This is a genomic window from Streptomyces sp. NPDC001156, from assembly GCF_053598275.1.
Window position 1 is genome coordinate 1 of record NZ_JBSFJX010000041.1, and the last position, 55,819, is coordinate 55,819.

Annotated in this window: 57 protein-coding genes (1 of these 57 cut by a window edge); 31 read left to right on the top strand and 26 right to left on the bottom strand. The window is 67.9% G+C overall.

Annotated elements, in window-relative coordinates:
• Positions 1-66: 66 nt before the first annotated feature.
• Together ACWDA7_RS20815 and ACWDA7_RS20820 are read right to left on the bottom strand one after the other, a co-directional pair.
• A complete protein-coding gene (locus ACWDA7_RS20815) occupies positions 67-201 on the bottom strand; it encodes a hypothetical protein (protein WP_450605715.1) in 135 nt (44 codons plus the stop codon).
• Between the two features lie 213 nt (positions 202-414).
• Positions 415-1,341: an alpha/beta hydrolase gene (locus ACWDA7_RS20820; protein WP_450605716.1), complete on the bottom strand. Its 927-nt coding sequence runs from the start codon at positions 1,339-1,341 to the stop codon at positions 415-417.
• A gap of 183 nt (positions 1,342-1,524) precedes the next feature.
• On the opposite strand from ACWDA7_RS20820, the gene ACWDA7_RS20825 reads away from it, so the two are divergent.
• From ACWDA7_RS20825 to ACWDA7_RS20840, 4 genes are all read left to right on the top strand, one after another.
• Positions 1,525-2,403 carry a helix-turn-helix domain-containing protein gene (locus ACWDA7_RS20825; RefSeq protein ID WP_450605717.1) on the top strand — a complete coding sequence of 293 codons (879 nt, stop codon included), beginning with the start codon at positions 1,525-1,527 and terminating at the stop codon, positions 2,401-2,403.
• Positions 2,404-2,486: 83 nt separating this feature from the next.
• Positions 2,487-2,774 carry a DUF2255 family protein gene (locus tag ACWDA7_RS20830; protein ID WP_450605771.1) on the top strand — a complete coding sequence of 96 codons (288 nt, stop codon included), beginning with the start codon at positions 2,487-2,489 and terminating at the stop codon, positions 2,772-2,774.
• A 97-nt stretch (positions 2,775-2,871) separates the two neighbouring features.
• Positions 2,872-3,363: an SMI1/KNR4 family protein gene (locus tag ACWDA7_RS20835; RefSeq protein WP_450605718.1), complete on the top strand. Its 492-nt coding sequence runs from the start codon at positions 2,872-2,874 to the stop codon at positions 3,361-3,363.
• Between the two features lie 133 nt (positions 3,364-3,496).
• A complete protein-coding gene (locus ACWDA7_RS20840; protein ID WP_450605719.1) occupies positions 3,497-4,018 on the top strand; it encodes a hypothetical protein in 522 nt (173 codons plus the stop codon).
• A gap of 210 nt (positions 4,019-4,228) precedes the next feature.
• Here the strand turns inward: ACWDA7_RS20840 and ACWDA7_RS20845 are convergent, their stop codons facing one another.
• On the bottom strand, positions 4,229-4,666 hold the full coding sequence (locus ACWDA7_RS20845; protein ID WP_450605720.1) for a MarR family winged helix-turn-helix transcriptional regulator: 438 nt from the start codon (positions 4,664-4,666) through the stop codon (positions 4,229-4,231).
• Positions 4,667-4,730: 64 nt separating this feature from the next.
• Between ACWDA7_RS20845 and ACWDA7_RS20850 the strand changes: the two genes are divergently transcribed.
• The gene (locus ACWDA7_RS20850) at positions 4,731-5,216 is read left to right on the top strand and encodes a MarR family winged helix-turn-helix transcriptional regulator (protein WP_450605721.1); all 486 of its coding nucleotides are present in this window, start codon (positions 4,731-4,733) and stop codon (positions 5,214-5,216) included.
• A 310-nt stretch (positions 5,217-5,526) separates the two neighbouring features.
• On the opposite strand, the gene ACWDA7_RS20855 is transcribed toward ACWDA7_RS20850, so the two are convergent.
• From ACWDA7_RS20855 to ACWDA7_RS20870, 4 genes are all read right to left on the bottom strand, one after another.
• The gene (locus tag ACWDA7_RS20855; RefSeq protein WP_450605722.1) at positions 5,527-5,928 is read right to left on the bottom strand and encodes a tautomerase family protein; all 402 of its coding nucleotides are present in this window, start codon (positions 5,926-5,928) and stop codon (positions 5,527-5,529) included.
• Positions 5,929-6,071: 143 nt separating this feature from the next.
• Positions 6,072-6,785 (bottom strand): flavin reductase family protein, encoded by a 714-nt coding sequence (locus ACWDA7_RS20860; protein WP_450605723.1) that lies wholly within the window; start codon positions 6,783-6,785, stop codon positions 6,072-6,074.
• 142 nt (positions 6,786-6,927) lie between these two features.
• Positions 6,928-7,716, bottom strand: a complete 789-nt coding sequence (locus ACWDA7_RS20865) for an alpha/beta fold hydrolase (RefSeq protein WP_450605724.1) — start codon at positions 7,714-7,716, stop codon at positions 6,928-6,930.
• Positions 7,717-7,831: 115 nt separating this feature from the next.
• Entirely contained in the window at positions 7,832-8,257 is a 426-nt protein-coding gene (locus ACWDA7_RS20870) for a nuclear transport factor 2 family protein (protein WP_450605725.1), read from the bottom strand.
• Between the two features lie 271 nt (positions 8,258-8,528).
• On the opposite strand from ACWDA7_RS20870, the gene ACWDA7_RS20875 reads away from it, so the two are divergent.
• The 6 genes from ACWDA7_RS20875 to ACWDA7_RS20900 all read left to right on the top strand — a co-directional run bounded on the left by ACWDA7_RS20875 (position 8,529) and on the right by ACWDA7_RS20900 (position 14,525).
• On the top strand, positions 8,529-8,996 hold the full coding sequence (locus ACWDA7_RS20875; RefSeq protein WP_450605726.1) for a winged helix-turn-helix transcriptional regulator: 468 nt from the start codon (positions 8,529-8,531) through the stop codon (positions 8,994-8,996).
• 689 nt (positions 8,997-9,685) lie between these two features.
• Complete coding sequence (locus ACWDA7_RS20880; protein WP_450605772.1) at positions 9,686-10,534, top strand: MBL fold metallo-hydrolase; 849 nt, start codon at positions 9,686-9,688, stop codon at positions 10,532-10,534.
• A 428-nt stretch (positions 10,535-10,962) separates the two neighbouring features.
• Positions 10,963-11,964: a zinc-dependent alcohol dehydrogenase family protein gene (locus tag ACWDA7_RS20885; RefSeq protein WP_450605727.1), complete on the top strand. Its 1,002-nt coding sequence runs from the start codon at positions 10,963-10,965 to the stop codon at positions 11,962-11,964.
• Positions 11,965-12,227: 263 nt separating this feature from the next.
• Entirely contained in the window at positions 12,228-12,632 is a 405-nt protein-coding gene (locus ACWDA7_RS20890) for an alpha/beta fold hydrolase (protein ID WP_450605773.1), read from the top strand.
• A gap of 15 nt (positions 12,633-12,647) precedes the next feature.
• Positions 12,648-13,556 (top strand): alpha/beta hydrolase, encoded by a 909-nt coding sequence (locus tag ACWDA7_RS20895; protein WP_450605728.1) that lies wholly within the window; start codon positions 12,648-12,650, stop codon positions 13,554-13,556.
• Positions 13,557-13,940: 384 nt separating this feature from the next.
• Positions 13,941-14,525, top strand: coding sequence for a CGNR zinc finger domain-containing protein (locus ACWDA7_RS20900; protein ID WP_450605729.1), 585 nt, complete (start codon positions 13,941-13,943; stop codon positions 14,523-14,525).
• Between the two features lie 78 nt (positions 14,526-14,603).
• Here the strand turns inward: ACWDA7_RS20900 and ACWDA7_RS20905 are convergent, their stop codons facing one another.
• Positions 14,604-15,536, bottom strand: a complete 933-nt coding sequence (locus ACWDA7_RS20905; RefSeq protein ID WP_450605730.1) for a ketopantoate reductase family protein — start codon at positions 15,534-15,536, stop codon at positions 14,604-14,606.
• Between the two features lie 301 nt (positions 15,537-15,837).
• On the opposite strand from ACWDA7_RS20905, the gene ACWDA7_RS20910 reads away from it, so the two are divergent.
• From ACWDA7_RS20910 to ACWDA7_RS20935, 6 genes are all read left to right on the top strand, one after another.
• A complete protein-coding gene (locus ACWDA7_RS20910; protein WP_450605731.1) occupies positions 15,838-16,566 on the top strand; it encodes a flavin reductase family protein in 729 nt (242 codons plus the stop codon).
• A gap of 8 nt (positions 16,567-16,574) precedes the next feature.
• Entirely contained in the window at positions 16,575-17,780 is a 1,206-nt protein-coding gene (locus tag ACWDA7_RS20915; RefSeq protein ID WP_450605732.1) for an alpha/beta fold hydrolase, read from the top strand.
• 27 nt (positions 17,781-17,807) lie between these two features.
• The gene (locus tag ACWDA7_RS20920; protein WP_450605733.1) at positions 17,808-18,701 is read left to right on the top strand and encodes an alpha/beta hydrolase; all 894 of its coding nucleotides are present in this window, start codon (positions 17,808-17,810) and stop codon (positions 18,699-18,701) included.
• Between the two features lie 52 nt (positions 18,702-18,753).
• The gene (locus ACWDA7_RS20925; RefSeq protein ID WP_450605734.1) at positions 18,754-19,542 is read left to right on the top strand and encodes an enoyl-CoA hydratase/isomerase family protein; all 789 of its coding nucleotides are present in this window, start codon (positions 18,754-18,756) and stop codon (positions 19,540-19,542) included.
• Between the two features lie 222 nt (positions 19,543-19,764).
• Positions 19,765-20,772: a hypothetical protein gene (locus tag ACWDA7_RS20930; RefSeq protein ID WP_450605735.1), complete on the top strand. Its 1,008-nt coding sequence runs from the start codon at positions 19,765-19,767 to the stop codon at positions 20,770-20,772.
• 340 nt (positions 20,773-21,112) lie between these two features.
• Entirely contained in the window at positions 21,113-21,355 is a 243-nt protein-coding gene (locus ACWDA7_RS20935; protein ID WP_450605736.1) for a response regulator transcription factor, read from the top strand.
• Here ACWDA7_RS20935 and ACWDA7_RS20940 read toward each other — a convergent pair.
• Positions 21,288-21,983, bottom strand: coding sequence for a class I SAM-dependent methyltransferase (locus ACWDA7_RS20940; RefSeq protein ID WP_450605737.1), 696 nt, complete (start codon positions 21,981-21,983; stop codon positions 21,288-21,290). The genes ACWDA7_RS20935 and ACWDA7_RS20940 overlap by 68 nt on opposite strands.
• Positions 21,984-22,062: 79 nt before the next feature.
• Here ACWDA7_RS20940 and ACWDA7_RS20945 point away from each other — a divergent pair, with 79 nt between their 5' ends.
• Positions 22,063-23,013 (top strand): AraC family transcriptional regulator, encoded by a 951-nt coding sequence (locus ACWDA7_RS20945; protein ID WP_450605738.1) that lies wholly within the window; start codon positions 22,063-22,065, stop codon positions 23,011-23,013.
• Here ACWDA7_RS20945 and ACWDA7_RS20950 read toward each other — a convergent pair.
• Together ACWDA7_RS20950 and ACWDA7_RS20955 are read right to left on the bottom strand one after the other, a co-directional pair.
• Positions 22,964-23,356, bottom strand: a complete 393-nt coding sequence (locus ACWDA7_RS20950; protein ID WP_450605774.1) for a hypothetical protein — start codon at positions 23,354-23,356, stop codon at positions 22,964-22,966. The two genes, ACWDA7_RS20945 and ACWDA7_RS20950, sit on opposite strands and share 50 nt — an antisense overlap.
• Complete coding sequence (locus ACWDA7_RS20955; RefSeq protein WP_450605739.1) at positions 23,356-23,520, bottom strand: hypothetical protein; 165 nt, start codon at positions 23,518-23,520, stop codon at positions 23,356-23,358. The genes ACWDA7_RS20950 and ACWDA7_RS20955 overlap by 1 nt, the downstream gene beginning before the upstream one ends.
• Before the next feature lie 326 nt (positions 23,521-23,846).
• Here ACWDA7_RS20955 and ACWDA7_RS20960 point away from each other — a divergent pair, with 326 nt between their 5' ends.
• The 7 genes from ACWDA7_RS20960 (at position 23,847) to ACWDA7_RS20990 (ending at position 35,074) form a co-directional block, all read left to right on the top strand.
• A complete protein-coding gene (locus ACWDA7_RS20960; RefSeq protein ID WP_450605740.1) occupies positions 23,847-24,689 on the top strand; it encodes an FkbM family methyltransferase in 843 nt (280 codons plus the stop codon).
• Between the two features lie 839 nt (positions 24,690-25,528).
• Positions 25,529-26,977 (top strand): bifunctional metallophosphatase/5'-nucleotidase, encoded by a 1,449-nt coding sequence (locus ACWDA7_RS20965; protein WP_450605741.1) that lies wholly within the window; start codon positions 25,529-25,531, stop codon positions 26,975-26,977.
• Between the two features lie 43 nt (positions 26,978-27,020).
• Complete coding sequence (locus ACWDA7_RS20970; protein WP_450605742.1) at positions 27,021-28,172, top strand: hypothetical protein; 1,152 nt, start codon at positions 27,021-27,023, stop codon at positions 28,170-28,172.
• A 466-nt stretch (positions 28,173-28,638) separates the two neighbouring features.
• The gene (locus ACWDA7_RS20975; protein WP_450605775.1) at positions 28,639-29,868 is read left to right on the top strand and encodes a glycosyltransferase; all 1,230 of its coding nucleotides are present in this window, start codon (positions 28,639-28,641) and stop codon (positions 29,866-29,868) included.
• A gap of 189 nt (positions 29,869-30,057) precedes the next feature.
• Positions 30,058-32,205 carry an RNA polymerase recycling motor ATPase HelR gene (helR, locus tag ACWDA7_RS20980; protein WP_450605743.1) on the top strand — a complete coding sequence of 716 codons (2,148 nt, stop codon included), beginning with the start codon at positions 30,058-30,060 and terminating at the stop codon, positions 32,203-32,205.
• Positions 32,206-32,913: 708 nt separating this feature from the next.
• Complete coding sequence (locus ACWDA7_RS20985; protein ID WP_450605744.1) at positions 32,914-34,152, top strand: RNA-guided endonuclease InsQ/TnpB family protein; 1,239 nt, start codon at positions 32,914-32,916, stop codon at positions 34,150-34,152.
• Between the two features lie 502 nt (positions 34,153-34,654).
• Positions 34,655-35,074, top strand: a complete 420-nt coding sequence (locus ACWDA7_RS20990) for a winged helix-turn-helix transcriptional regulator (RefSeq protein ID WP_432923261.1) — start codon at positions 34,655-34,657, stop codon at positions 35,072-35,074.
• Between the two features lie 309 nt (positions 35,075-35,383).
• On the opposite strand, the gene ACWDA7_RS20995 is transcribed toward ACWDA7_RS20990, so the two are convergent.
• The 6 genes from ACWDA7_RS20995 to ACWDA7_RS21020 all read right to left on the bottom strand — a co-directional run bounded on the left by ACWDA7_RS20995 (position 35,384) and on the right by ACWDA7_RS21020 (position 45,659).
• The gene (locus ACWDA7_RS20995; RefSeq protein ID WP_450605745.1) at positions 35,384-37,597 is read right to left on the bottom strand and encodes a TIGR03767 family metallophosphoesterase; all 2,214 of its coding nucleotides are present in this window, start codon (positions 37,595-37,597) and stop codon (positions 35,384-35,386) included.
• Between the two features lie 994 nt (positions 37,598-38,591).
• Entirely contained in the window at positions 38,592-39,641 is a 1,050-nt protein-coding gene (locus ACWDA7_RS21000; protein ID WP_450605746.1) for an ABC transporter permease, read from the bottom strand.
• A gap of 272 nt (positions 39,642-39,913) precedes the next feature.
• The gene (locus ACWDA7_RS21005) at positions 39,914-40,168 is read right to left on the bottom strand and encodes a hypothetical protein (protein ID WP_450605747.1); all 255 of its coding nucleotides are present in this window, start codon (positions 40,166-40,168) and stop codon (positions 39,914-39,916) included.
• A gap of 263 nt (positions 40,169-40,431) precedes the next feature.
• Positions 40,432-42,402 carry a phosphocholine-specific phospholipase C gene (locus tag ACWDA7_RS21010; RefSeq protein ID WP_450605748.1) on the bottom strand — a complete coding sequence of 657 codons (1,971 nt, stop codon included), beginning with the start codon at positions 42,400-42,402 and terminating at the stop codon, positions 40,432-40,434.
• Positions 42,403-42,431: 29 nt separating this feature from the next.
• Positions 42,432-44,195, bottom strand: a complete 1,764-nt coding sequence (locus tag ACWDA7_RS21015; protein WP_450605749.1) for an endonuclease/exonuclease/phosphatase family protein — start codon at positions 44,193-44,195, stop codon at positions 42,432-42,434.
• 519 nt (positions 44,196-44,714) lie between these two features.
• Entirely contained in the window at positions 44,715-45,659 is a 945-nt protein-coding gene (locus tag ACWDA7_RS21020; protein ID WP_450605750.1) for an RNA polymerase sigma-70 factor, read from the bottom strand.
• Positions 45,660-45,831: 172 nt separating this feature from the next.
• On the opposite strand from ACWDA7_RS21020, the gene ACWDA7_RS21025 reads away from it, so the two are divergent.
• Positions 45,832-46,317: a carboxymuconolactone decarboxylase family protein gene (locus ACWDA7_RS21025; protein ID WP_450605751.1), complete on the top strand. Its 486-nt coding sequence runs from the start codon at positions 45,832-45,834 to the stop codon at positions 46,315-46,317.
• 153 nt (positions 46,318-46,470) lie between these two features.
• On the opposite strand, the gene ACWDA7_RS21030 is transcribed toward ACWDA7_RS21025, so the two are convergent.
• Positions 46,471-47,001 carry a DUF2000 family protein gene (locus ACWDA7_RS21030; RefSeq protein WP_450605752.1) on the bottom strand — a complete coding sequence of 177 codons (531 nt, stop codon included), beginning with the start codon at positions 46,999-47,001 and terminating at the stop codon, positions 46,471-46,473.
• On the opposite strand from ACWDA7_RS21030, the gene ACWDA7_RS21035 reads away from it, so the two are divergent.
• The 5 genes from ACWDA7_RS21035 to ACWDA7_RS21055 all read left to right on the top strand — a co-directional run bounded on the left by ACWDA7_RS21035 (position 47,000) and on the right by ACWDA7_RS21055 (position 50,239).
• A complete protein-coding gene (locus ACWDA7_RS21035; RefSeq protein ID WP_450605753.1) occupies positions 47,000-47,845 on the top strand; it encodes an AraC family transcriptional regulator in 846 nt (281 codons plus the stop codon). The genes ACWDA7_RS21030 and ACWDA7_RS21035 overlap by 2 nt on opposite strands.
• A gap of 90 nt (positions 47,846-47,935) precedes the next feature.
• The gene (locus ACWDA7_RS21040) at positions 47,936-48,439 is read left to right on the top strand and encodes a methylated-DNA--[protein]-cysteine S-methyltransferase (protein ID WP_450605754.1); all 504 of its coding nucleotides are present in this window, start codon (positions 47,936-47,938) and stop codon (positions 48,437-48,439) included.
• A gap of 178 nt (positions 48,440-48,617) precedes the next feature.
• A complete protein-coding gene (locus ACWDA7_RS21045) occupies positions 48,618-49,124 on the top strand; it encodes a methylated-DNA--[protein]-cysteine S-methyltransferase (RefSeq protein WP_450605755.1) in 507 nt (168 codons plus the stop codon).
• Between the two features lie 87 nt (positions 49,125-49,211).
• Positions 49,212-49,943: a 2OG-Fe(II) oxygenase gene (locus ACWDA7_RS21050; protein WP_450605756.1), complete on the top strand. Its 732-nt coding sequence runs from the start codon at positions 49,212-49,214 to the stop codon at positions 49,941-49,943.
• Complete coding sequence (locus ACWDA7_RS21055) at positions 49,940-50,239, top strand: Ada metal-binding domain-containing protein (protein ID WP_450605757.1); 300 nt, start codon at positions 49,940-49,942, stop codon at positions 50,237-50,239. The genes ACWDA7_RS21050 and ACWDA7_RS21055 overlap by 4 nt, the downstream gene beginning before the upstream one ends.
• Positions 50,240-50,732: 493 nt before the next feature.
• On the opposite strand, the gene ACWDA7_RS21060 is transcribed toward ACWDA7_RS21055, so the two are convergent.
• The 8 genes from ACWDA7_RS21060 to ACWDA7_RS21095 form a co-directional block, all read right to left on the bottom strand.
• Complete coding sequence (locus ACWDA7_RS21060; RefSeq protein WP_450605758.1) at positions 50,733-51,002, bottom strand: hypothetical protein; 270 nt, start codon at positions 51,000-51,002, stop codon at positions 50,733-50,735.
• Positions 51,003-51,447: 445 nt separating this feature from the next.
• The gene (gene ltaE / locus ACWDA7_RS21065; protein ID WP_450605759.1) at positions 51,448-52,488 is read right to left on the bottom strand and encodes a low-specificity L-threonine aldolase; all 1,041 of its coding nucleotides are present in this window, start codon (positions 52,486-52,488) and stop codon (positions 51,448-51,450) included.
• A gap of 148 nt (positions 52,489-52,636) precedes the next feature.
• Complete coding sequence (locus ACWDA7_RS21070; protein ID WP_359407452.1) at positions 52,637-52,855, bottom strand: hypothetical protein; 219 nt, start codon at positions 52,853-52,855, stop codon at positions 52,637-52,639.
• 349 nt (positions 52,856-53,204) lie between these two features.
• The gene (locus ACWDA7_RS21075; RefSeq protein ID WP_450605760.1) at positions 53,205-53,570 is read right to left on the bottom strand and encodes a hypothetical protein; all 366 of its coding nucleotides are present in this window, start codon (positions 53,568-53,570) and stop codon (positions 53,205-53,207) included.
• Between the two features lie 78 nt (positions 53,571-53,648).
• Entirely contained in the window at positions 53,649-54,098 is a 450-nt protein-coding gene (locus ACWDA7_RS21080) for a hypothetical protein (protein WP_450605761.1), read from the bottom strand.
• A gap of 95 nt (positions 54,099-54,193) precedes the next feature.
• On the bottom strand, positions 54,194-54,634 hold the full coding sequence (locus ACWDA7_RS21085) for a hypothetical protein (RefSeq protein ID WP_450605762.1): 441 nt from the start codon (positions 54,632-54,634) through the stop codon (positions 54,194-54,196).
• On the bottom strand, positions 54,615-55,298 hold the full coding sequence (locus ACWDA7_RS21090; RefSeq protein WP_450605776.1) for an HAD-IC family P-type ATPase: 684 nt from the start codon (positions 55,296-55,298) through the stop codon (positions 54,615-54,617). Before ACWDA7_RS21090 ends, ACWDA7_RS21085 begins: the two co-directional genes overlap by 20 nt.
• A 133-nt stretch (positions 55,299-55,431) precedes the next feature.
• Positions 55,432-55,819: the 3' portion of a hypothetical protein gene (locus tag ACWDA7_RS21095; protein ID WP_450605763.1), read on the bottom strand. Its footprint extends 68 nt past the window's final position; 388 of the gene's 456 nt are visible here — the last part of the coding sequence; the start codon falls outside the window, past its right edge; it ends in the stop codon at positions 55,432-55,434.

Genomic DNA, 55,819 nt, shown 5'->3' on the forward strand with positions numbered 1-55,819 from the left:
ACGCGGGAGACCAGTGCATCCACCACCGTTCGGGATGCGCCAGTTGACCAGGACTGGGTACAAGACTCACTCCTGCTCACTGACTAGGAACGGTGTCGTACCGTGCAGGCCGTACGTTGCCCCGCCGAGCAGCCCGAACGCCGTGGTTGCGATGAGGACGGTGACGGGGGCGTCGCGACGGGACGCAGTGATGGTAGCCACGGCACTATACACGCGACGTATACGCGTGGTTTATAGCAGCCGGAGACCTGGACTTCGGGTGGGAGCCGATGACGTGCCTCACCTTGACCCTCACACCGTGGAGCGAGCGTGGCGCACGGCGTCCCGGTGGAGCGCGCCAATGTCCGGAATGATCAACCTCGCCCGCCCCCACACCGGACAGCCGGGCTCCCTCTCCAGGATCTTCCTCGGCCTCTAGGCTGCTTGGCCCAGGTGCTTGGCGAAGAAGTCGGCGAGCACGTCCACAGCGGGGTCCACGTACTCCCCCTTGTCGTAGAGGTCGACATGGCTGGCGCCGTCGATCCAGTGGATCTCCTTGGGACCTATGGCTCGCTGGAACGCTTCGACACTCATCCAAGAGGTGACGGCGCGGGTGCCGACGATCATGAGCAGCGGCCGTTGCCCGATCAGCGGGACCGAAGCGAACGCATCGAATGTCGCCATCTTGTCGATGCTGCTCCAGGTGAAGAAGCTCGCCGAGCGGGGGTGCTGGGCACGCGGAGAGCGGTAGTACTCGAAGCCCTCAGCGCCGTGCTCTCCGCCCAGCACGCGGGCCTGTTCGGCGGTGTCGGGGAAGACAGTGAGGGTCGGCGGCCTCTGGCCCCGGGCCTCGGTGGTGCGGGCCTGGGCCGCAGCATCCAGCATGCCCTGGAAGACGGCAGGGTCCTGTGTCCCGTCGGCACCCAGACGGAACTGGCGGGCGACATCGACCGCACTGACTGTGCCGACGGCCTTGATGCGGTGATCGCTGGCTGTGGCGGGGAGTACATAGCCGCCGGAGGCGCAGATGCCCAGCGCGCCGATGCGTTCCGTATCAACTTCACTGCGGGTGGTGAGGAAGGAGACGGCGGCCTTGAGGTCCTCCACGCGGTGAGCGGGATCCTCCAGACCACGAGGCTCGCCGCCGCTCTCGCCCTGGTAGGCCGCGTCGAAGGCGAGCGCGACGAAGCCCCTTTCAGCCAGGCGCTGCGCGTACAGACCGGCGGCCTGCTCCTTCACACCGCTGCCGGGGTGGCCGACGACGATCGCCGGTCGTCGGCCCTGTTCGGGGGTGTCGGGGAGGTAGAGGTGACCGGCGAGCTGGATGCCGGCGCTGTCGAAGGTGAGATTGGTCTTCGCCACGGGGTTCTCCGTCTGTGTTGTCCCGGCAGGACCACACCACAGCGGTGGGCTCTCCGGGCCCGGCCCTGTGCCGGGTACATCTCCACGGTCGGCGCACTCCCATACGCGCAAAAGCGGCGAGTTCCTGCCTGGGAAAAAACCTGCCCCCCTCACCCCTGTGCTGCGCGAGTGACAATGAGGAGCATGAATTCGGCACCCGACCCCCGCGAACTCGGAGCCTTCCTGAAGGCTCGCCGAGCGCAACTGGCGCCAGACGAGTTCGGGCTGCCCGCAACGGACTCTCCCCGCAAGGTCACGGGACTGCGCCGCGAGGAGGTCGCCCAGCTCGCAGCGATCAGCGTCGACTACTACACGCGGTTGGAGCAGGGCCGTGTCCGAGCGTCCGCATCGGTGCTCGCCACCCTTGCCCGTGCACTGCGTCTGGATGACGACCAACAGAAGTACCTGTACGAACTCGCCGGCAAAACCGACGCTCGGCCGCGTCGGCGGCGGACCGCGCAGCGCGTGCGGCCCGCCATGCGACGCCTGCTCGACCAGCTCACGGCAACCCCCGCCATCGTTCTGGGCAAACGAATGGACATCCTGGCCTGGAACTTTGCCGCCACGGCTCTGTACACCGACTTCTCGCGCATTCCGGCCCAGCGACGCAACTATGTGAGCCTGCTGTTCACGGACCCGGTCATACGAAGTATGCATCGGCAGTGGGAACATGACGCCCGCGATGCCGTCGCCGCTCTGCGCATGGAGGCAGCCGCAGACCCCGACGACCCCGAGCTTGTCCGCCTTGTCGCCGAACTGTCCGTCTACGACGCCGACTTCCGCACGTGGTGGGCCGAGCATCGCGTCAACACCGCCAGCTATGGCACCAAGCACTACCAGCATCGGCTGGTCGGTGATCTCACGCTTGACTGTGACACATGGAGCAGCCCGGACGGCTCGGGGCAACGGCTCATGGTCCTCACCGCCGAGCCTGGCAGCCCGTCGCACGATGCTCTGCGCATCCTGACCTCCTGGACGGCCGAGCAGCCGAACGGGGGCCTGGTGGAAGGCCGGAACCAGTGACCACCTGGACGCCTGAGGAGCTGTCAGTGCTCTCCACTTCAGGCTCTCTCATCCTCAGCGCCGCAGACGGCGGCCACCTCGCAGTGGAGGTCGGCATGGTCGTGGTAGGAGGCGGGCTCTACGTCCGTGCCTACCGAGGAGCCCAGTCGGGCTGGTACCAAGCATCACGAGAACACGGTCGTGGGCGGATCAGACTGGGTGATGTCGCTCGCGACGTCCTCCTGCAGGCACTCGACGAGAACGGGCCGCACGACGCGATCGACTCCGCCTACCAAGCCAAGTACCCGAGCATCGGCGGTCTCGTCACAAGCTCAGTGACACGTTGCGCGACCATACCCATCATTCCAGCGCAGCCATCTCGTCGTCATTAATGTCCCGCATCCGCACACGTCCAGCCACGTGAGCATTGCCCTCGTCCGGCCGAGGCCGGACGGTGAACTGTCGAGCCCGGCTCCTACGATGCCGGTCATGGCACGCTTTGAGGATCTTCAGCCCTCCTTCTGGGACACCAGCAGCGACTGCGGAGTGCAGCCGCCTCTGACCGACCAGGCGGTCCGGGAGGCCGAACGGCTGTTGAACGTCACGCTTCCCGACTCACTGTTGGACCTGCTCCGCAAACAGAACGGTGGCCAGGTCAGCGACAGCCGGAATGCCTTCCCCGCAAGCCGACCGACCTCATGGAGTGCCGACCACGTCCCGTTCGACAGCGTGATGGGCATCGGTCACCGCGAGGGAACGGTGTCCATGCTCGACAGCCCGTACCTGGTCGAAGAATGGGGCCTGCCCACGGCCGTGGTGCTGGTCTCGGGTGACGGGCACTACTGGATCGGGCTCGACTACCGGACCTGCGGCCGACACGGAGAACCGTCCGTTGCCTGGTTCGATGCGGACGACAACTCGGAACTGGCCCTCGCGCCGGACTTCCGCTCCTTTATCAACGGACTTACCTCGGCCCGGTAGTTCGAGAGCGAGCGGAGTGAGGGCTCACCCGAGTGACCTCACCCATGAAGCGGAGATCAGCGGGGGTCAACTCCCTGCCACGCGCCCCATCACCGGGGCGAACCATGCCTGATGCGGCACTAAGTTGGCTCACATGAGGGCACGGGGGCGGCGTTACCGATACGTGGGACCGAGCGACCTGACAATTGCGCTCCGGCCTGGCGGTGGTGGCTCCCCGATCGGATCGGCGGCTGACTTCGACAGCTGGGTCGCGGAGCGATCAGCGGCGGAGTTGGCCGAGCCGTTCACCTTCGTGGTCGACACGGTCGGCGTGCTTCGGTTGGCACCGCGGCGAAGCGAGCACGTGGCCTGCGCCGACGGAGAGTCAGTTCTGAGCGCCGGCGAGATCGGCTTCGTCCGTGGGGCAGGCCGGTGGGTGGTGGGCGACGTCAGCAACCACTCGACCGGGTACTGTCCGGACGTCAGCTCCTGGTCGGCGGTGGCCCAGGCTCTGGATGGCGTAGGGCTCCGGCGTCCGTCCCGCTTCACCCACGAGGTGGTGTTCCGGAGCTGTCCTGACTGCCAGGAGCGCAACATCGTGCGTGAGGACTACTTCGTGTGCGTCTTCTGCAGCAGTGATCTGCCTCTGGTGTGGAACGTGGACTCAGCTGAATGAGGCAGTGGGCCACAGGCACTTGCTGATGGTCACGACCTGGACGGCTGCTTCGTTCGCGGTGGACATGCTCCGCCGCGATGTCCGCGAACGGGAGAACCCCGGCGTAGCGAACGTCCATGGATTCTTGACGAGGACGGCCTCCGCTGGGGCTGCCCGGGCGGTCCAGGTCACGGCCTGACCGCCGGACGCTGCCGAATCCCGGTCGTGGCGCTACCGGGCGGCGAGGTCCGCTTCGACGTTGCCCGCCATGACCGACAGGATCCGTACGGTTTCGGCGTACTGCTCGGGGGTCAGGCCCTTCAGCACCGCTGCGCGAGTTGTCTCAACACGTGCTGCGAAGTCCGCGTGAGCGGCGCGACCCTCGTCGGTGAGGGCGAGGTGGGTCGCCTCGACCGGCAGACCGGAACGGGTCCAGCCGCGCGCTGTGACGTCCTCCAGGATCTTGTCGAGGTCGGGCTCGTCCTGTGTCCAGAATGGCGCCAGGGCCTCCATGAGCTCGTCGCGCGTGGCGTGCCCGCGAGCGAGGGTGTTGAGGATCTGCCAGTGCCGGCGTCCGAGACCGACGTCGGCGAGGGTCGCGTCGAACTGCTTCTCCAGCAGGGTGTGCAGATGCTTGAGCCAATAGCCGATGGGCTTGGGCGCTTCCACGACTCCTCCAAGGCGCATGTATAATTACATGTACTTGTCTCCAACTATGCATGGAGGGATTGTCGTGGGCAAGCCGAATACGGACGTGGCACACATTGAGACGGCCGTCGTCGCCTTGCGCCGCAGCCGGCAACGCCGTGCACTGGCGCGGCTGGCGGGGCGTCGCGGCGAGCACGTCGGCCCTCACGCCGGGCTGCCCGACGCGGTCTTCGAGTTGCTCGACGCGATCGAAGCGGGCGAGGGGCAAGGTTTGGCGCTGACCGTTACCGAGGCGGCGGCCCTGCTTGGCGTCGATCAGCCCAGGTCGAGCCGACTCGCCTCACAAGCACTCGAGGCCGGGCTGCTGCGACGTGAGGCCGACCAGCACGACGGCCGCAGGTCGTTGCTGGCCCTCACTTCCGAAGGACGGGACGCGCTCGCAGGGATGCGGAGATTTCGCCGCGGCATCATCGCCGAAGCCACGGCTGGTTGGACCGCCGAGGACCGAGCCGCCCTGGCCCGCCTCTTGACCCGCTTCGTACAAGACTTCTCGGCGATCACGCCACACTGACCCCGGCTGCCTACACCAACCCAACGCCTTCCACGCCACCTGAAGGTGCGGGAACACCAGCCATGATCAAGATCGGTCTTTGAAGGCGGACCCCGGTGCCGTGGTCGGAAACGGGAACACAAGCCGAGCAGACAGGCGCCGTCTGGGCCCGACGTTGAGCGCGTCTGCCGCTACGCCTGAATCGACCCCCGGCGCACAGACCTGGTGGTGCGCGCGATCCCTCATTGGACGAGCGGACCCGTGCGCCCACCGTCTGAATCCGGCTTGAGAGGCCTCAGCACGCCCATCACGTCGCCTCGCAAGACGGAGCTCACCAGCGAGGCGAGCCTTCGGAAAGTTGGAGTTCGCCCCTGCCGAAGGAAAAGTTCTCGTTCGGGACGGGAATCAGCGCGATGAAGATGTCGTCGGGCGAGACACCGAGCGCCTCGACCACCAACCTGTTGATGGCCGCAGCCACTGCCCGTTTGTCCTCCAGAGGACGGTGCGCCCCGAGAAGTACCGTAATGATCATGGCATCGCTGCTGCGCTGCATGCCCATGAAAGTCGGGTCCAGGGACAGTTCGCTGTCACCGTGTTCGCTGATCATGATGAAGCGGTCACCCTCGGGGATACCGAGTCCCTGTACCAGGGACTGGTTGAGCGCATCAGCAAGGGCGCGCTTCTGCTCCGGCGAGTAGCGGTTGGCGGGGATGTGAGCGTTGAAAACGGGCATGGGGTCCTCCTCCGAGGAGTGCGATGTCTGGTTTGAAATGCTGGTGATTACAAGGGCGTTGTGCCGCCGATCGGGCGCGCCTGTCGAGGTGTGGCTCGTGCGATCGCCGGCAGGTGGCCGCGCGCGGAGGCGTTGTGGCCTCGTTATGCCTTGGTGGATCCGGACGGGGACCAGTCGGCGCCGTCCACCGCCGACCATCCGTCTGGGTGTTCGTCGATGCGGTGCATTCGCCTGCCCGCTCGTGCGCGGAGTACGTCCTCGGTGAGGGGGGTGATGAATGCATTGTCGGCCAGGGTGTACTCAGCGGCGAGCCGTCCGACCGTCGGGATGGCACCGGTGTCGATCCGGCCGTTTTCGGTGTATAGGTCGTCTCTGATATGGAACCGCACGACCTTGCCCCAGACCACGTGATCCTTTACATCGCCGACCGGAATGATGCGGTCGAGCGTGCACTCGAAAGCAATCGGTGCTTCCTTCACCCGCGGCACTTGTACGACTTCGCAGGTCTCTTTGACCAGGCCGACCTCGTCGAACTCGTCGCAGCTGCTGTCGAACTCAGCGGCGCTGCGGTGCATATGGTGAGCTTGGGGAAGTGTGACCAGGTTGGTGACGAACTCCCCCGTGTCCCGAATGTTGACGAGGGTGTCCTTGAGGGTCTCCCCGTCCGACCGCGGCTGAATGGTCAGTGACACCATCGGAGGCTTTCGGCTCACTACGGTGAAGAACGAGATCGGCGCCAGGTTGGCGATACCGGACGACGACAGAGTGCTCACCCAGCCGATCGCGCGCGGCGTGACCGACCCGATGAGGAGCTTGTACGCGGACCGCGTATCCAGCTCGTCGGAGTTGATGATCACGTGGATGGCCTTTCGGACGTGCGTGGCGGTGTTCCGCCGACGACGATGTGGCGTTGGACTTGTGCCGGGGCGCAGGAGTCGTACCCGGTCTGCCCCAGTGCGCGGCTTGGCCGTCTGCCCCACTTGGAGGCGATGCGGCTCATCAACTGCTCGGTTTCACGGCCGGTCTGAGGATGTGTTCCGCGATCAGTGCGACGGTGCGGGCAGGGGTTTCCATGGGGGGCAGGTGCGCCGCGCCGTCGAGGACGAGACTGCGCACGTCGGTGTACTGGGGAACGATCTGCTCTTCCGCCACGGCGGCTGTCAGAACGGAGTCGTGCTGCCCGGTGAGTACGAGCACGGGTCGCTCGTACCCCTTGACCTGCTCGGATACGTCATCCTGTGTCCAGGTCCGGAGGTAGGCGCGCATGGCCGCAGGATCGGCGGTCTTACGGGACAATTCGTTCACGTGGCGCACGAAGCCTGTCCCCAGACGCCCAGCGGTCACTGCGGAGATGACCGTGGCCCGTGCGTCGAGGTCGTCGATGGCCGCCTCGAAGAACCGCGAGCCGTCTGCATCGAGAGCGAAGGCGCGGCTGGGAACCGCGCACAGCAACACCAGACTGCTCAGGCGATCCCGGACTTCCGGCTGTCCGGACACCCATTGCGCGGCCTGGCCGCCCATGGAGTGCCCGACGAGATGGAACTCGTCCCATCCCAGGGTGTCGGTGAGATCGATGAGATCTCTCCCCATCTCGGAGACGGAGAAGTCACCGGCCAACTCCTTCGACCTTCCGTACCCGCGGAAGTCCGGGAAGACCCATGTGAACTGCTCGGTGTCGAGGAAGGGAATCATGCAGCCATAGCCTTCGTGGCCGGCCAGCCATGAATGCGCCCAGATGACCTTGGTCGCTCCGCTGCCCACTGTGCTGTATCCCAGAGTCATTCGCATGTCTTTTCGTTGGTCGAGAGCGAGTACTCGACGAATCCGACTGGCGGAGCCGGAAAACAATTCCCGCCATGGTCGGCGCAGAGCACCACGTTCACTGTTCGTTCCGATTCAGTACTCAGGAAGCGGCCGAGGGGAAAACCTCGAGGCCCTCGATCACGTCGCGCCCCTTGGCGGTGTCCGCGTAGAGCCGCGCCTCCGTGATCAGCCCGTCGGAGACGGTGAACAGCAGGCAGTGTTCGTTCTCCATGGTGCGGCCGTTCTTCGCCTTCGCCCTGGCGGTGACGGGGACGACCACGTGCGTCCCGGCGTCGAGCACCGCGTGCGCGTCGTAGTTGAAATACTCGTAGTAGTGATCGAAAAGGTCCTGGTAGAAGGCGACAAAACCTTCGCGGCCGCGGAATGTGCCGCCGTACGGCAGAGATGTGGGGAAGTGGAAGACCACGTCGGGTGACATCAGGGTCACCAGATCGGATGAATCGTTCTTGTCGAATCCGGAATAGGCTCGTCGGCAGGCATCCACGATCGCCTGGTTGTGCGACATGCTTCCTCCATATGTGGGGCTGAAGCGGTGGTGGACATGAAAGTGTTCCGGCCGGCACCGGATCTCAGCCGGTGGCGCACGGCACGGTGGAGAGGCGTAGCGACGGATCGACCGGCTCGTAAGGGGTGGACAGCCGATCCACCGAGTCGAACAAGCCGCTGACGACACAGACGGAACCCTTGAGTCCGGCTCGATACGCTAAGTCTTAATCCGGAACCTAGGTGGCGTCAAGGCTGAGTTCCAGATGGCAACCCTGGAGTATGCTGGCGTCATGGAGTGGCAAGAACTTGATCTGGGCAACTGCAGCGTCGCGGCAACCCTGGCCCTGGTCGGCGAGCGATGGACTCTGCTCATCCTGCGCGAGGTCTTTGCCGGGCTCCACCGCTTCGACGAGATCGCCGACCACCTCGGGGTCTCCCGGCGTGTCCTGACCGAACGCCTTCGACAGCTGGTCGACGCCGGCCTCCTTGAACGCCAGAGTTATCAGGAGGAGGGGCAACGCGCCCGCCAGGAGTACCACCTGACGACTCAGGCACATGACCTGCAGTGGGTGTTGGCCGCCCTCCTCCAGTACGGCGACACCCATCTCGGCGAAGATGCGGGCGCGCCCGTAGTGCTGCAGCACTCCGGCTGCGGCGGCCCCGTTCATGTCGAGCTGCGCTGCTCCTGCGGGCATGAGGTCGCCGGCTCCGAAGTGGAGCCGATCCTGGGCCCGGGCGCCGTCAGGGTGTCTTCCTGATGCAACCGTCCCGAGACTGGGCTTGATCCGCTTTCACGGACACCCGCCTGAACGTCCACAGTCCACAGTGCTCGGTCCAGGCTCGGATTTCGCGCCGGTAGAAGTGCGTTCGTCGCGCGTCTCCAATGTGCAGAACGACGCGCCGCGGTCCGCGGTCACCGCCAGTCCCCGCCTGCAGGCGTCGCGACGGCTCCTTGCTTTCACCTGAGGTCACGTGAGTGGTGGCTGTTCGCCAGCCGCCACACCGACTCCGCAACCACGCAAACAGCGCGTCAACTCGACGACCGGCAGCCCCTTGGTCCGTACGGCATGTGGCGCCCGAACTACCGCCCGGCAGTGGCCATTTGACTACACAGGCCTGCGACCCGCATGGTCCCTGGTCTGCCCACTGGCGTCGCGCCCCATCGGCAGGCAGCGGTCTCGAAGGGGCGCCTGCAGAACGCCATGGCCTCGCGGCCAGGCCACAGGTTGTCGGCTGGCAACCGCGGGCTGCGACCGCCAGGTCACCCGGCTACGTACCGTCGGACCGCCCCGTACCCCTCGCGGCATCCATTTGATGCAGCCTCTCCCAGGGAGTAAATGTGGTCTTTGTGAATCACTTGATTCCGTACGGGCCAGGCACGTATGCCGACGTCCCCTCTGCCCGCGCGTAGCGGTCCTACGGGCAGTTACACCACCAGGAAGTGGTCATGCCCGGAGCATCCCTGAGCTGGAGTGTCCACGTAGCCCCATCGATCCCCACCGAGATCTCGGACCTGCCGCCCGACCTCCCCAAACGTATGTGGTCGCCGATCACGGCTACGCTCATCACAGGCGAGCGCGACGCGGTGCTGGTCGACGCGCTGATGACCACCGAACAGGCCAGTGGGCTCGCTGACTGGGTCGCCGCGAGCGGCAAGACCCTCACGACAGTCTTCGTGACCCACGGGCACGGTGACCACTGGTTCGGGCTGGGCACTCTTCTCGATCGTTTCCCGCATGCCCAGGCGTTTGCCACGCCAGCGGCGGTGGACCAGATGCAAAAGCAGATGGCACCGGAGTTCGTTGCGTCGTACTGGAACACGCGCTTCCCGGGCCAGATCCCCGACAGGTTGGTCGCGGCCGAGCCGCTGGGCGGCGATCGGCTGGAGTTGGAGGGCAACGACCTCGTCGTGGTGGAGCTTGGGCACACCGATACCGACGACACCACCTGCCTGCACGTGCCGTCGATCGGGCTGGTTGTGGCCGGTGACGCCGTCTACAACGATGTCCACCTCTACCTCGCCGAATCGCCCGCCGAGGGCCGTCGAGCCTGGCTCGACGCACTGGACACCATCGACGCGCTGAACCCGCAGACGGTTGTCGCAGGACACAAGCGCCCCGATCGCCCCGACGCCCCGCAGACCATCGCCGAGACCGGGCAGTACATCCGCGACTTCGAGACGGTCGCGGAGCGCACCACGACCACCCTCGACCTCTACCGCGGCATGCTCGAACTGCACCCGTCCCGGGTCAACCAGGGCGCGCTCTGGGGATCGGCCAGGTCTGCCAAAGGTTGACCAGCAACCGGCTTCGTGGCGGGCCCACGACGCCAGGCACTGCGGATGTGTTTATCACACGAGGGCAGTAATCGAATGGTCGCACTGCGATATCCATCGGTTCGGACCGCCGGCAGAGTAATGCCGTGCGGAATTCATGAAATTCTCCGGAGCATCCCTATCGCACCGGAAAACGGTCGCGACCGATGCAATTGCGGTGACTGCCTGCACGCCCCGCATGCGCCTCACAGCCACGAGAGTTATCGTCACTAGATGGGGACGTTTGCCGATGAATATTCGCCCCGGGCAAGGCGCCGCGAGTGTAGTTCCTGGCCACTCCGCAGCGCCCGAACGCCGAAGGTGAACAAGATCGGCGGCAAGGCATCACCTATACATGTGATGATCAATTCGTCACCTATATAGGTGACGACGCATGCAGGAGCCCGAGAATGAAAGCGATCCGATTCGCCCAGCACGGAGAGCCGACCGAGGTCCTTTCCGTCGAAGATGTGCCTGTTCCTGTGCCCGGAGAGGGACAGGTGAGGGTCCGCATCCTGGAGACACCGGTAAATCCGTCTGATCTTCTGTATGTGCGGGGATACTACGCGGGCGTCTTGGCACATTTCCCGGCGCCGACCGGGTTCGAGGGTGTCGGCATAGTGGAAACCGTGGGGCAAGGCGTCAAAGACGTAGCCGAAGGGCAGCGCGTATCGGTCGTCAATGGACCGGGAGGCAACTGGGCCGAATACGCAGTCGTCCCGGCCAGCGAGTTGTTCCTTGTACCCGATGACATACCCGATGACCAGGTGGCATCCTTCGTCATCAACCCGGCCTCCGCCATCCTTATGGTCCGTCATGTACTGGCGGTCCCCGAAGGGGAATGGCTGCTCCAGTCAGCGGCCGGGTCCGAATTGGGACGCATGATCATCAGACTGGCCAAGCGTGATGGCATCCGTACCGTGAACATCGTCCGCAGACGCGAGTCAGCAGCAGAACTGAAACGCCTCGGCGCGGATGCCGTCATAGTGTCCACCGAAGGGCCGATCGACGAACAAGTACGCAGAATGATCGACCCCGAAGGCGTCAAGTACGCCATCGATCCTGTAGTAGGAGAAACCGGCACCCAGATCTTCAAATCACTCAGTGAGGATGGGCGCATGCTGGTGTACGGCTCCCTCACACGCGAGCCGATCCGCATCGGCGATGACCCGCGCTACATCCTGGCGGGTCGACGAACCCTGGAAGTCTACTGGTTGGGATATTGGCTTCCGAGGCTCACAGATGCGCAAAGAGAGCAGTTGAGTCGGGACATCGCGGACCTTATGCGCGGGGGGGTTGTGGAAACTTCTCCCGGGCGAAAGTACTCCCTCGACCAGATCCATGAAGCCGTCACCCAGGCCGAGGAGAAGGGAAGACAAGGAAAGGTATTCCTTGTCCCTGGAAATATGTAGCGCGGTCAGGCGCGGCCGTCGTCTGCGCGACGCAAAACCGCGCACCAGAAGAAGGTCTGGCGTGCGGGCTGCCGCTGGCGCCGGGAGAGGGATTTTCCGCAGGGCTGCCGGTGTCAGCGCTTCATGTCCAGAAACCGACGGGCAAGTTGTCGGACACAGCATGGGAACCCAGATCGCCGAGCTCCTCGCCGTGGCACACCCGCGGTGCACGGTCGGGCTCGTGCTGATCAGCCCCATACCACTGCGAGGGTACGAGTTGTCGCCTGCGGAGTTCTCCGCCTTCGAAGGCGCGTCCCGCAACCGCGACCCCGAGGTGGCTGCCGAGTCCCGCAAGAAGTTTGTTGGTCTCCAGGACAGCGGACGTTGTCAACACTCTGGTGGCGGCATCGCTCGCCACCCCGAGCGACACGGCGATCGAGGCTCTGCACGTCTGGACCGACGGCCATCCGCTGGGTGACGCGCCTTCACAGGTCACCGCGCCGACGCTGATGATCACCACCGATGACACGTTCGCTTCCCGTCGACTAGTCAGCGAACAGGTGGCGCCCCGGTTCGAGCACTGCGACATCGCACACGTCCCTGGTGCCGGGCACTGGTCTCACGTCGAGCAACCCGCCACCGTAGCACGCATGCTCACCGACTTCGTGAACAAATCGGTGACTACATAGAGGGGTGAACGGTTTATGAGTCACCAGGACGTGTTTGTTCCTGTTGAGGGCGACATACAGTTGCACGCCTGGGTGTTCCGCCCACCGACAGGCAGCGGCCCCTTTCCGGGGATCACCATGGCGCACGGCTTCGGCGGAGTGAAGTACCGCGGCTTGGAAGGATATGCGGAACGCTTCAGCCGGGCCGGTTTCGTCGTTCTCGTCCACGATCACCGTGGGTTCGGTCTCAGCGGTGGCGTGCCACGTGGTGACATCGACCCTTGGCAGCAGATCGCGGACTGGCGGCGGGCGATCTCCTTCTTGGAGGCCCTCGACGACGTCGACGCCCGCCGGATCGGTGTTTGGGGTTCAAGTTACGCCGGCGGTCACTCGATCGTTTTGGCGGCCACCGATCGTCGGATCAAGGCCGCGGTGGCGCAGGTTCCGACCATCAGCGGCTATGAGCAGGGCTTGCGTCGCGTACCCGCCGACCGCAAGCGCGCGCAGGAGGAGCTGTTCGACGACGACGAACGTGCGCAACTGGCGGGCAAGCAGCCCGCGTATCAGCTCCTCAACAGCCTCGATCCGGAGGTGCAGGCCGCCTACCATTCCCGGGGCATGGCGGAGTCCGACGCCCATTTCTCGCTGCCGCCCTCTGTCGAAGAACCCAAGCACATCACGTTGCGGTCCACACGCAAAGCGCAGATGTACGAACCGGGCGCGTGGGTCACCCGCGTTTCACCGACGCCGTTGCTGATGGTCGTGGGGCGGACCGACACCGTCACCCCCACCGATCTCGCGCTCGCAGCATACGAGCGTGCTCTGGAGCCCAAGCGGTTGAGGATGTTCCACGGTGACCACTTCGACTCCTACGTCGCGGCCTTCAAGCCGACGAGTGAAGCCGCCGCCGAGTGGTTCTGTGAGCACCTCGCCGAACCGGGGTGAGGTCGGAGGGAGCCGTCAGCGACACCTGCCTGTCGGCGTCACGCTCGCCTCCGTGCCCAGCGAGTCCCGCCCGGCTGATCGGCATGTCATGTCCGAATACGCGGTCGCGTCGAAGGGCTGGAAATCCGTCACCACGCATTCGGACGCCGCCTGGCACGGGAGGCCCGCGCGGCCGAGGCTGCACGCAGGCGCATCGAAATACGCTACGTCGCGTTCTTTATGTCACTAAGTGTAAATGTCGATCTGCGATACCCGGTTGCCTTGATCGTGCCGCACACAAGCCGCCGCCTGTCTTGACCTCACTCCCACACCCTTCCTCAAAAATAGATAAAAGTTGTATGCTTATGTCGCTCACATACGCATCGACTGCGAGGAGTGATCCGAATGGGCTGGCCAGCTACGGTTCGCTACGGCACTGAGTCGGCACCGGGCGGGCTCGGCTTCGTCCAGGACCTCATGAACACCATCTCCGCCGGCAAGCCCCGCGCCGCGGACCTGCTGGCGGATCCCGGCGAGGCCCAGGCTTGGCTTGATCGGGCGCTGGTGCAGTGGGGCGAGGCCACCGGCGCGGCCGTGGCCGGGATCGAACTCGAGCCGCACGACCAGGAGGAGCTTCGTGCCTTCCGGGACGATCTGCGCCGGGCTGCGGGGCAGGGCCGCGACGACGCGCTCCCGCCGCTGCACACCGCGGCCATCGCGATGCAGCTCGGCGGGAACGGGGAGGTGCGACCGGAGCCGCGCGGTACCGGTTGGCGGCGGGTCGCGGCACTGGCTCTGATCGAGATCTTCCAGGCCCAGCAGGCCGGCAACTGGCAGCGACTGAAGCTGTGCCGCAACGAGCGGTGCGGCACAGTGTTCTTCGACCGGTCGCGCAACAACAGCGGAGTCTGGCACGACGTCAAGGTCTGCGGGAACGCGGCGAATCTGCGAGCCTACCGCGCCAGGCAGCGCACCCGGAGCACTTCGTAGGCGCCCTTTGGCATGTCAACAGCGTGGGGGCTGCCCACCGAAGAGATTCGGTGGGCAGCCCCCACGCGTATGGAGCGTTCAGGCGGAGCCGGCGCTCTCGATCCGGTGCTGGTGCACGCGGAGGTGCATCGTGGTCAGATCCAGCAGCGGAACGTCCAGCCCGAGCCGCTCAGCACGGGAGACCAGGTCCCCGAAGATGTGCTCGACCTCGGCACTGCGGCCGCCTGTCACATCGCGGTAGAGGGACGAGGTGAGCGAAGAGCCGGCCGCCGTGACGGTCGCCAGCGTCTGCTGAAGGTCCGCATCGGGCACAGGGTGGCCGGCGGCAGCGGCGATGGACGCGCTCTCCTGGACCACGCCTTCGGCGAAGGCAGTCCCGCCGGGGACGGCCACGATCTCGCCCACCGATCCCCGCATCAGGCAGGTCACCGCGCTCACCGCCGCGATGAAGACCCACTTGGCCCACATCTCTCCATCGATGTCATCGGAGAGCCCGGTCGGGAACCCGGCGTCGCTGAGGGATCGGTGCAGGTCCTCCAGTCGCGCCGGGGCGGTCTCGTCCCGGGTGCCGTAGCGCAGGCTCTGGAGATCGGCCAGCCGGACGATGTCGCCGTTGTCATCGACTGTGGTGACCACCTTCGCCACACCGCCGAGCACTGTCTCGCCACCGAACCGTGCGGCCAGGGCGTCGATGTGACGCATCCCGTTGAGGAACGGGACGATCAGCGTGTTCGGACCGACCGCGGGTGCCATGTCATCGATGGCCGGCTCCAATCCGGTGGCTTTGACGGAGAGCAGGACCACGTCGTAAGGGGCATCGACATCGCCGGCCTGCACCGTGCGGGGAGCGAGGACTGTCTGCTCCCCCAGACCGATGATCCGCAGTCCCCGCCGGGCCAGGCGCTCCGCGCGCTCCGCCCGTACCAAGAAGGTCACGTCCCGGCCCGCCTGGGCGAGCCGGGCTCCGAAGTAACCGCCGGTCGCACCGGCACCCACCACCAGGATCCTCATAAGCCACTGCTCCTCTCACGACCTGGCGACTACACCCCGCCCTCACCCCTTCTGCTAGAGGCAATCTCGGTGCGGTCATTTCCCATTTGTTTCCTTGGTCCCTCTTGAAAACGAAGTCTACTGGATCACTCCTCCTTGCACGACATAAGTAACGCACTTACGCTTATGTCGTAGGAGCTCGACACCGAGCACCGCCCCCGGCCTCCGGCCAGCGCCGCCATGACGAGCCGCTTCACCGGTCATGGCCGTACGGCACAAAGCGCTGTCCATGCGCCGCGCCTCAATCGATGGAGGGCCTCAAATGATCATCGACGCTGCGGAGCTCGACGCCACTCACGCATACAAACTGCTGATCGGAAGCATCATTCCGCGGGCCGTGGCCTGGGTCAGCACGGTGTCCGACGAGGGCGTCGCCAACCTCGCGCCCATCTCGTTCTTCACCGCGGTCGGACGGAAGCCGCCCATGGTGTCGCTCAGCCTGCAGCCCAGGGCGGATGGGCTGACCCTGAAGGACACCTTCGTCAACATCCGTGACACGGGCGAATTCGTCACCAACCTGGCGACGCTGCCGCAGGCGGATGCCCTGCACCATTCGGCGTTCGAGTTCGACCGGGACGTGGATGAGTTCACGGCGCTCGGGCTGGCCAAGGAGCCTTCCGAAGTGGTGCGCCCGCCGCGGGTCAAGGAGGCGCCGATCTCGTTCGAGTGCGTCGTCGACCGCATCATTCCGGTCGGGGACGACGGCGTCGATCACGTGGTGTGGGGCCGGGTGGTGCGCTTCCACGTCAGGGACGACCTCTACCTCGAACGCGGGCGGATCGACACCGCCGCGCTACCGGCCGTGGGCCGCCTCGCCGCCGAGTACACCCTGGTCGACAACGTCTTCACCACGCCCCTGGACCAGGAGTTGCTCGCGGCGCGGCACGGCCGACGGATGGCGCGCCTGGACGCGAAGCCGGCCGACTGGTCCCCGCTCGACACCAAGGAATGGTCCCCCTCCGGCGCGACGACGCCTGCCCCCGGAAAGTGAGCACCGCGATGAGGACTGAACGGATCGGGGCAACCGATGTGCGCTTCCGCCGGCAGGGCGAAGGCGACCTCGCCCTGGTGTTCGTCCACGGCTTCCTGGACGACCAGTACGTCTGGGACCCGCTGACCGCCGAACTCAAGACGACCGGTATCGAGTGCGTCACCCTCGACCTGGCCGGCTGCGGGGATCGCACAGCGGCGAGCGGGCCGTTCGTATACGACCGGTTCGCCGAGGAGGTGGCCTCCGTCGTCGACGCCCTCGGCAAACCTTTCGTCATCGTCGGACAGAGCATGGGAACGGCGATCGCGGAACTGGTCGCGGCTCAGCGGCCCGAACGAGCAGTGGGCCTGGTCCTGCTGACCCCGGTTCCGCTCGGGGGCACACAACTGCCTGACGAGGCGATCGACCCGTTCCGTTCCCTGGGCGGGGACCCCGAGGGACAGCGTGCGGTGAGGGCGCAGTTGTCGGCCGCCATGCCCGAGGGGGAGCTCGACCGCTTGGTGGTCAGCGGATGTCGCGTCCGTCCCGACATCGTCCGTGACTTCGCCGACTGCTGGAACACCGGGCACCCGGCGGGCAGGCAGACAAGTCGCTTCAAGGGCCCGGTGCTCATCGTACGCGGGGACGAAGACGGCTTCGCCACCGAGGAGTTGGTGCGTGGCATCACGCCGCGGTTCGACTCGGCGGAGTCGGTGTCGGTCGGCGGGAGCGGACATTGGGTCCACCTCGAGCAGCCGGCCGAAGTCGCGGGCCTTCTCGACCACTTCCTGGCCGAATCCCTCTCCTCCGGCCCCAATGCTTCCTCGCGAACCGTACGCCCGCAGGGCTGGACCAACGCCTTCGCGGAGAAGTCGGCCACCGCTTTCGGCGACGCGTTCGTTGCGGATGTGGTGCTGGAAGCGAGTGCGCTCACCCGACCGATCACGGGTCGAGACCAGGTCAAGGACGTGATGGCCGCGGCAAGTTCGGTGTACGAGTCGCTCACCTTCACCCGCGAGGCCGTCAACGGGGACCACGCGTATCTGGAATGGCAGGCAACGGCGTTCGAGGGCATGCAGCTCCAGGGCGTGACGATCCTGACGAAGGACGACGGCGGCCGGATCGTCCGGATCGCCATCCATCACCGGCCACTGGGCGCGCTGCACCGGTTCTCCGCGGAGTTGCGGGAACGTCTGCGCGGCGTGGTCGACCCCGAACATTTCCACCAGGGCTGAGTCCCGTTTTCCTCAGGAAGGTTATTCATGGTTGAGCGTCAGACCGTCGAGTTCGAAGCCGACGGCGGAGTCACGTTGCGCGGTTGGCTCTTCCTGCCGGACGGGCCGGGTCCCCATCCGGCGATCACGATGGCCCACGGCTACGCCGGGGTCAAGGAGCACGGCCTTGAGCCCTTCGCGCAGGCCTTCGCCGAGGACGGGTTCGTCGTTCTGCTGCACGACCACCGCACCTTCGGGGCCAGCGACGGACAGCCGCGGCAGGACGTCGACCCCTGGAGGCAGATCGCCGACTGGCGGCGGGCCATCTCCTATCTGGAGAGCCGGCCCGAGGTCGACGCCGGCCGGATCGGCCTGTGGGGTACGAGCTACGCCGGCGGCCACGCGATCGTGCTGGGCGCGACCGACCGCCGGCTGCGTGCTGTGGTCTCCCAGGTGCCGACCATCAGCGGCTACGAGCAGGGGCTGCGCCGCATCGCACCGGACGCCGTCGCGACCCTGGAGGAGGCCTTCTCCGAGGACGAGCGGGCGCAGTTGCGGGGCGAGGCTCCACGTACCCAGGTCATTGTGAGCAGTGACCCTGCCGTACCTGCCTCCTACCGGTCGCAGGAAGCCATCGACTTCTACCTGCAGCCCAAGCCCGACGGCGTATGGGAGAACGAGGTCACGGTCCGCTCCACCCGCGCGGCCCGCATGTACGAGCCCGGGCCCTGGATCACACGGGTCTCCCCCACACCGCTGCTCATGGTGGTCGCCCTGGACGACACCGTGACCGTGACCGACCTTGCGCTCGCCGCCTACGAGCGTGCGCTCGAACCCAAGCGGCTGCAGCTCATCCCGGGCGGTCACTTCGACCCGTACACCATGCAGTTCGACCAGGCGAGCGCCGCCGCCCTCGCCTGGTTCCGCGAGCACCTCGCCTGACGACCGGACAACCCCACGGGCCGCATCGCCGGCACGATCTCAAGGACGAAGCATGCCCCATCTCACCCACTCCATCGACGACGGCCTCGCCACGCTGGTCCTGAACAACCCGCCGCAGAACCGCATCGGTCCGCAGTTGGCCACCGAACTCTCCGAAGCTCTGGAGTCGATCGGCCGCGGCGGTGCCCGAGCGGTCCTGGTGCGCGCCGAAGGCCCGGACTTCAGCTTCGGTGGTGACATCGTCGACTGGCCGGATGCGGACGTACGGGAACTGCGGGCCCTCTTCGAGCGCTACATGCAGGTCTTCAACCAGCTCGAGCGGCTGCCGCTGCCGGTCATCGCCGCCGTACACGGCCTGTGCTTCGGCGGCGGTCTCGAACTCGCGCTCCGCGCCGATGTGGTCTTCGCCGCCGAGACGGCCCGCTTCGGCCACCCCGAGCAGACCCTCGGCATCGTCACCCTGCTCGGCGGGATCTACCGGGTCGCCGAACGAGCGGGCCGGGCGCGCGCCGCGGAGTGGGCGCTCACCTCGGAGCAGGTACCGGCCGCGGTCATGGCCGACGCCGGCGTGATCAACCGGGTCGTTCCCGACGACGCCCTGCTGACCGAGGCGACGGCCTTCGCCCGCAAGGCGGCCAAGGGTCCCACCCGCGCCTACGCCGCGCACAAGGCCTTGCTGCGGGCCTGGGCCGTCGGCGGGATCTCTGCGGCGGACGAGGCCATGTTCGACATCGCCATGCCGCTCTTCGAGACGGAGGACGTCACAGCGGGTCTCGCCTCGGCGGTCACGGCTTTCAAGGCTGGGCTGCCCCGACCCGCCATCGACTTCCAGGGCCGCTGACGGTCCAGGCCCTGCCCGCCGCAGGTGGGCAGGGCTTCCCCGCGCATGTGGGTCGGGGCCCTGCCGAAGGCTGTCCCGACCGCATCAACCCCTCCCCCTTCGACTCGCAGGTGACCCCCGGAGCCGTCGCCACCGCCGCCCGGTTCCAGGGGGTGGCTCGACGCTGAAGCATCCCGCGGAGTCACCACGAACGGCCATGCGGCCGTCGATCCACCCCCTGTCATGGAGAAGTCCGGAGTGCATCCCCAGCTTCAGGCCCCGCCGCATCACAGGCGCCGCAAACCCGTCCGCGCCTGGTTGCAGCCGTTCCTCATAGGCCTGGTCATCGTCTCTGCGTTCGTCAGCTGCTACATCGGTCTCCTGCGAGATCCCCAGCCGCACCGCATACCCGTGGCGGTCACGGGGCCGCTGCTGGCGAACAAGGTCCAGCAGGCCCTGGGCAATTCGATCGACGCCCAGCACGCCGACTCCACTGGTGAGGCACGTGACGCACTCCTGCATCGGGATGTGGTGGCCGTGCTCGGCACGGAACATCACGGCAAGGCTCTCAAGCTCGACGTCGCGAGCGCGAACGGCCTGTCGACGACGACTGCGGTCACCAAGCTCGTCACCGCGTACGCGCACGGCGCAGACCAGCACGTCACCGTCTCCGACGTCGTACCGCTGGACCAGTACGACGCACGCGGCCTGGCGGGGTTCTACGTCGCCTTCGGAGTGACCCTGTCGGGCTTCGTCCTCGCCCAGAACGTCATGGGGTTGAGCAATCTGCTGCATCTGCGGCACCGCTTCACCCTCATCACCGGCTTCTCCGCAGCGTCAGGCCTTGTCGCAGCCACCATCGCCGGCCCCGTCCTCGGCGCCGTCCCCGCGCCGTTCCTTCCTCTCGCATTCGTACTGGCCCTGCTGGCGGCCGCCGCAGCGTTCACCACGAAAACGCTGGCCACATATCTCGGCCCTTTGGGTATCCCCCTCGCCACGTTGCTGCTCCTGACCATCGGAAACTCGACCAGTGGCGCAACGATCGGCACCGACCTGATGCCCAGTGGCGCCCGAGCGGTCTCCGCGCTCCTGCCTCCCGGCGCCGCCGTCCGCGCCGTGGCCGACCTCAGCTACTTCGACGGTTCCCATGTGTTCGCCCCGTTGGCGACGCTCGTTCTATGGGCCGCGGGTGCCGCGTTCCTGCTGGCCAACCGTACTGAGCGGACAGCGCCCAGCCTTCAGGTTGCCTGAGCGATCGACCTTGTCGAGCCTGCGGGCGGGTACGAGTGGCCGACGTGCACATGCGGCTCGCGCCTCCAGTCCGAAGAGCCTGCGCAGCGGCACCTCCTTGGCCCGTGCCGCCTCCAGGAAGGCGAGCACCTTCACGCCCGCGGCGAGCAGGAAGACCACGTGGAGCGGAAACCGTGTGCGACACCGTGCGTTCTGCGGCAGCCGGGGGCGCTCAGGGCTACGGCACCAGAACAGCACAGGCAGCAGATGATCCGGTCCAGCCCGGCGTGACGGCCCGGGACGGCGGCAGCGATCTCGCTCGCCGGGAAGCCCGTGTCGCTCGCCTCGCCGCCGGCGGGCCATGAACGCGGAGATCGCGGCCCACCTCTACCTCAGCGTGCACACCGTGGACAACCACCTGCGGAAGGCGTTCCGGAAACTCGGCGTCCACTCCCAGTGTGAGCTGGCCAAGCAGAAGGTCACCTCAGCTCGCCTTGCAGAGCGTTTTGTCTCTGCGGGAGTATTCGGTTCGAGGTTCAGGCGTCGCGCACGTTCGGACAGGCGACCTCGATGCGGATGCTTCCACCGATCCGCAGTGCTGTAGTGCGGGTTGAATCCATGGTGAAGCCAGCCGCGGCGATCTTCTGCGACAGCGCGTCGCCGACGTTTTCGCGTAGCTGCTCGCGCATCCGGCCGCGCATCCCCACCTTCCCGGTCCCGCGGCCGTGCACATGGCCTTGTCCGTGCTCGTCGAGCACCGCGTCGGCCAGGACCAGCAGCCCGTCGGGCCGCAGCACCCGGCGCACTTCGGCCAGCAGCGCGTCCTTCGAGGTGCTGTCCAGGTGGTGCAGCATCAGACTGGAGAAGACTCGGTCGAACGAGGCGTCGTCATAGGGCAGTTCCTGTGCGAACCCGCGGTCCAAGCGTACGGTGAGGCGGGCCCGCCGGGCCTTGCGCCCGGCCTGGGCCAGCGCCTTCGGGTCAGGGTCCAGCCCGACGAGGTCCACGTTCCGGTGCCGCTGACCGGTCGCCCGCAGCAGGTTCCCCGTACCGCAGCCCACGTCCAGCACTCGGTGCCCGTCCCGTAAGGCGGCCAGCGTGATCATCTCCTGGTGCACGGAGTGCAGCCCGAACACGCGGTGCGCCACGTCATAGAGCGGCGTCAGGAAGTGCTTGCCCAAGCCTGGGATGTACTCCCGCTCGGTATGCGGCTGAGACAGTTTTTCGGTCATGTCCTCATTCTGACTGCGACTTGAGCTGCGGACCTGTACCGATTTGTGGCTCCCATGGGACGATTCGACGGTGCGGACCATGCGAACGGCACCCAGCCGGGACCGGCCGGCGACCTACTCGATGCTGCCGGCACCCGGCGAGCTGCCCGTGGCGACCTGGCGGCTGGACCACAGCTGGGAGAGCGCCGGCACATTCGAGGAGCACGCGCACGACTTCCCCGGCCTGGCATACTTCCAGACCACCGGCGGGCTGCTGCGCACCGGCCGGCGATCCTGGCCGATCGAGGCCGGCGATCTGTTCGTCGTCGCGCCCGGCGACGTGATGGGCCACTTCCACGCCGGCGACCTGGCCCACGCCCAGGGCTGGGGCGTGTTCTTCACCGCCGACGTACTCGGCCCGGACGTCCCCGGCGCCCACCTGGCCTGGCGCACGCACCCACTGCTGTTTCCCTTCGTCCGTGGCGGAGCGATCGGCGCCCTGCGGATGCGGGTGCCCGAGGCGGAGCGGACCGAATGGACCGCCCGGATCCAGGCCCTCCACGACGAACTGACGCACCGCCAGGACGGCTACCGAGAGGCCGTGGCGGCCCACCTGACCCTGCTGCTGATCGCAGTGTCCCGGCTCGCTGCCGACGTCGTGGGCGACCTACGCGAGAACCACGAACAACTGCTCGCCGAGGTGTTCGAGGTCATCGAACAGCGCTATCCACAACCGCTGTCACTGCGCGACGTGGCCGCCGCAGTCAACATCTCCCCAGGCCACCTCACCTCGACGGTACGCCGAAAAACCGGGCGTACGGTGCAGGAGTGGATCACCGAGCGACGGATGGTACAAGCCCGGCGTTCGCTTGCCGCGACAGAACTGCCGATCGGCGAGATCGGCAGGCAAGTGGGCTTCCCGGACGCCGGGTACTTCGCCCGCACCTTCGGCAAGGTGCACGGAATGAGCCCCGCACAGTGGCGGCGGGCCGGCGCCGAACCTACAACTCGCGCCACTCGCCCATATCGCGAGGCGCCCCCGTCCGGATGAAGTTGCGCACGAGGACCCACGCACGGTCGACAGTCAGGACAAAGCCGCCAGTGAACACTGCCAGGTCGTCCATGATCGGGATGTCGACCTCGGCATCCGCCGCGACGGTGCCATCGCCGACGAGAAGAGACGTCACCTCAGCGTCATCGAACAGATGGATGACCGCCCGATTGCCTCGGAAACCCAGGGCCAATCGAGGAAACTCACCGGTTGGCAACCGGACTTCGAGGTGCCCCTGACCCCGGAAACGCAGTTCGGTGAGGCGATCCGACAGATCCCTCACGTCCGAACGTTTCTCCACTGCGGAAAACCGTCCCGATACCCGTGACGTCGCCGCCCACATCACGCCCACCTCTGCACCTCCGCCACGCACCCCGTCTCGACCTCGGGCTCGCCAGGGACGAAGTCCCCGTTGTAGTCGTACGGCGCCATCGCCGCGCCGATCGCCTGGGGCAGGTCCTGTGGGTCGCAGCCGCGGACGCACACGGTCACTCGTTCTTTCGCCATGGTCCTTTCCGCATGTCATCGTCGCCGGGCCGCAGGCCACGAGCCGGCTGTCGCAGCCCCGCCGCCGCGACCGCGCACGGAGCCTAGGTACGCCGCCGTGTTCGCCGGCTCCCCCAGGTGTCGGGGGCCCGGATTCGGCGCCCCCCGGCCCGTCCCTCGACCACCGCTGTCAGGTCGACATAGTGTGCTGTCCGACGCGGGTGGGCCCAAACCGCCGGTTTCGCCCCGCAGCGTCCCACGTCGACCGCACACGCAATCCACACGGTCGATCAACTTGGATCCATGAACTACGCGACATGGCCATGTTTGGCTCCTACGATGGCGCGATGCGACTCCCGGAACTCGAACAAGCGAACGCCCGCACGCTGGCCCACACGACGTCTGTCCGGCCGGTCTCCACGGGTGAGATCATCCGCGTCCACCGTAAGAAGTACCCGTATCGGGGCTACGTGGAGATCGACTCTCCGTACTGCCCGCCGTTCGTGATGTTCTGCGTGAACGACGACGCGGTCGCCCTCGACACGGTGTGGAACGGTAAGTTCGGTTACGAGCCCGGCAGCCTCGCCACGTGGTCACGCCTCGCTGCGAAGAGCACGACGATCGCCGACGTCGGAGCGCACGTCGGTTACTTCTCCATGATCGCGGCGCTCGCCAACCCTAAAGCGAAGGTGCACGCGTTCGAGCCCGTGGACATGGTCCACGCCCGACTTGCGGTGAACGTCCGGTCGAACAACGTTCAGAACGTGAAGCGTTACCAGGCGGGTGTGTCGAGCGAGCCGGGCTGGGCCGACATCAGCGTCCGGTTCTCCGCAAATCTCCTCTCGACCGGCTCGTCCCTGGAGCATGCCGCCGCCGACGCCGAGATGAAGCGCATCAAACTGGTCACCCTCGACGAGGTCTTCGCCGACACGAAGCTCGACCTCATCAAGATTGACGTTGAGGGCCACGAAATGTCGGTCCTCCAAGGTGCCCGACAGGTCTTGAAGCGCGACAGGCCCGCCGTGATGCTCGAGGCCCTGCCGGACGCGCCGCTGGATTCGCTCATCGCCGAGTTCAGCCCGCTCGGCTACGACTCCCACTGGATCGCCGAAGCCGACGGGTCGCTCGTGCCGTCGACGGCGCCTCGACCGAAGGGCTCGCGGAACCTGCTGTTCGCACCCCGCGGCTAGTCCACGCCCTATGGCCGAGGGCCCCCATCGGGTCGGCCGCCTCCCTTGCCCAGATCGCGTGCAGTCTGCGCGGCGGTGGGACCAGGCTCCGGGTGGAGCAGGGCCAAGACGTCAGCCCTGAACGCGGGCAAACATACGCTGATCACCATAAACGGACGCCCTCTTCCGGCCCCCTGTGGGGCGGGGAGAGGGCGTCAATTGCTCAAGAGATTGTTCTGGCGATAGGTAACGACAAGCCGAATCTCACCCAAGAGTTCATCAAGATTTCCGACTATTGACGTAGCAATGTACTGACTGCACACTGAACAACTGCTTTATTCAACCGTGCATCCTGCACGGATCACGAGTCGTGCATCAAGTGACCACTGGGCATTCATTCGTATTTCCCGCTGTGCGGATAACTTCGCGCTGGCACTAATCGTGTCGGACGGGAAGTCGATGAGCATGTCCCACGGTGACGGAATCCCGCGGCGCAGTATTCTTCGCATCGGCGGAGGGGCGATTGTCTCGGCGGTTGTCGGGGCTCCCGCGTGGGCCGGTGTCGGCGAACGCGCGTACGCGTCGGCGAACGCGATCGAGCCCAATCCCGACCGTCATGTCGAGGTGCAGCTACTCAACATCACAGACCTGCACGGGTACCTTCAGCCTGCGGAGGTCGCCGCCGGTTACGACGTCCTGACGGACCATTCGGGAGCGCAGGTCGTGGTCGGCGGGGTCGGGTATATGGCCGCTCACCTGAAGCGACTACGGCCGGACGGAAGGACTCGATCTTCTTCGCATCCGGGGACAACTTCTCCGGTTGGACCTTCGAGGCGGACTCGCTGGCCAACGAGCCGACGGTGGAGGTGCTGAACAAGCTCGGCCTGCAATTCAGCACGGTGGGGAACCACGAGCTCGACCAGCGTTTTCCCGAGTACCTGATCGACCATATCGAGAAGGGCAAACCCTACGGGGTCCCCGGGCGCGACGATTCCTTCACGGACTCGACGGGCAAGAGGTTTCGCGGCGCGAACTTCCCCTTTTACACGTCCAACATCGTGTACGCCGATACGGGAATATCGATTGTGCCGCCGTACTCGGTTGTATGGGTCGATGCGGGTAAAGGGCGCAAGCTGCCGGTGGGTTTCATCCACCTGACCGCACTCGGAACAGTGACCGGATCGACGTCGTACCAGCCCGGCCTCGGCGAGCTCGACGAGATAGCCACAGTCAACAAGTACGCGGCCGAACTCAAAGCCAAGGGCGTCAAGGCGATCGTCGTCAGCATGCACGACGGGGGCGCTGCAGGAAAGGACTTCAACGGCCTCAGCGACCCGACGGGGTACTGCTTCCAGCTCGCCGCCCAGGCGTCCCCGGACATCGCGGCCATCGTCACCGGACACTGGCACGCGGCGTTCAACGGCATGCTGCCCGACCCGCTCGGCCGGCCCCGGCCGGTGGTCGAGGCCGGCTGCCACGGCCAGCTGATCAGCGAGATCGTGCTGCGCCTGGATCCCCTCACCGGCGAAGTCGTCCGCGAGCTGACCACATCGGTCAACCATCCGATGACCCATGACGTGCCGCCCGACCCGGAGATACAGGCGATCGCCGACTACTGGGTGGATGCGGCCACAAAACGCTACGTGCAGCCCCTGGCCCGGCAGACCGCGGACTTCTCCCGGGCTGCCAACGGGCTCGGGGAAAGCACGATGGGCGACCTCGCCGCCGACGCGGTGTACTGGCTGGCCAACCAGGACGGCTCCCATGCCGACCTCGCGGTCTTCGCGACCGCGCCGGTGGCAGGATCCGTGGCACTGAACGGTGACGGGTTGAAGTACACCAAGGGCGACATTCCGTCCGACGACGACGGCGTAGTGGTCTTCGGCGAAGCATGGAACGCATTCGGCTACGGCGTTCCTGTGCTGACCGTCACCGTCACGGGGGCCGACATCCACGCCGCGCTGGAGAGCCAGTGGAAGGCCCAGAACAACGGCACCGCCGCCATCGCTCCCCTGGCCGTCTCGAACAACGTGAGCTACAGCGTCGACCTCAGCAAGCCGGTCGGATCTCGAGTGGACCCGGGGGCAGTGCGCATCGACGGCACCGCGCTGGACATCGAGCGCAGCTACCGGCTGGCCGGGCTGAGCTACACGTTGATCGGTGCTGACGGCACGAGCGCGTTCGTCCACTTCACCGACCCGGTCCGCAACGACCGTGACCGCGAAGGTTTCGTCCGTTACCTGCGGGAGCGGCAGATCATCGCCCCGCTGCCGCTGACCCGGGTCACGGCGGTCGGCCAGAGCAGCTGACGCACCAGGCGCAGCGTGGGGCACAACGACGAAGGGAAACCCGGTGACGATCAGCACCATCGCCGGCGACGACACCGACCGCCGTGGCGTCGGCGGCCCGGCGGCCGGTCTCGACCTCCGGCAGGGAGTGCCGATCGCCGACGGCAAGAACGTGCTTGGGGACAACCACGGGGTCGCTGTCGACGCGACCGGGACCATCTACGTCGCGGCCACAGCCAACAGTGTCGTCGGGCGGATATCGGCGCCCACAACGTGGACCGACCACGTCCTCGACGACGGGTTCAACCAGCCGACAAGCGCGTTGCTGTGGAAGGTCATCGCCGCGACGGGGCAGGCCCACTACACGCTCGAACTGACCACTGTGGACGGACACAGCGCAATCCGTTGGATCGGCACCGACGTGATGCGCAACACCTGGCTCTATGCCGTGCCGAACGTGCTCGCGGGTGCGACAGTCGATTGCTCGGTCAGCCTGCGCGGGTCGGGCACCGTGTACCTCGACTTCTACAACGGCGCCAAAGACGTCACCACCGCCCCCGTAGTGCTGACCGAGTCACCGCAGACCCTCCGACTGACCACGACGGTGTCCGGCACCAACTGTCAGTTCCAGATCCGCACACCGTCCGCACAGCCGACGGTCGATGTCACCGTCTGGGACGTCACCGTGCACCAGCACCAGATCACCGGCGCGACCTGGCCAGTAGCCGGTGTCATGAACAGCCTCGGCTACGACGACCAACTCCCCGCCCTCAAATCGCACCTCAACCACCCTCATGGCGTGGCGGCGGACGCGCGAGGCAACGTGTACATCGCCGACACCTACAACCATCGCGTGAGGCTCATCGGCCGCGACGGGCGGATCCGTACCGTCGTCGGCAACGGCGTCGCAGCCAGGTCCGGCGACAGCGGCCCGGCCGCGGAGGCCTCGCTCAACGCGCCACACGGTGTCGACATGGACGACGCCGGCACGCTGTACATCGCCGACACCCTGAACAACATCGTCCGGACTGTCAGGGACGGCGTGATGAACACCGTGGCCGGCACCGGCTTGTTCGGCACCACGGGCCGCAGCGGCGGACCCGCCCTGTCCGCCACCCTTGCCGGCCCGTTCGACGTGGCTGTCGACCGTGACAACGGCGACCTGTACATCGTGGAGGGCAGCCAAGCCGTCCTGCGGGTAACGGCATTGAGCTGAGAGGCGCTCCGCCCGTTCGTAGTCATCGGCAGCCGGCCCGTGGTCCGCGGAAGCAGTCGGCCGCCGCGTACCACCGCCAGGGCGACCTCCGGCAGGCGCGGCGGGCCCTCCTCCACCAGGAGGGCATCCGGGGCGCAGTGACGGGTCCTCAACGAGACTTCATGGACTACCGCAACGCGCAGTCTGTGGTGGACAACGCGGCCACGTGCTTCATCCTGTAGGACGGCAAGCACACCCAGGGTTGGACCACCGGACGGGTCGACAGTTCCGCCTACGCGGCGCGCCGCTTCGCGAGGGGCTGATCCGTCTGCAGCGGGTCACAAAAAGGAAAGGCAAGGAGGTCACCCGCTCCTTGCCACTCTCAACTTATAGCGCACTGGGGGGATTGCCGCAAGGCCCGGGTCGTACTGCACAATCGTCCGCCGAGCCAGAAACCTGGGGGAAATAGGTGAGTCGCGAAGTACGTGTGCTGTTGTCTACCTACGGATCGCGCGGGGATGTCGAACCGCTGATGGGACTCGCGGTGCGGTTGCGGGCACTCGGCGCGGAGGTGCGGGTGTGTGCTCCGCCGGACGAGGAGTTCGAGCGGCGGTTGGCCGGTGTCGGCGTGCCGTTGGTGCCTGTCGGCCGGTCGGCGCGCGCGTTGACGACCGGGGCGCCGCCGCCGTCATCCCTGCCCGAGCGTGCGGCCGAGTTGATCGCCGGCCAGTTCGACGTGCTCACCGCGGCAGCCGAGGGATGCGATGCGCTGGTGGCCACCGGCGTGATGCCGGCCGCAGCGGGCGCACGGTCGGTAGCCGAGAAACTCGGTATCCTCTCCGTGTCCGTGACCTTCCAGCAACTCACCCTGCCGTCGCCGCACCACGCGCCGTTGGCGTATCCGGGCAGGCCGTTCCCGCCGGGGGTGACCGACAACCGGGTGCTGTGGGACCTCGACGCCCAGAGCATCAACGCGCTGTTCGGTGCGGCGCTCAACACGAACCGGGCGTCGATCGGCCTGCCACCGGTCGACAACGTCCGCGACTACGTCATCGGCGACCAGCCGTGGCTGGCGACGGACCCGGTCCTGGACCCGTGGCGGGAGACGCCGGACCTTGACGTCGTCCAGACCGGCGCGTGGATCCTGCCCGACGTTCATCCACTCCCGCCCGACTTGGCGGCGGTCCTGGACTCCGGGACACCTCCGGTGTACGTGGGCTTCGGCAGCATGCCCATGGGCACATCGACGGACATCGCCGAGGTGGCCATCGAGGCGATCCGCGCGCAGGGCCGCCGTGCGGTCGTAGCCCGCGGCTGGGCCGCCCTGGGCCTGATCGACGACCGCGACGACTGCTTCCTCGTCGGCGAGGTCAACCAGCAGGCACTGTTCCGGCGGGTGGCCGCTGTGGTGCACCACGGCGGTGCGGGCACCACGACGACGGCCACCCGGGCCGGCGCGCCTCAAGTGGTGGTGCCCCAGGCGACGGACCAGCCGTACTGGGCCGGCCGGGTGGCCGACCTGGGCATAGGCGCGGCGCACGACGGGCCGACTCCGACCTTCGCGTCCCTGTCCGCCGCGCTCACGACGGCCCTGTCCGCAGGGTCCCGCGCACGAGCGGTCGCCGTGGCTCGCATGATCCGTACCGACGGAGCGACGGTGGCCGCGAAGCGGCTGCTCGACGCGATCAGCAAGGTAAGGCCGCCGGTGCCCGCGTGAAACACGCGTGACCGTCGAGCCAGCGCCCAGAACACCAGCACCTGCAAACCCTGGCGACCGAACCGGGAACGGCCACGGGACCCGCACCGGGCGGAGCGTTGCCCGTCGCGGTCACCCGCTACGTCACGCCGGTCCGGGCGCCTTGCCGCGCGTCATGGTCGCAAGCGGCCTCACATCGGAGCTGATCACATGAAATCCTCGACCACCAGCGCTTTCGACCTTCCCGACCGCCTCACCCACAAGGCCGACCCGAACCTGATCGCCGACGATGAACGGCACTTCGCGGCCCTTGCCGAGTACCTCGAGCAGTCGATCGCCGAGGTCTCCGACCGCCTTGACGCCGAGCGCAAGTCGCCCGGAGGCCTCGGCCGGCAGGCGATGGACCGGGACGCGGAGATCCACCGGCTGACCGCTCGCCTGCGCGCCTTGCGTCGCTTCGGCCTGGACCTGTGCCTCGGGCACATGGTCAGCGCGGACAACCCCGAGCCCGTGTATGTCGGACGACTTGGGCTTACGGACAGCGAGGGCCGTCGACTGCTGGTCGACTGGCGCTCCCCCGCGGCCGAGCCGTTCTTCGGAGCCACCCACGCCAACCCCATGGGCCTGGCGAGCCGCCGCAGGTATCGCTGGACCCGCGGCCGGATCAGCGACTACTGGGACGAGGTGTTCACCTCGGACGGATTCGCCGGGCACGCCGCGCTCGACGACCAGTCCGCCTTCATCGCCAGCCTGGGCAGCAACCGGTCGCCACGGATGCGTGATGTGCTCGGCACCATCCAGTCCGACCAGGACGCCATCATCCGCGCGGGATCCCGAGGCGCTCTCGTCGTCGACGGCGGTCCGGGTACGGGCAAGACCGTCGTCGCCCTGCACCGCGCCGCCTACCTCCTCTACTCCGACCCCCGCCTCGGTCACCGCCGGGGCGGCGTGCTGTTCGTCGGCCCGCACCAGCCCTACCTGAGCTACGTCGCCGACGTCCTCCCCAGCCTCGGAGAGGAGGGCGTGCAGACCTGCACCCTGCGGGATCTCGTCGCCGAGGGCGCCGCAGCGAGGACCGAGGCCGACCCGGACGTGGCTCGCCTGAAGTCGTCCGCCGACCTGGTGAAGGCGATCGAGCCTGCGGTCAGGTTCTACGAGGAGCCACCCGCCAAAGGGATGACGATCACGACCCACTGGTCCGACATCCGGCTGAGCGCCGACGACTGGGCCGTGGCCTTCGAAGCAGCAGAACCCGGTACTCCGCACAACGAGGCGCGCGACCAGATCCTGGAAGAGCTGCTCACGATCCTGGTGGACAAGCACGACGGCGACGCTCCGTCCGACCTGCTCCGCAAGTCACTGCGGCAGAACAGGGAACTGCTCACGGCCTTCAACCGCGCATGGCCGCTACTCGAAGCGACCGACCTCGTCGGAGACCTGTGGTCGGTACCCGCCTACCTGCGGATGTGCGCTCCCTGGCTCAGTCCCGACGACGTTCGGCGGCTGCAGCGCGAGGACCCCCAGGCCTGGACGGTGTCCGACCTGCCGCTCCTGGACGCGGCACGGCAACGGCTCGGCGACCCGGAGGCGGCACGGCGCAAACGTCGGCACGCAGCGTCCCTCGCCGCCGAACGCGAGCGGATGTCCGGCGTCATCGACGCTCTGCTGGAGGCCGACGCCGACGGAGAGGGCGCGGTGACGATGCTGCACGGACGTGATCTGCAGGACGCCCTCGTCGACGGGACCGCACTGCCCAGCGCCGACCCGGACCTGCTCGCCGGCCCGTTCGCGCACATCATCGTGGACGAGGCCCAGGAACTGACCGACGCGGAATGGCAGATGCTGCTGCTGCGGTGCCCGTCCCGGAGCTTCACCATCGTCGGGGACCGTGCCCAGGCCAGGCACGGGTTCGCGGAGTCCTGGCAGGAACGGCTCGAGCGGATCGGGCTCGACCGGATCACCTTGGCCTCCCTGAGCATCAACTACCGGACGCCGGAAGAGATCATGGCGGAAGCCGAGCCGGTCATCCGGGCCGCGCTCCCCGACGCCAACGTACCGACGTCCATCCGCACCAGCGGCGTACCCGTCGTACACGGATCTGCTTCGGATCTGAGCTCGATCCTCGACACCTGGCTCGCCGCGCATGCCGACGGGATCGCCTGCGTCATCGGCGATCCCACATTCCGGGCGACGTCCCGCGTCCGGTCGCTGACGCCGGAGCTGTCGAAGGGACTCGAGTTCGACCTGGTCGTCCTCATCGATCCGCAGGAGTTCGGCAAGGGCATCGAAGGAGCGGTCGACCGCTATGTCGCGATGACCCGGGCGACCCAGCAGCTCGTCATCCTCACGAGCACCTGACGACGACCGGACCAACGCCCGCTGCCGGCCAGGCCGGAAGGCGTCCCTGGACACCCGCACACAACCGGAGTGCGTGGGCTTCCGTGCGGCCGCCTCGAAGTCGAGGCGCCGCACGGGCCGCGGCACGATCAGTAACCGCTGAGGAGAGTACGCACCGCTCGCAGCGCCTCAGGACCCGCGTCACTGTGCCAGCGCGAGGCATCGGCAGGATGACGTCCCCAGATGAGAAGGGCGCGAACGGCCGCATCGCTCTCGATCGTAGCCGGCCCTTCCTGGGCGACCAGACGCATGCTGCTTCCGTCTGCGTGTCAGCCGTGACCAGGATGTCATCGGCCCCGGGGACACGCAGGCGCGCTTCGATCCGGTCGCCCCCGGCCCAGTCCAAGTGGGCGGAGCCGCGACGGTACAGCGGCTGGCCGACCTCGTTCACGCTGTGCTCGGTCACCCACGGCTCGGTGAGGGCTCGCACCGCAACGCCGTCGTCCCCCGTCACGTCCCATCGATGGAGAACGAGCTCTTCACGCATGTGTTCAGCAGGTTCCTGCGAGGAACCCCGGGCGTTTGTGCCCGGGAGGAATCGCATCCTCAAGTGGGCGGCGCGGAGTGCCGCAGCCGTCTTCGGCGCGGAGCGCTGCACGGCTTGGTCCGGGTGGGGAGAGTTTCCGTGTTCGAATGCGGGGGCTCGGAGGGGTGGGTAGCGTCGCGGGTGTGAAGCTGGTGGTGCAGGTGAAGCTGCTGCCGACGCCCATGCAGGCAGCGGCACTTGAGGCGACCCTGCGCGCCTGCAACGAGGCCGCCGGCTGGGCTGGCGGTGTGGCGTTCGAAAAGGATGTGAAGCGGAACTTCGCGCTGCGCGAGCACACCTACCGTGAGATCAAGACCCGGTGGGGGCTGGGTGCGCAGGCCGCCCAGCACGTGATCAAGAAGACGTGCGACGCGTACGCCACGTTGAAGGCGAACCTGAAGGCCGGGAATCTGGGCAAGCCCGGCTCGAAGCGCTACCGGAAGGCCACCGAGAAGCCGCTCACCTTCCGGCCGGACAGCGCGCAACCGTACGACGACCGGATGCTGTCCTGGCAGATCACCGAGCAGCGGATCTCGATCTGGACCGTGCACGGCCGGATGCGCGACGTCGCGTTCACCACCAGTGGGGAACAGTTGGCCGCCCTGGCCCGGTACCGCAAGGGCGAGTCCGACCTGCTGGTGCGGGACGGCATGTGGTTCCTGCTGGCCACGTGCGAGGTCCCCGAAGCCGCACCGAACAGCGATCCGTTGGACTTCCTCGGCATCGACCTGGGCATCGTCAACATCGCCACCACGTCCGACGGCGAGATCATGGCCGGGCGGGCGCTCAACCGCACCCGGGTCCGGGAACGCACACTGCGGACCAAGCTGCAGCAGAAGAACACCCCGTCCGCAAAGCGGCGGCGCAAGGAGGCGCGGCGGGCCAGGGACATCAATCACAAGATCGCGAAACATGTGGTGGCCGAGGCAGAACGCACCGGTCGCGGAATCGCCCTGGAGAATCTGGCAGGCATCCGCGAGCGGGTACGGCTTCGCAAGCCCCAACGGGCCACCCTGCACAGCTGGGCATTTCACCAACTGGGGCAGTTCATCGCATACAAGGCCCGCCGCGCGGGGGTACCGGTCGTCTACGTCGATCCGGCGTACACCTCCCGCACCTGCGCCGAGTGCGGGCATATCGACAAGGCGAACCGGGTCTCGCAGGCCTGGTTCGCATGCCGGTCCTGCGGCGTCGTTGCGCACGCGGACCGCAATGCCTCCCGCAACATCCGCGCCCGCGCGTGGGAGTTGTGGCGACGCGGGGTGCAGTCAACCACCCCAGCCCCACCCCCGAGACAACCGGGTAGGGCAGGACGCAGACGCAGTGCCACAGCCAGTGACGCCCGTTGTGCAAACCCTGTCGCTTCAACAACGGGTAGTTGACCGAAGAACGGCGCCTTCACGGAGCGGCCCGTCCAGATCACATCAGTGTCCGGTGACAGGTCCTGCGCAGCCGCCTCAGTCACGTCGACAAGGTGTTCACACCGGGTGAGGAACACCGACCAGAGCTCGGGATCGGTCAAGGCCCTGTAGGGGATCTCACGATCGAACCCGCGGGTCTCGACCGGTTCCCGGCCATATGAGCGGCGAGCACCCGGGCCAGCTCTTCGGCGTTGCCCGTCTGGTGGATCAGGATGTCGCGAGCGGTCCAGGCCTCGCACCAGGTGCCGTCATCGGGCCGACGCGCCTGCACAGCATGCGCAAAGACGTCCAACTCCGGAAGAACATCATTGACACGGCTCGAAACCATGTGGAACGGGGTATTCGAATACTTCTTGGCATAAACGCACGTCGAGGCAGTACGTCGACCCAAATGGGACGCGGAGAAACTATACCTCCAATAGTAACCATGGATCCATTCGGAGGCATGGTATAAGCTGTTGTCATGGCTCAAGAAGAACGGACAGTGAGCATCGACCCGAACCGGCCGATGGACATCCTCGACGCGCTCTGCCCGAGCCGTGACGTGTTCGTGGACCTGGCGGACAAGTGGGTTCTGCTCATGCTGGTGAGCCTTCGCGAACACGGCGTCCAGCGCTACTCCGAGCTGCAGCGGTCCCTGGGCGGTATCAGCCGCAAGATGCTGTCCCAGACCCTGCGGACCTTGGAACGGGACGGCATCGTCTTCCGTAACGTCGACCCCAAGGCAACCCCGCCCCTGGTGCAGTACGGACTGACCGACCTCGGCCGCGAGATCGCCGAGGAGACCCGAGCCCTGTGCACCTGGACCGAGAAGCGAGCCGTCACGGTGCACGAAGCCCGCGCCGCCTACGACCGCCGCCACGCCGTCGACCAGGAAGACTGAGCCGGCGGCGCGCACCGCCGCTCCACCGTGTGCCGTATCGCTCCGCACTGACCGGTCCCTGCGTGGTGACCGGTCGGATGCCTCATCGGGGCTCCGCCCGACCCATGCGCCCAGTCACGAAGGAACCCAGGCCGTCGACGGGGGTACGGCCTTGCTGCCGGCCCAGTCACCTGTCGGGCAGCCGAGGCCGTCCGCTTCCCGTTCAGGGACATGCCACGGCACGCCATGGCGGACACCGCGTCGTGCAGCGGTGAACGCCGTAGGCGGGCCGGGACTGCTCGGTGCCCACTACCGCGGCACCCGGCGCCGTCAGGGCGCCAGGAGCGCCTGCCAGGTCGGCGAGGCCACGATGCCGTCGGCCGTGAGCCCGCGGCTGGTCTGGAACGACCGCAGGGCGGAGGCGGTGAGGGGGCCGAAGATGCCGTCCACGGTCAACGCGGCGCCGTGGGCCCTCAGTTGGCTCTGCGTCGCCGAGACCGCCGGGCCGGTGCTGCCCTGCTGCACCGTCACGACGAGGGCCTGCCAGGTCGGCGCGGCGGCGATGCCGTCGACCGTCAAGGCGATTCCGGTCTGGAACGACCGCAGGGCCGAGGCCGTGACGGAGCCGAAGATGCCGTCCACGGTCAGGGCCGCGCCGCGAGCGTTCAGCAGCCACTGCAGGGTCTTCACCTGCTCACCGCTCTGGCCCTGCTGGACGACCGGCCAGCCGACGCCCGGGAGCAGCGTGCCGACGCCGGTGGGGATGGTGAAGGGCGCCGGGATGAGCAGCTGGGTGTTGCGCACGTCGGGGGTGCCGCGGCGCTTGTCGATGCCCCGGCCCACCTCCTGGATGTCGTTGGCGGAGAGCTCCCGCGCCACGGAGGCCAGCGCCACAGGGCTGCTGGTGTCGCCGTTCGCCGACAACGGCGCGTCGGCGTCGACCATGGTGGTGAAGATGGACAGCAGGCCGCCGCCCTCGGCGATCTCCAGGACACGGCTCTGGATCGGCCAGTCGATGTGCGAGGCCGTGTTCACCTCCCAGAATCCCTTTCCGAGGGTGGAGGGGAAAGCGGGATGGTAGGCCGTGATGTTGTTGGCGTGGGTGTGGCCGTCGACCATCAGGATCACGTTCGGGAAGCGCAGCAGTAGGTCGCGCAGGTCGTCGCCGCTGTACGGGTGGTCGCTGTCCGTGTTGTCCATCGAGCCGATCGTGTGGTGGCAGAAGACGACGAACAGCTTGTCCTTGACTCCGGACTGGGTGACGACCGTCCGGGGCCTGGTGCCGTCGGAGTCGTCGAGCTCGTAGCGTGAGCTGTTGGCCTTCAACTGGCTCTCGAGCCAGTTCCACTGGTCCTCGTCGAGCGCGCCGTTGGCGCCCCCGCTGTCGTTGGTGGTGTCCAGGACGAGGAACTTGACGAGGTCGTTCGCCCCGGACGGTATCGCGTAGTACGCCTTGTCGCTGCCGGAGGTGAAGCCGTGCCCGGCCGGGAGCCCGGTGGTGTTGAAGTGCTCGGAAACGAACTCCTGCCGCGAGAGCAGCCGGCGGCTGGGGTCCGCTGTCACCGTGGCGGTCTTCAGGGTGAAGTCGCCCGTGATGATGTCCTCGAGGAACTGGATGTAGTACGAGGGGTCCGTGTAGTTGAGGACTGGCGGGACCCCGGTGACCTGCGTCAGCTTGGTGGAGCCGGTGGCGATGCTCTTCAGCGGGTCGAAGGGCAGAACGTCCGGCGGGACGTTGCCCTGCACCATCGCGTCGTGGTTGCCGTAGGCGGCGTACCACGGCATGCCGAGGCCGGTGGCGGTGTACTGCCTGCGGGCGGCCGCCAGCAGGCCGGGGAGCACCGGGAAGCCGTTGAGGTCGTTGTTGTCCGGCGGGTTCTGATGCGCCTCGGGGTGCCAGTAGTTGACATCGGGTCCGAAGGCGCCGCTCGACACGCTCTCGTCCTTGGCGAGGTTGCCGGAGTCGGGGCGGACGGTGTTGCCGTCGAGCAGGTTGATGTACCAACGGGTCTCGTTGTACTGGCAGTTGTCGACCGCGTCGCCGGTGACCACGGTGAAGGCCAGCGGGGCGCTGGTGCGCGGCCCCCGGCCGACCGTTCTGACGGCCCGGCACATGGCGTCGGTGGAGTGCGTCGAGAGGAACTCGTGGGCCCGATAGGCGGAGGCGGTCGGGTAGGAGTTGTAGTGCGGGGGGCCGAAGTCCGCGAGCCGGTCGAGGCACTCGACGCGCAGCGGTGACTGGTCGTCGATGATGTGCAGATCCGACATCTGGGCGAAGGCGGCCAGCGACCGGGTGATCTGGGGCGCGGCGACGTTGACGAGGTCGCGGCGGACGATGTGCGGCTCGCCCGGCCCCGCGACGATGCCGTGGTAGCCCTCCCCCAGGTCCGGACCGCGCTGCACGGTCACGTCGAGGGTGGTGAGTCCGAAGGTGGGGCCGCCGGTCGCGGCGCTGGCGGTGGCGCGCAGTCCGCCGACGTCGATGGCCGCCGCCACCACGCTCACTGCGGCCGCCGCGAGGATTCTTCGCCGGGAGATTTCCATGTCGCGTCCTGTTCGATCGGTGGGGTGTGTAGTGGTGGTGCGATGTGAGGAGGCGCTGTGGGGCGCGGGTTCCGTCCGCTGGGGCCGGAGAGGGCGTGAGACGGGTTGTTGCCGGTCAGGGAAGGGCGCAGCAGGGCGGTGCGACGGGCGCAGCAGTGGCAGCGGGCGCCTCAGGCAGCGGCAGGTGCGGGGATGCGGCGGTGGAGGCCGTCGGCTAGGCGGGAGAGCGCAACTGCGGGCGGCGAGGCCGTGAACTGCCGAGGCAGATGCCCGCGCCTGGACGAGGCCGGATCGCAGGCGGAGTGAGCTGTCCTGGCCTGGGCGCAAGGGGCCGCGGCGTCGGCCGTCGGACCTCCTGGGCACGCCACCGCCGGGACGCAGGTGCTGCCGACCTTGGGACAGGCCGATACGACACTGAGTTCCCCCTGGGTGATGCGGAAATGAGTGTCAGTCACTTACGTGGCCCGGCCGGGTCGACGCCGAAAAGCCTCGCCAAGAGTGGGGCACGGAGACCCTGTGCGGCAAGGGTTGGGACAGTGACTCATCCACTGGGCCAGTCGTCCACCGGGCGAATCTGCGGGCCGTCAGGCAAGTCTCCCGCTCGGCAGCGCCGACCGGCTGCCCCGAGGACGCCCGGAGAGATCTTCTCCCTTGCGTCACAAAGGATTTGGCGCACTGGGCGTCGCGTCGCGCTGCCATGCCCGCACCCCTGGGTCGGCCTGCGTACGCCCACCCTTCATCGCCGCGTGCTCTATCCGTACAGTTCACAAAGGCGCACTCTGAGGGTTGCGGGCCCGGCCCACGAAGATCTTCACGCCTGTGTGGTTCCTCACACCGAGTCAGCCGGGACACGGGCCGCAACGGGGCCCCCTGTCATCTTGTTGAGGGCACTGGTGCCTGATGGCGTGTCACGGCGCAACCGACCGGTCGGCGGTCCTTGTTCAGGGCCGCGGTGACTCGGCCCGCAACTGGTCCCAGACGGCGAACCAGGTGATCATTTCGGGCTAGTTGCCGCTGCTGCGGCCCGGCCGCCGAGGCGGCGTGCACGCCACGCAAGGAAGACCGACGCGCCGGCCAGGCACCACGCGGCGAGCACAACATAGGGCTCGACGTGCTGGTTGTCGGGGAAGTAGATGGCGTTGCGCTGGGCACTCACCGACGCGCCCGGTGGCAGGAACCGCCCCAGAAAGCCGAGGACCGGAGGGAGCAGCGGCCAGGCCACCGCGCCCCCGGAGGAGGGGTTGCCGAGGACGACCAACAGGACCCAGGTCGGCAGCAGCGCCCAGCGGCCCAGGAAGGTCTGGAAGGCCATGAAGATCACGCCGGAGGTGAACATAGTGAGTGCGCAGATCCCCCACGACTGGGCGAACGGCAGCCGACCCACGCCGAGAACGAAGTCGGTCATGACGCAGATGGACAGGCCACCCAGCACGGAGTAGCCGGCGGTGGCGGCGATCCGTTCGGCGGGGCGCAACGCCTTGGCATGGATCCCGAGCTGGATGGCACCGACGAAACCGAGGATGGTCGACCCGAGCGCGATGTAGAAGAGCGCGAGCCCCTGCGGGTCGGTGGCCGGAAGCGGCTTGATGTCCCTGACTCGGACGGGGATGCCGAGCGTCTGGCCGACCTCCGGGGCGCTCGCGCCCAGCAGCCGGGCGACCGACGCACCCGCGGCGCTCGCCACGTCGACCTCCACCCCGGCCGGTTGACGCTGCAGGATCGCGAACTCCCGTTGCGCGTCGACCGCGGCGAGCGCCTTGCCGTAGCTGGAGTACGGATGGAGGACCAGCGAAGTGCCGAGCCTGGCCTCCAGCGCACTGACGAACCGGTCGCCCCCGGCCGACTGTCCTGTCACCGCCACGGGGATGCGATGCGGTACGGGATTGGACATCGCCCAGCAGTAGGCGCCGACGAAGAGGCCGGCCAGGACCGCGACGATGAGCGAGAGCACCACCGCCGGCATGAAACGCGAGGATGTCAGCCGAGACCATCCGCCCTCGCGGGCCTGCCGAGGAGGCTCCGCCGAGGACCGATGTTCGCTCATGGCTGGGATGGTATGAGGGGCGCAGGGTGGCGCCCTACTACCGCACCGGGCGCGTCACCGGGATGCCGGAACTCGGACGAGGGCGGGATACGACCTGCGCAGCGTTTGCGAACTGCCCCCGGCGGATGCGCGAGCGAGCCCCGGACCGCTGGGTCCGGGGCTCGCTCACCCCCCTCGCCATCCTTGGGATCAGCGCGTCTCCGAGGGTTCCTACGGCAGCCGGCAGTCATGGCTCCGCAGCAACCCGCGCGATCCCGATCGGGGCGCAGGGCCTAGCGGCGGCAGCCACCGTGGCCGGGGTGCCAGACGCGCTCCATGTGGCCGCGCTTCCAGCGGTGGTGCTCCCAGTGGGCCGGGACCCACACCTGCGTCCAGTGGCCCCGGTCATGCGCGCAGTGGCGGCCATGGTCCGGGCCGTGGTGGAACGGAGCGGCGGAAGCACTGCCGACCGCGCCGAACAGCGCCCCCGCAGACATCGCGACCGTCGCCGCACCCAACGCCGCGGCCCGCTTGAACCTGTCAGTCATCGAAGGTTTTCCTTTCCCTGCGAAAGAGGGTGATGCCCCCTCAGTTCCCCCGGCCAGGCAGGGCCGGGATGGATCTGATCCTGCACCGCCGGAAGACCCAAATCCGCAAAAGACGCCCTTCATGACTGAATACTCATAACCCTCTCATTCGGCTCAAATACTCACATGATCTCACTGCGCAGCCGGAGGCGTCCCGTCCCCGGGCACCGGCGGGTGGGACCGGCCCCGGCCGCAGCCGTCGAGCGGTCCCACCCCGGCGCGACTCACCCGGCGTGCACGGTTCCCGCGTAACGCTGGAGGAACCGGGTGCCGGTACCGGCGGTGACGGTGATGTCGTACCGTCCTTCGTCGGTGCGCCAGGTCAGACGGGTGCGGTCACCGCCCTTGACCCACACGGTCTGCTCCTTGCCGGTGAAGTCGTTCGGCGTGACCGTGAAGGCCACCTCGGTGCCGCCGGCATTGCGCAGTTCCAGTTCCAACGACGCGCTCTCCGGGCGTCCGGAGGGCCGCAGCGCCGCCGTGACCGACGGCACCGCCACATCGCCCTGACCCTCACGCACGAGGGTGCTGGAGAAGCGGCGGACGAACCCGTCGGCGCCGTACACGGAGAAGTCGTAGCGGCCGTCGGTCGCCGAAGCGTCCCACACGTAGGTGCGCGACGAACGCGCCGGAACCGTGAACGGCGTACCGGTGAAGGGCAGGGCGATGTTGGGCAGCACGGTGAAGTGGTAGCCGACGCCACCGTCGTTGGTGAGCGTGCACGTGACCTTGCCGGTGGCCCGGTCGACCGCCACATCGGCCCACGGCCGGTACGGCAGGGCGCGACGCGGGCGCTGTCCCTGCTCCTGCCCGGGCATGGACTGCTGGTCGGGTATCTTCACCGCCGGCAGGGCGCTGCTGGCGTCGGCCTTGGCCATCAGCGCGACCGTGTCGGGCAGTTCGGGGATGCTGTAGTCGGGCTTGCCGAAGTCGAAGCAGCTCGTGAGGTCGCCGCAGACGGTTCGCCGCCAGTCGGAGATGTTGGGCTCGTGCACGCCGGTGACGCGTTCCAGGAAGCGCACCACCGATGTGTGGTCGAACACCTGGGAGTTGACCCAGCCGCCGCGCGACCACGGCGACACGACCCACAGCGGCACCCGGCTGCCCAGGCCGATGGGCTTGCCGTTGGCGAACTCGTCCTTGGTACCGGGCTCCGGGAAGGGCGGGATGACGTGGTCGAAGTAACCGTCGTTCTCGTCGTACATGAGCAGGAAGACGGTGTGCTTCCAGACGTCGGGGTTGGAGAAGAGCGACCGCAGCGCGGTGTTGACCCAGTGGGCGCCGTAGTCGGGGCTGGCCGCCGGGTGTTCGCAGAACAGGTAGGGCGCCACCAGCCAGGAGACCGTGGGCAGGGTGCCGTCCTTGCAGTGCTGGTCGAACGCCGTGAGGTCGAACTTCGTCATGGCGTTGATGTAGCGCGGGTCGTCCTTGGGGAACTCGTGGAACTGCTTGAAGTACGACAGCGCGTTGTCGTCGTAGTCGCCGTAACGGTCGTCGGAGCCGTCGGGGTTGTGGTAGACGCGCCAGGTGATGCCGGCCTGCTCCAGACGCTCGGCGTACGTCGTCCAGTCGGCCACCGGGTTGTTGGTGACCGGGGTGTTGTCGGTCCACGGGCCGGTGGTGCCGTCGACGCCGGGGCCCGCGGTGCCCGTCCACAGGTAGAGGCGGTTGGGGTCAGTGGGTCCGTTCAGCGAGCAGAAGTAGCCGTCGCAGAGGGTGAAGGCATCGGCCAGGGCGTACTGGTAGGGGATGTCCTGGCGGGTGAAGTAGCCCATGGTGCGCTCGCCCTTGGACTGCACCCACTTGTCCATGGCGCCGTAGTTGACGGCGCTGTGGCCGGTGTCCCAGTCGTGCGGGAGACCGCCCGCGTTCTGCGCGTTGTACTTCGTGGTGTCCATGCGGAACGGCAGGAGATAACCCTCCTTGCGGCCTCTGGCGGGCTGGCGGAACACCGGGTCGCCGTTCGACAGGACGGTCGCCTGGCGGTCGTCGAAACCCCGTACGCCGCTCAGGGTGCCGAAGTAGTGGTCGAAGCTGCGGTTCTCCTGCATCAGGATGACGACGTGCTTGACGTCGGCGATGCCGCCCTGCCGGGTGTCGCGGCCCGCGGCCTCCGCGGTGCCGGGAAGTCCGGCAGCAACGGCGGCGCCGGCCGCGGTGGTGCCGATGAAGGTGCGGCGGCTGATCTCAGTCATGGGAGGAAGGTCCTTCGGGTCGTTCGGAGTCAGCCGCGGGCGGACAGGGAGAAGGTGACGACGGCGGCCGCGTGGTCGGAGGGCCAGCCGTTGGCGGAGGTGTCCGGCACCGGCCGGGGCCAGCCGGTGAACAGGCTGCGCGCCTGAAGCACCTTCAGCCGCCCGGCGTACTGGATCTGGTCGATCCGGTCCTGGGGTTCCGCGCCGCCGCCCTCGCGCTGCGGCCTGACGGGGGACCAGGTGATGCCGGGCGCCTTCACCGGGCTGGGGTTGGCGTCTCGGAAGGCGTCGACGAGTCCGGCCTTCTCCAGCACCTCGGTGACCGGCCATTCGACCCGGCCCACTCCCCCGTGCGTGGCCGCCGTCCGGTTCGTCCAGTCGTGGTGGGACGGCGAGGCCAGGCCGCCCGCCAGCACGACGGGGGTACGGGAGGCGAGCTCCGGCCGCGTCGCGGCCACCAGCGCCTGCACCTGCCGGTAGCGTGCCGTGCCCTTCTCCGCCGCCTCGACCTGAGCGGGCGTCTGTCCCGTCAGCAGCGCGTACGGGCCGTAGTCGGCCTCGTCGAGCTGGGCCGTCCACACGCGCACCGTGCGGTCGCCGGGCAGGTGCAGCGTCGCAGCGGCCGCCGGGAGCTCCGCGGTCGGAGCGACGACGTCGGTGAGCGGGTAGCGGCTCACGAGGCCCAGGCCACCGGCCTGGTGCACGTGCCAGCCGAGTGCCGCGGCGAGGTTCTCGGCCCCGTGGTCGCCGCACTCCTGGAGCGCCACGACGTCCAGGCCCTGGGTGAGCACCAGCCGCAGCTGTTTCTCCAGGAACCCGTCGACATGGGTGCCGGCGTCCCAGAGGTTCAGCGTGGCGACCTTCAGCCGCAGCCGGTCCCGGGAGGCGCGTACGGGCACCTGGACGGTGACGGTGTCGGTGCCGACCACGCTGTCGGTGACGGTGACCACCATCCGGCCGGGCGTCCGCGGGGCGAACATCGGGGCCTTGCCGCTGACGGTGCCGTCCGCTGCCACCGACAACCAGGGGTCGCCCGCAAGACGCTGGAAGGTCGCGCTGCCCGCGGCATTGCCCTCCGGCCTGATCCACAGGCCGCCCAGCTTCATTGAGAAGGCACTGCCCGCGGTCTGCGGGGCGGTGGTGACGGCGTCCACGACCGCGTACGGGCGCGGGATCACGGGGCGGACCGCGAAGCTGAACGGGGGCGTGCGGGCCAGGATGCCGTAGCCGTCCTTGGCCAACAGGTAGGCGGTGTACGGGCCGCCGCTCAGCCCGGAGGTGTCGATGGTGATGTCGCCGGAGGTCCCGGGGGTGTATTCCCACGCGAGGGAGGCGCCGTGCCCGGGCTGCCGGTCGCCGTCGTAGACGCCGATCCAGTTCTTCGCGTCCGGCGCGTCGGTCGTCCAGTGGAAGGAAGCCCTGTCGCCCTCGTGCGGGTCGGGAGTCGTCAGCTCGATCGAGTCGCCGGTGGGCGGGCCTGCGAAGCTGAACGGCTCCGTCTTGGCGAGGATGCCGTAGCCGTCCTTGGCCAGCAGATACGCGGTGTACGGCCCGCCGCTCAGGCCGGAGGTGTCGAGGGCCGTCTGCCCGGAAGAGCCCGAGACGTACGCCCACACAAGGGAGCCGCCGCCGCTGCCGGGCTGACGGTTGCCGTCGTACACGCCGATCCAGTTCTTCGGGTCGGGCGCGTCCGTCGCCCACGCGAAGGTCACCTTGTCGCCGCGCTGCGGGGGCGTCGTGGAGCCGATCGCGATGCTGCTGCCGGATGCGGCGGCCTCTGAGAGGGGTGGCATTGGTGTTGGGTCCTCTCCGCCCCGAATGCCGTCGCGGCGGCAACCGGGTGAGCAAAGTTGTCTATATAACTTCGCCCCAAGCAAGCCGTCCCACAGCGACGGGCCCGTGAACGACGGGTTGCCGCCGCCCGGGAAGTAGACGGAAATCTGAGGATCACCTGAGCGGGCCGAGTAGCCGAAGTTCGACCTCAATACCCTTCTGAACAGCCATATTCTGAGATCGCCGAGTTCCGCATCGGTCCTTCGAGACAGCAAGAGCCGCATCCCCCCGACCGGCAGCCCCGGGGGATGCGGCGCCGTGCGCACGGCGACGACTCCGGCCTCGCTGTGCACACAACCGCGCCACACCGAGGGCGCACAGCACCCCGGATCCGGCAGCCCAGTGATGGCTGTCCGGCCGCTGCGGTCCAAGCGCCGGCGTGTGCTGATCCGCCGGCAGATACGCGACTTACCGTGGGACGATGGCCGCTTCGCCGCCGGCGGCGATGCCGGTCGCGTTCGTTCCCAGGGGTCCCGGGCTCAGCGGCGCAGCGCCATCTCCCGCTGCATGTGCGACAGTTTCTCCGGATTGCGCACCGCGTAGAACCCGGTGATGAGACCGTCGTCGATCCGCACCGCCATGACGGTGTCGATCGCGCCGTCCTGCCGGATGACCAGCGCCGGGTAGCCGTTGACCTCCGCCGGTAGCAGCGACCACCCTTCGACGGCGATCCTGCCCAGTCCGGCGGCGAGCAGACGGCCCACCTTGTCGGCCCCCACGATAGGCCGCGGGACGGCCTGCTTGAGGCCACCACCGTCCCCCAGGAAGACGACATCCGGCGCGAGGATGTCGAGCAGACCCTGCAGATCGCCCGTATCGGCCGCCCGTTGGAACGCATCGAGCGCGTTACGGGTCTCGGTCGGGGAAACGACCCCGCGCGGCCGGCGCGCCGCGACATGTGCCCGTGCCCGATGCGCGACCTGACGGACCGCGGCCGGGCTCTTGTCGACCGCCTCGGCGATCTCGTCGTAGCCGAGGTCGAACACCTCGCGCAGCACGAACACCGCCCGCTCGGTCGGCGAGAGCGTCTCCAGTACCAGCAGCATCGCCATCGAGACGCTCTCGGCCAGCTCGACGTCCTCGGCCACGTCGGGTGCCGTGAGCAGCGGCTCGGGCAGCCAGGGGCCGATGTAGGACTCCTTGCGGCGGCCGAGCGTCCGCAGCCGGCTCAGCGCCTGGCGCGTGGTGATCCGGACCAGATACGCACGCTGGTCCCGCACCGTACCGAGATCGACACCCGCCCACCGCAGCCAGGTCTCCTGCAGGACGTCCTCCGCGTCGGCAGCCGAGCCGAGCATCTCGTAGGCCACCGTGAACAGCAGATTGCGATGGGCGACGAACGTCTCGGTGGCGGCGTCCACGCGTCCGCCGTCGGCGGGCTGCCCGGCCGTGTCCTCTGTGCGCTCGCTGTGCTCGCTGCTCACCGGCTGCTCCTGCCTGTCCGCTCTCCACCATGCCACGCGCACAAGACGCCGGTCCCCGCGGCTTTGTGACACTCATGGACAGTGCCGCACGTCACACGACCGCCCTGTCACAACCAGCCGGTCGCCGGCATCTCGTGTTCGTTCAGGCAACACCACGAGTGAGGACGAGGTCATGGACGCCCGATTCAACATGTTCGACAACGAGATCTCCGCCAAGTTCGCCAAGCGGTTCGCCAACGCCGGCCTCGTGATCCAGCAGTCGCCGTTGCCCAAGTCCACGCAGGAGCTGGTGTCGCTGCGCGCCAGCCAGATCAACGGCTGCGGTTGGTGCATCGACATGCACACCAAGGAGGCCACGGCCGAGGGGGAAACCGCGGTCCGGCTCCACCTGGTCGCCGCCTGGCGCGAGTCGACCGTGTTCACCGAGGCCGAGCGGGCCGCGCTGGCGCTCGCCGAAGAGGGCACCCGGCTCGCGGACGCCCACGACGGCGTGTCCGACGAGACCTGGGCCCAGGTACGCAAGCACTACGACGACGACCAGGTCGCCGCGCTCGTATCCTTGGTCGCCCTCATCAACGCGGCCAACCGGCTCGCCGTGATCGTGCACCAGCGGGGAGGTTCCTACGAGCCCGGCATGTTCGCCGCCGCGTTCAACTGACCGGCGGACGAATCGGGCCCGGCCCAGGATCGTTCGATTTGGGCCGGGCCCGCGCATGTCCGGGCACGGCTGCACATCTCATGCCCGCGACCCACATTGCGCGCCCTGGGTGCAGCCGACGGCCATTTGCCGGCTCGTTGCCACGCCTAGCGCTCAGGGGTGCATCCGCGCACCCTTGAGGACCTTGTCCACGGCGTTGCGCGGTCCGTAGACGGCCATCCCCACCAAGTCGAGCTGATCGGTGCCGACGGACCGTACAGCCGCCCGGTTGTCCCGGTCATTGCCCGTGCTGAACAGATCCGAGGTGAACACAGCCATCGGCAAGGAACGGGACAGGGCACGACCGTGCGCTGTGGTGAGCATCTCCTTCGTGCCTTCGAAGACCAGAACCGGCTGGCGGAGCATCGGCAGATACGGGGTGCCGTCGGCGTCCGCATAGGGCTCGCCGATCACCTCGGGTGACGCCGTGCCGAGCCCGCTGACGACGAAGGCGGTCACATTCAGCCGCTGCCAGGGTTCCAAGTCGTCCCGCAGCAGTACGGCGATCTTCGTGTCGAAGCGCACAGGCACGTTCTGCGTCTCTGCACCGGTCTCGACCCCGGCCGGGGTCTCGGTCTCATCCTTCGTTCTCATGCTTTGAGACTGCAGGTAGCAGTCCTTCGCCGTCTTGTACGTTGTTTGCATGGTGCACGGGCAGGAGGTCTCTGCGTGGCGCCCCTCGGTCCCGGGCGTCGTGGAGGTCTTCCACGCCCACTTCACCGAGCACGTGTACCCCATGCATGTACATGACGCCTGGACGCTGTTGATCGTCGACGACGGCGCGGTCCGCTACGACCTGGACCGCCATGAGCGCGGCACCCCGAACGACACCGTCAGCCTGCTGCCGCCGCAGGTCCCGCACAACGGCTCGCCCGCCACCTCTCACGGCTTCCGCAAGCGGGTGCTCTACCTCAGCACGACGCAGCTGGACGAGAGCTACATCGGGCCGGCGGTCGACGGTCCGGACCTCACGGATCCCGTTCTGCGCCGACGCATAGGACAGCTGCACACCGCCCTTGCCCGCCGGGGAGACGAACTCGAGGCGGAGAGCCGGCTGGCCCTCATCAGCCAGCGCCTGCGCGAACACCTGCGTCCCAGGACGGCTCTGGTAGGCGTCACGGTTCCGCAGCGTGGCATCGCGCACGACCTGCGTGACCTCCTCGACGAGAGATTCCTCGAAGGCACCACGCTGGAAGAGGCCGCGCGGTCGCTCCACGCACACCCCGCCCATCTCGTACGTGCCTTCAGCGCCGCGTTCGGCATCGCACCGCACCAGTACATGACGTCCCGCCGCGTCGACCTTGCCCGTCGTCTGCTCCTCGACGGACGGCCACCGGGCGAGGTGGCAACCGCGGCCGGCTTCTACGACCAGTCCCACCTCACCCGGCACTTCAAGCGGCTCCTCGGCATCGCCCCGGGTCACTACGCCCGTACGGGAGCCCATCGGCTGAGCAGGAACCGACCGCGCTCGGTGCCGCACGGGCTCTGATACGCCGACGACGTCCGAATCCCGCCAGCATCAGGCACTCCGGGACAGCAAAGTGGGTGGTGGAAGGAATGCTGACCTGAGGAGGCGACGATGACCGCCTGCACGATGATCACCAGCCCGCTGGGCGACCTGCTCCTGGTGGGCGAGGAGACGGCACAAGGGACCACTCTGTCCGCGCTGTCGATGCCCGGCCAGAAGAACGCCCCGGCCATCCCCCCGGACTGGCGCCAGGATCCGGAGCCGTTCGCGGACATCGTCCGCCAGTTGAAGGCGTATTTCGCGGGCGAACTCACGCAGTTCGACATCGCGTTGACGTCGGCCGGCAGCGACTTCCAGCGGCGTGTCTGGCACGCGCTGGAGCAGATCCCGTACGGCAACACCACCACGTACGGGGCTCTCGCAGCGCAGCTCGGCCTGCCGCGCGAGCGGATCCAGGCCCTGGGGGCGGCGATCGGCGCGAACCCGGTGCTGTTGGTGCGCCCCTGCCACCGCGTCATCGGTGCGGATGGCTCGATGCGCGGCTACGCCGGTGGTGTCGAACGCAAGGTGCAGCTCCTCACCCACGAGGGTGCCCTCCAGCCGACCCTCATGTGACCCGCTACGCGCGCATCGCGCACCGGGTCACGGCCCTCGGCAGACGGCGCCGGGGGCCGCCTCACCTCCCGCTATCCCCGTAGAGCGGTGTCCGATTTCCGCCGGACAGTGTGGTCGACAAGGCACAAAGTGGATGGTGAGGACAGTGGACAAGAGACTTCGAAAGGACACAGGACCGATGACGGTCTACACGACCATGGACAGCCCGCTGGGCGAACTGCTGCTGGTGGGCGAGGAGTCGGCCACCGCCAAGGGTGGCACCGCGCTCGCCTCGCTGTCCGTGCCGGGCCAGAAGCGCGGGGCCGTCGTCCGGGACGGCTGGATCGAGAAGCCGGAGGCGTTCACCGAGATCGTCGCCCAGCTGCGCTCGTACTTCGAGGGCAGACTGACCCGCTTCGACATCGAGTACGTCACGAGCGGCTCGGAATTCCAGCGGCGGGTGTGGACGGCGGTGGCGGCCATTCCGTACGGCGCCACCCTCACCTATGGGGACATCGCCCGGCAGATCGGTGCCTCGAGGGCCGCGGTACGCGCGGTGGGCACGGCGATCGGGGCGAACCCGCTGCTGATCGTGCGTCCCTGCCACCGTGTGATCGGCGCCGACGGTGCGCTGACCGGTTACGCGGGCGGCCTGGAGCGTAAGCAGCATCTCCTGGACCTGGAGAACGTCCTCCTGGGCGCCTGACAGACCGTCGTCCGGTTTCCGCGCCCACGGCCCGCGCGCCTGCGGAGTCCGGACGGCGCTACCCACCGATCCAAGGAAGCCCTTGTCATGATCCACACCACCCTGCTCTCGGGTCCGGTCGCCGGCCGGGTCGCCGACACCGACTGGAGCGCGCTGGTCTCCGAGCTCAACGAACACGGCAACGCGCTCACCGACCGGATCCTCACCCCCACCGAATGCCAGGAGATCGCAGCCCTATACGGCGATCCGGCCCATTTCCGTACCACCGTGGACATGTCCCGCCACCGCTTCGGCTCGGGCCAGTATCGGTACTTCACCCACGATCTGCCCGGCATCGTACGGGAGTTGCGCGAGGCGTTCTACCCGCGCCTGCTGCCCATCGCCCGCGAGTGGGCCAACAAGCTCGGCAAGCCCGCCCCCTGGCCCCACGAGCTGTCCGAGTGGCTTCGCATGTGCCATGCGGCCGGGCAGGCCAAGTCGGCGCAGATCCTGTTGCGTTACGGCCCGGGTGACTGGAACGCCCTGCACCGCGACGTGTTCGGCGACATGCTCTTCCCGCTCCAGGTCGTCGTCGGCCTCGACGCGCCCGGCGTCGACTTCACCGGCGGCGAGTTCCTCATGACCGAGCAGCGTCCGCGCGCCCAGTCCCGCGGCTCGTCCACCACCCTCCCGCAAGGACACGGTCTGGTCTTCACCACCCGCGACCGCCCGGTCGCCACCAAGAGGGGCTGGTCGAACGGGCCGATGCGGCATGGCGTCAGTACCGTCCGTTCCGGCCGACGGCACACGCTCGGCCTCGTCTTCCACGACGCCGCATGACCGTAGTCTCCGAGGACGCACCGGAGCACACCCACACCCTGATCGGCCCGGACGAGCAGCCCTACGAGAGCCCGACGAAGGGCACGCTCGGCGGCCATCGCCGCAGCCGCGTGTACGGGCGCCTGGACTGCGCGTCCGCGCTGCGGTCCATCGCCCGCGGCCACTACGTCACCCAGCGGGTGTTCTTCGCCGACGAGGCCACCGCGATCGCGGCCGGTTACCGACCTTGCGCCGTGTGCCTGCCGGTGAAGTACGCCCGCTGGAAAGCATCCCGAGAAGGCTCCATCGCCTCATGACATGGGCGCTCCCGCGCGCCTTTCATCGACAAGGCCGAGATCCCGTGTACGGCAGCGAGCCCACCGAGGCCGCGTGGCTCTGATCAGCCTGCCGACCGGGCCATGAGACGCACATGGCGGTGATGCGGTCCTTGCCCGAACAGCCTGGGGCCGTGGGCGACGGCACCATGAGGTGGATCAACGCAGCTTGCCTGCATTTCTCCAGTTATTCCGACTTCGCCCCATATTGACAACTCCATCCTGTACGTGTCTCACGTCTCTTGTACATGAACGGCCGACAGGCCCTGCATCGCCAGACGATGCCTGAGAAAGCTGAGCTGCCATCACCGCCGGCGCTCCCGCAGAAACGCGAACGGGCCCCGGACCGCTGGGTCCGGGGCCCGCTCCCCCCACTCGCCGCCTGTCAGATCACTGCGTCACAGCTCGTTCCCACGGCACAGTCGCCGTCATGGGGTCGGATCGAACCGGTCCGCGATCTGACTCGGAGCAGGGCCTAGCGGTGGCAGCCCCGGTGGCCGGGGTGCCAGATGTTCGCCATGTGGCCACGCTGCCAGCGGCCGTGCTCGAAGTGGGCCGGGACCCACACCCGGGTGAAGTAGCCGCGGTCGTGCCAGCAGTTCCGGCCGCGATCCGGACCGGGGTGCGACGGGCCGTGGTGGGCCGGGGCGGCAGAGGCACTGCCGACCGCGCCGAACAGCGCCCCAGCGGTCATCGCAATCGTCGCAGCACCGAGGGCCGCGGCCCGCTTGAACGTGTCAGTCATTCCAGGTGTCCTTTCCATACAGGGCGCGATGCCCCGTCAGGCCTCCCGGCCGGGTTGGGGCCGGTACGGATCTGATCCTGCACCGCCGGAACGCCTGAAACAGAAAAAGACTCCCTTCATTACTCAATGCTCATTACACTCTCATTTGCCTTAAATGCTCACATGATCCGACTGTGGTGAATTGGGAGGCCATCGGAAACTGACACGGCGCCAGGCATCAGGCACACACCCACAATTGCCGGACGGGCCGCCTCGGCGCTCGACGGCCGGTCCGGCGCCTGATGGAAAGAACCGCGGACGACTTCCCGGACCCCGCTACGTGCCGCCCAGCGTCGGGGCTCGGGGCACCGTGGGCTTCGCGCAGTGACTGCCGAGCCGCAGGGGTCAAACCTTCGCCGGGTGCCGGACCCGCACGCTACGTGCTCACGTACGGGTCCGGCATGCCTCAGGCGGCGTCTTCGGCCAGGGTCTCCCGGATCATGACCGCCGCGCGCTCCGCATCCGCCTTCGAGACGTCGAGGTGGAAGACGAACCGGATCTGCGGCCCGCCTGCCGTGCACAGCACGCCCCGGGCCGCCAGCCGCTGAACCAGGTCCGGCGTCGTAAGGCCCCCGACGGGACGCGCGAACACCATGTTGGTGCGCGCCGCGCCGACCTCCAGCCCCGGCACACCGTCGAGGATCTCGGCGAACAGTGCGGCGTTCGCGTGGTCGTCGGCCAGCCGGTGGACATGGTGGTCCAGCGCGTAGGACGCGGCCGCCGCAAGGACGCCCGCCTGCCGCATGCCGCCGCCCAGGGCTTTGCGCCACCGCTTGGCCTGGCCGATGAACTCCGGTGAACCCAGTAGCACCGAGCCCACCGGCGCCCCCAGGCCCTTGCTGAAGCACACCGACACGCTGTCGAAGTGCTCCGCGATCTTCCGCGCCCCGTCGTAGGGATCGCCGCCGCCGGCCACCGCGGCGTTGAACAGCCGGGCCCCGTCCAGATGCGTCGCCAGTCGGTGCTTACGGGCCAGGGCCGTGGCTGCCTGGAGGTACTCAGGGGCGATCACCGTGCCGCCGAACGTGTTCTCCAGACACAGCAGCCGAGTGCGCGCGAAGTGCGGATCGTCCGGCTTGACGGCCGCCTCGATGTCCGACAGATCGAGCGTTCCGTCGCTCTGGTGCGGCAGCGGCTGCGGCTGGATCCCGCCGAACGCGGCCGCTCCGCCGCCCTCGTGGCTGTAGAGGTGGGCGTTCGCCCCGGCGATGTACTCCTCGCCCCGCCCGCAGTGGCTGAGGAGGGCGCACAGATTGCTCTGGGTGCCGGACGAGACGAACAGCGCGGCCGGGAAACCGAGCAACTGCGCCACGCGCTCCTGGAGCGCGTTGACGGCGGGATCGTCGCCGAACACGTCGTCGCCCACCTCGGCCTGTGCCATGACGGCACGCATCTCTTCGGTGGGACGGGTGACGGTGTCGCTGCGGAGATCTATGACGTGGTCCATGCCTCTTTCCTACCGGACCACCCCTGTGCGACCGCCTCCGGGGCCAGCCGGCGGCCACCAGCTCGGGCTCCGGTCTTCTGGCGTGCCCCTCACCGGGCAAGGGGCGTACGCCCCACTCACGCCGGCAGGACACCTGGCTGGAGCACCGTCACTCCACCGCCGGCCACACCTCCGGACCGCCACCCTGCCACTCGATCAACGGTGACATCGCCACATCCAACTCATCCAGGTCGTCAAGCCCGGCGCGCTGCAAGTACACAGTCAGCTCATGCAGCGAGTACGCGGTACCCAGGACGTCGTCCCCCACCATCACCTGTCGACCGCCTTTCGCATGCGGCGGGGAAACGATCACGCGAGACTCGGTCATAACCTCAGCCTCGGCGACCGACGGATTCCCTGCACACCAAAGACGCCCGTCAGTGGAAGCGCCCGCCCTTGATCCCTCTGCCCGCCGCGCCGCCTCCGGCCCGCGACCAGGCAGGAGCCTTCTCAAGCCAAGAGGTCGCCGAGCCCGTACGGCAGCCGCGGCACTGCGCCGTACGCGGACTACGGCAGCCAGATGTCACGAATGCCGAGCGGGCTGGAACCGGCGTGGCCCCGCCAGAGCACGTCACGCGCGTTCCCGGGTCCGTCGGCCAGCTCTCAGGCAGAGGTCCCTGGCAACACCCTGAACCAGATTGCGGGGACCGTCTCCGGCCACCGCCTTGCCGTCGGGATCAGGCGCGATCCGTCAGTTCCTCTGCGAAAACCTGCGACAGCGGCTGCGGTCCTACGTATTGCTGACAGTTGCACTGGCCGGACTCGTAGCGCAGGGGCTTCTTGTTCTCGTCCCAGGCCGTTGGCACCTCGACGCGTTCGTGGCACCGGCCCTGCTTGTCGTGCTTGGCGAGATGGTGCGTGCATCCGCACACCGGCTCCGGCGGCTTCTGCGCCGCTTCAACAGCCAGTCGTTCCTGCTTCGCCGCCTCCAGCAACTGCAATTTGCGCTCATGGCGATTGCGCAGCGCGCTGCGGATGTTGTCAGCCGCCCAAGCGAAGCCGCCCGTCCAGAAGACGATGAGAACCCACCAGAACCAGTCCACCGGCAGCCCCTTCCCCCTGTATCTGCTGCGGGTCAGCATAGATGGCGCATCCAAGGCCTTCACCTTGTCGTAACTACCTCAGAGTTCGCTGTTACAGCTGAGACAACACCAGCCATGCGGATGACCCGGTCGCGGGTTGGCCACAGGCGGAGGCGTGGATCGGGCAGGACGGTCGCAGAGTTCGTCGACGTACGTGCGCACATTCACCTCGGGCAGTGTCCAGGGCAGGAAAACGACCCTGTAGATGATGGGGGCCACCACTCGGTCGATGACGTCGTCGCCGCTGAAGGTGCTGCCGGGCCGGGAGGCGAACCCGGCCGCTTCCGCCCGCCGGCCGCAGTCCGAATCGTGCTCCCCGGCTGCGGCCGCCCCGCCGCGCAAGAGGGCGGCGTTCACCGGCCTGCTGTAGTGGCTGAGCATCTCCTGAGCCCATGCGGTCAGATCGGCGCGGAGGTTTCCAGTGTCAGGAAGGCCGCGGTCCGGGTCGAGCCCGTACGCCGGGGCGAAGGACCTGGGCTTTCTCAGCATCGCCAACACGGCTCCGCTCGTACTGGGCCCCGTCCTGACGGGGCTGCTGGTGGTTCGGTTACCGCCCCCTGTTCGCGACGTCGTGGCGCTGGTGGTCATTGGGCTCTCCTTCGGTCACCGGGCGTGAGAGTGAACGGCACGGTGATCACGTCACCGTCGGCGAGTCGGAACTGCGCCCACAGCCGGTAGGTCCCGGCGGTGGGGAACTCGACCTGCACATCGAGCTCGGGGCCGAAGGTCTGGCCGGGCAGCGCGAACACCGGGCGGCCGTCTGCGTCTGTGACCTCGGCGTGCTCGTGGGCGAACGTCTGCCCATCGGCGCGCATGATCACGACGTGGCCGGCGGCGGCGAGGTAGGGCTGAAGGTCGTCAACCGGGCGGCCCGTGGCGGCGTCGCTGAATGTGTACCGCAGGCCGCTGTGCATGCCGACCTCGGCTTGGCCGTCGAGCCGTACGCGATCGCCGTCCACGACAGCGCTGCGTGGGCCCTCGGCGACGGTCACCGATGCGGGGGCGCTACCGACGACGGTGAGCACCTGCCGGGAGTGGACGTCGGCCATCCGGCCCTGACGGCGGAACTCGGTGTTGACGATGTACCGCCCGGCTGTGGGGAAGGTGATGTCCACCGCGAACTGCCCGGCCCGGCCCCGTCGCCGCCTTCTCGGCCGACAGCACCTCGGCGAACACGTGCTCGATGCCGACCTGCTCGGCGATCGCCGCAGCGGTGGCCGCCTTGTCGCCGGTGAGCATCCACACCTGCACGCCCAGCGCCTTCAGTTGGGCGACGGCCTCGGCCGACTCCGCCTTGACCGTGTCCGCCACGGTGAGCACGGCGGCGGCAGCCCCGTCAACGGCGACGAACATCGGCGTACAACCGGCCGCAGCCTCTGCGTCGATGCCGTGCCCGGGAACGGCGTCGAAGGAGCGCAGCGCCGGAAGGTCGAGGAAGCGAGCGGTGGCGGCGGCGACGATCGCCTCACCGACCGGATGTTCGCTGCCGGTCTCGGCCGCCGCCACGAGAGCCAGGACGTCGTCCTCGGTCCAGCCACCGGTGGTGGTGACGCCGGTCAGCGCCGGCTTGCCCCGGGTGATCGTGCCGGTCTTGTCGAGGACCACGGCGGTGACCCGTCGCGCCGTTTCCAGCGCGTCCCCGTTCCCGATGAGGATGCCCAGCTCCGCGGCGCGGCCGGTGCCGACCATCACCGCCGTCGGCGTGGCGTCCTCTCGGGGATGGTGGGGCGCTGGACGGGCCGGGAGCGGGGCAACCGCTCCCGGGCCGCGGTCGGGTTCTCGCGACGCGCGGCTGGTGGCATCGCGTCGCCGGGCCGGGGCCTCAGCAGTGGGCGTACTCGTGCGGGCGCAGCAGCATGGCCGCGGCCATCGCCGGGAGCATGAGCAGGTGGCCCCACAGCATCAGGGCGCCGGTGTCGATGAGTTCGAGCGCCAGCGGGACGAACAGCACCAGGAAGGGCACGTACATGGCCGCGCCCATCTCGGCGATGGGCCGCCAGCGGTGGCCGCGGAACTTCATCCACGCGGACATGGCCACCGTCATGTTCGTCGCCATGATCAGCGCGCCGGTGTACGGGTTGTGCATCAGTCCGGCGGCGCCGAGGGCGTCGAGGACGAACATCCACACCGGGTGCAGGACCACCATGCCGACGGCCATCGCCACGACCATCTCGGCGAAGTGCCGGGCGAATCTCCTGGCGCTCAGGCGG

Excerpts from the sequence above, each read along its gene's own strand:
- ACWDA7_RS21000 (WP_450605746.1), bottom strand. The coding sequence starts at position 39,641 with ATGAGCGAACATCGGTCCTCGGCGGAGCCTCCTCGGCAGGCCCGCGAG.
- ltaE (WP_450605759.1), bottom strand. The coding sequence starts at position 52,488 with ATGGACCACGTCATAGATCTCCGCAGCGACACCGTCACCCGTCCCACC.
- ACWDA7_RS20875 (WP_450605726.1), top strand. The coding sequence starts at position 8,529 with ATGGAGTGGCAAGAACTTGATCTGGGCAACTGCAGCGTCGCGGCAACC.
- ACWDA7_RS20920 (WP_450605733.1), top strand. The coding sequence starts at position 17,808 with ATGGTTGAGCGTCAGACCGTCGAGTTCGAAGCCGACGGCGGAGTCACG.
- ACWDA7_RS20945 (WP_450605738.1), top strand. The coding sequence starts at position 22,063 with ATGCGAACGGCACCCAGCCGGGACCGGCCGGCGACCTACTCGATGCTG.
- ACWDA7_RS21070 (WP_359407452.1), bottom strand. The coding sequence starts at position 52,855 with ATGACCGAGTCTCGCGTGATCGTTTCCCCGCCGCATGCGAAAGGCGGT.
- ACWDA7_RS21035 (WP_450605753.1), top strand. The coding sequence starts at position 47,000 with ATGGTGCACGGGCAGGAGGTCTCTGCGTGGCGCCCCTCGGTCCCGGGC.
- ACWDA7_RS20990 (WP_432923261.1), top strand. The coding sequence starts at position 34,655 with ATGGCTCAAGAAGAACGGACAGTGAGCATCGACCCGAACCGGCCGATG.
- ACWDA7_RS20930 (WP_450605735.1), top strand. The coding sequence starts at position 19,765 with ATGGAGAAGTCCGGAGTGCATCCCCAGCTTCAGGCCCCGCCGCATCAC.
- ACWDA7_RS21045 (WP_450605755.1), top strand. The coding sequence starts at position 48,618 with ATGACGGTCTACACGACCATGGACAGCCCGCTGGGCGAACTGCTGCTG.
- ACWDA7_RS21030 (WP_450605752.1), bottom strand. The coding sequence starts at position 47,001 with ATGCAAACAACGTACAAGACGGCGAAGGACTGCTACCTGCAGTCTCAA.
- ACWDA7_RS20895 (WP_450605728.1), top strand. The coding sequence starts at position 12,648 with ATGAGTCACCAGGACGTGTTTGTTCCTGTTGAGGGCGACATACAGTTG.
- ACWDA7_RS21025 (WP_450605751.1), top strand. The coding sequence starts at position 45,832 with ATGGACGCCCGATTCAACATGTTCGACAACGAGATCTCCGCCAAGTTC.
- ACWDA7_RS20885 (WP_450605727.1), top strand. The coding sequence starts at position 10,963 with ATGAAAGCGATCCGATTCGCCCAGCACGGAGAGCCGACCGAGGTCCTT.
- ACWDA7_RS20995 (WP_450605745.1), bottom strand. The coding sequence starts at position 37,597 with ATGGAAATCTCCCGGCGAAGAATCCTCGCGGCGGCCGCAGTGAGCGTG.
- ACWDA7_RS21090 (WP_450605776.1), bottom strand. The coding sequence starts at position 55,298 with ATGGTCGGCACCGGCCGCGCCGCGGAGCTGGGCATCCTCATCGGGAAC.
- ACWDA7_RS20865 (WP_450605724.1), bottom strand. The coding sequence starts at position 7,716 with ATGCGAATGACTCTGGGATACAGCACAGTGGGCAGCGGAGCGACCAAG.
- ACWDA7_RS20855 (WP_450605722.1), bottom strand. The coding sequence starts at position 5,928 with ATGCCCGTTTTCAACGCTCACATCCCCGCCAACCGCTACTCGCCGGAG.
- ACWDA7_RS21010 (WP_450605748.1), bottom strand. The coding sequence starts at position 42,402 with ATGACTGAGATCAGCCGCCGCACCTTCATCGGCACCACCGCGGCCGGC.
- ACWDA7_RS20950 (WP_450605774.1), bottom strand. The coding sequence starts at position 23,356 with ATGTGGGCGGCGACGTCACGGGTATCGGGACGGTTTTCCGCAGTGGAG.
- ACWDA7_RS20905 (WP_450605730.1), bottom strand. The coding sequence starts at position 15,536 with ATGAGGATCCTGGTGGTGGGTGCCGGTGCGACCGGCGGTTACTTCGGA.
- helR (WP_450605743.1), top strand. The coding sequence starts at position 30,058 with ATGAAATCCTCGACCACCAGCGCTTTCGACCTTCCCGACCGCCTCACC.
- ACWDA7_RS20835 (WP_450605718.1), top strand. The coding sequence starts at position 2,872 with ATGGCACGCTTTGAGGATCTTCAGCCCTCCTTCTGGGACACCAGCAGC.
- ACWDA7_RS20935 (WP_450605736.1), top strand. The coding sequence starts at position 21,113 with ATGAACGCGGAGATCGCGGCCCACCTCTACCTCAGCGTGCACACCGTG.
- ACWDA7_RS20925 (WP_450605734.1), top strand. The coding sequence starts at position 18,754 with ATGCCCCATCTCACCCACTCCATCGACGACGGCCTCGCCACGCTGGTC.
- ACWDA7_RS21060 (WP_450605758.1), bottom strand. The coding sequence starts at position 51,002 with ATGACTGACACGTTCAAGCGGGCCGCGGCCCTCGGTGCTGCGACGATT.
- ACWDA7_RS20880 (WP_450605772.1), top strand. The coding sequence starts at position 9,686 with ATGCCCGGAGCATCCCTGAGCTGGAGTGTCCACGTAGCCCCATCGATC.
- ACWDA7_RS21055 (WP_450605757.1), top strand. The coding sequence starts at position 49,940 with ATGACCGTAGTCTCCGAGGACGCACCGGAGCACACCCACACCCTGATC.
- ACWDA7_RS20960 (WP_450605740.1), top strand. The coding sequence starts at position 23,847 with ATGCGACTCCCGGAACTCGAACAAGCGAACGCCCGCACGCTGGCCCAC.
- ACWDA7_RS20870 (WP_450605725.1), bottom strand. The coding sequence starts at position 8,257 with ATGTCGCACAACCAGGCGATCGTGGATGCCTGCCGACGAGCCTATTCC.
- ACWDA7_RS21040 (WP_450605754.1), top strand. The coding sequence starts at position 47,936 with ATGACCGCCTGCACGATGATCACCAGCCCGCTGGGCGACCTGCTCCTG.
- ACWDA7_RS20900 (WP_450605729.1), top strand. The coding sequence starts at position 13,941 with ATGGGCTGGCCAGCTACGGTTCGCTACGGCACTGAGTCGGCACCGGGC.
- ACWDA7_RS21050 (WP_450605756.1), top strand. The coding sequence starts at position 49,212 with ATGATCCACACCACCCTGCTCTCGGGTCCGGTCGCCGGCCGGGTCGCC.
- ACWDA7_RS20955 (WP_450605739.1), bottom strand. The coding sequence starts at position 23,520 with ATGGCGAAAGAACGAGTGACCGTGTGCGTCCGCGGCTGCGACCCACAG.
- ACWDA7_RS20910 (WP_450605731.1), top strand. The coding sequence starts at position 15,838 with ATGATCATCGACGCTGCGGAGCTCGACGCCACTCACGCATACAAACTG.
- ACWDA7_RS21005 (WP_450605747.1), bottom strand. The coding sequence starts at position 40,168 with ATGACTGACAGGTTCAAGCGGGCCGCGGCGTTGGGTGCGGCGACGGTC.
- ACWDA7_RS20940 (WP_450605737.1), bottom strand. The coding sequence starts at position 21,983 with ATGACCGAAAAACTGTCTCAGCCGCATACCGAGCGGGAGTACATCCCA.
- ACWDA7_RS20915 (WP_450605732.1), top strand. The coding sequence starts at position 16,575 with ATGAGGACTGAACGGATCGGGGCAACCGATGTGCGCTTCCGCCGGCAG.
- ACWDA7_RS21080 (WP_450605761.1), bottom strand. The coding sequence starts at position 54,098 with ATGCTGAGAAAGCCCAGGTCCTTCGCCCCGGCGTACGGGCTCGACCCG.
- ACWDA7_RS20840 (WP_450605719.1), top strand. The coding sequence starts at position 3,497 with ATGAGGGCACGGGGGCGGCGTTACCGATACGTGGGACCGAGCGACCTG.
- ACWDA7_RS21015 (WP_450605749.1), bottom strand. The coding sequence starts at position 44,195 with ATGCCACCCCTCTCAGAGGCCGCCGCATCCGGCAGCAGCATCGCGATC.
- ACWDA7_RS20825 (WP_450605717.1), top strand. The coding sequence starts at position 1,525 with ATGAATTCGGCACCCGACCCCCGCGAACTCGGAGCCTTCCTGAAGGCT.